We start from the raw sequence: 57,671 nt of genomic DNA, 5'->3' as shown, positions 1-57,671 counted from the left end.
CGCCACCGTTTCAAGGCCGTCTTCGCCACGGCTCTTGTCGAGCAGGGCGATCTCGCGCTGCTTCCCGTCGAGCATCTGGTAAACCTCGTTGGCGCGAACCGCCTGATACCAGTAGGCGTTTCCCTCGTGTTTCGGACCCTCGTTGAAACCTCCGGCGGCGTGTCCATAGAACAGGGGGCCTCCGAAGGCAGCTCCTTCCACCGAGTCGCCATCACAGCGCCGCGTGCAGTGGCGTCCGGTCAGGACGAACTCGAATTTCCCCGATCCGGGTTCCCCGAAAATCGCGACGGATGATCCGCCCTCGAATCCTGCCTTGCCGCTGTCCGATGTCACCTGGTCATAGACCCGTTGGGCGTACTCCTCGCTGTGGAGCCCCATGAAGATCTCCTTGATCATGGCCTGTTGGTCCTTCGAATAGTCCTTCACCAGCGTTTTGGTGATGTGCCAGTTGTTGTCGACGTCCAGACGAAGCTTGTGATCGAAGCCGAAGCAGATCTTGGAGCGTTGTTCTTCGCTGAGACTGTCGTAGAAGGTTTTGACGAGGGTCTCGGAGGCGGGCTTCGCGGATGCTTCGGCGCGACACGGAAGGATGCTGCCCGTTCCGAGGGCACCTGCGGCAAGTCCGGAGGTACGGAGGAACGAGCGCCGGGTGGAAAGCTTCGGCGAGTCGGCGGAACAGTCCGGGCAGGGGTCGGGATTCATAACGGTCCACCCTTCCAAGGAGCGTCCGGCAGGTCCAATCAATTCATGAGCCGGTCCATTCAGGACAGCCGGAAAAGTCCACTGGGTCGCGGTTTGAGGTCATGGAGCCGGCCCATGAAGTTGACCATGCGGCAGAGGCCGTGGAGGTAGATCAATTCGACGATCGAGGTGAGGAAGAGTGGCAGGCATAGGAATATCCCGAAGATGTCCCCCACGTTGTCCAGGTCGGTGAGGATGAACAGCAGGGTGGAGCCCCAGAACAAGCCCGTCGTCACGCAGTGGGCGAGCGCCATGCCTTCGCTTAGCTCGGGTCCGGCTGATAGGTTCGGGTAGGTCGCGCGGATCCGTTTCCATTCCCGGGCGAGGCCGAAGTAGGCGAAGAACATCCAGTAGAAGCCGAAAAGGGGGATGAAGAGAAAGCCCACCATCATGCCCGGCGGCCGGCGGATGCCTCCGGCCGCGAGTGAGTTCCATGCCTTGTACAGGGCCACCATCTTGAGGCCCTTGAAGACGCCGAAGGCCAGCAACATGAGCCCGCCGATGAACAGCCCCAAGATGGGGAGCGCTCCCATCATCGCCAGGAGGAAGAGCAGGTCGCCCGCCTCCTTACTGACAAACGAGAGCAGTGAGACGGTCGCCGGAGGCATCAGCATCAGGAAAGACGCAAGGCCGACAAACCATCCGAATCTCACCTTGCCGGGCGGGGGAGACGGGTAGTCCGTTCCGGGAGGAGCGGCCTGGGCCACCGTCGGCGTCCATGCCGCGGGTGCCACGGCGGCGGTTGCGACCGGAGCTGGCGCGGCGACCGCTTCCGCACCAAACAGCAGTCTCGGTCCGGCGGATCGCGGTGGAGGAAAGAGACCCTCGACGTTTGATGCCGGAATCCATTCGGCGAGCCCATCGCACCAGAGCAGGGTTTCCGGCGTGATCGAGCCACCTCCGGCCAGCAACTGGAGGTCGCGCTGGCTGATGGGGCCCAGCTGCTGGTCCTCGCTCAGATAAAACCATCGGGACTCCTCGGCCATGGTGGATCAGGGTAGGAAGTTCGACTCTCGCAGCACTAGGCGGAAGTTGGCCCCGAATTCAGGAGAGCGGATCGTCTTCAATCCCGGATTTGTAGCAGGAGGCCGGATCTTCCGCCAATCGATAGGAGTGAGGGCAACATCGGCCGGACCGATGGATGCCTTACTCCTCCTTCCTGCGGTAAAGGAAGGCGTCCGAGGTCACCAGCGAGGTGATGAGCGCGTTCATGCTGCCGCCGCTGTCGCGGTATGCCTTGTGGGCGGCCTGCAGGACTGGGCCGTCGTTGAGGGTTTCGTTGCGACCCATCCAGAAGCGGAAGGCGTGGCGGACGAAGACCTGCTCGACACGCTCGCTCTCGGAGAGCTTGCGGATCATGTCGAGCGCATCGGTCACCGGACCGTCGAGCGCGGGGTCGCCGGAATCGATGATCTCGCCGGTGGTGTCGACGGGCTTGTTGAGCTCCATCGACCGCAGCAGGCCGGCGTGGTTGTACATCTCGAAGGGCAGGCCGAGCGGATCCATCTTCTTGTGACAGGTCCAGCAGTACTCTTCGCGGGTGACGCGCATGCGCTCGCGCAGGGTGGTGTTCGGTTCGTCGGGCAGCTGGGCATCGACGGTGATCGGCACATCGGGGATGCCGCCACCGAGCAGCCGCTCGCGGATCCACTTGCCACGGTGAATGGCGTGGTTGTCCATCGCGTCCGACTGCGAGACCAGCCACGACGGGTGGGTGAGGATGCCGAGTCGCTCGCCGGGCGGCGCCGTCGCGAGGGTGCGCTCGGGTTTCATGCTGCCAGTGCCGAACGAGCGACGGCTGACCCGCGCATGAATGTCAGGTCCCTTGAGTTCCGCCCGGGCAACCGCCGGATTGCCACCGCGACCCTTTGCCTTTTTGGCGGCATCGAAGTTCCGCTTGGCCGCCGCCAGCTCCTTTTTCTGCTTCGCCAGATCCTTGCGCAGTTCCCGGTCCTTGGGGTCCGCCTTGATGCGCTTTTCGATCGCCGCGACACGGTCTTCCAGCATCGCGACCCGGTCGCCGGTGTGCCTGACGTTTTCCTCGGCGGCTTTCGTCTGCGCCTTCCGGGCGTCGGCGATCTCGTCCTTGTTGCGGAGCTTGCCGAAGTACGTCTTGTCGGTTGGTGTCGCCACCACCTGCTGGGTGGTGAGGAGCTGCTTGAGAACATCGCGGTCGTCCGCGAGGATCAGTTCGATCAGGCGGTCCGTACTCGCTGTTGCATCGAACATCGCGCGGTAGTGGCCGTTGCCATTCGGAGCGCCCGTGCTTGCCTGGGCCTTCTCGTCCTTGCAGATGTAACCGCCGAGGTCGTACTCGAAGTAGTCGCGGAAGAACTGCAGCACCCGAGGCTTGCGGATGCTCTCGTCCTCAAGCATCCGGGTGATCTCGCGCCGCACGTCGTCCCGAGTCCGCATGCGACCGTCGGTGATCGCCTTGCGCAGCTCTTCGTCAGGCCGGATGTAGCTCAGCGCGTGATTGACGGCCAAGCCGAGCTCCCAGTCCTGCATCATCACCCGCCCGTGGGCATCGGGTTTTCCGCCTTCGACCAGCTCCGGCCGGAACAGGGCGTCGCGGTGCAGGAAGATTGCGGAAAGTCCCATGAACACTCCGTCCTCCTTGCCGACCTTGCCCACCGAGTCCTTGACGATCTGCATGTAGTCGCCGGTCTCGGTCGTGGTCGGCGGACGGAAGGTGAGCGCCTCGAAAAGGTATTCGACGGATGCACGAAGAAGCGCTTCGTCGACGTCCGGTGCCTTCATCAGGTCGTGGACCGGCGTCATCGGGCGCACGACTTTCGTGTTGTAAACGATCGCACTCGGCAGGCCGCGGATGTCGCCCTCCATCTTGTAGCTGCCCGGGTCGTCGGTGATCTGCTCGGGCTTCGCGATACTGAGAGGGCCGTAGGCCATGTAGCGCAGGATGTCCTCGGCCATGCTGAGGATCTGGGTGGCCTCGGAGCTGTTGACGCTGTGGACGTCGGCGTAGTTCTCGAATCCGTGCCCGCGTCCTGACGAAAGCACCGCGGGGATGCTCTTCACGGCGGTCGCGTAGGCCACCGTGCCACCCTGCCATTTGATGATGCGGTCGGTGCCGAAGTAGAGCTTCAGCTCGCCGCCGTGGTTGGTCGGAACGGCGTCGCCGCGTGTGCGCAGCCCGGGCTTCTTCGGATCGAAGTCCGGCTCGGTGTTGATCAGTTCGTTGAGCCGCGTGATGTGCTCCTGCGGCGTCACCCGCCAGATGCGTGCCGGAGACGAGGTCGGAACGAGTCGGATGCCCTCGGGAAGCTCGCCGAAGAGCAGGTTGTGATCGACGAAGTTGCCCTTGTTCGGATCGCGGTCGGCGTGGAAGCCGCCCTTGTCCTTCATGGTGCTCCGCATTTCGCCGACGATCCACTCGGAGAACCGGAGGCGGTCGACGATCTCCGGCTGGTCCTTCTTCTTCGGCGGCATTTCGCCGAGCGTCACCTGAGCCCAGACCGACTTCCACAGCGCGGCATTCGTTTCATCGACAGGTCCCAGCCCTTCGAGCGAAAGCCCGCCCTTCTTCGTCGCATCGTCGTGGCAGTCGATGCAGTTGTAGTCGAGAAACTCGAACGCGTAATCGTCGAAGGTCCCGCGCACCGGTTCGCCCGGCGTGAAGGTCTCGGCGGCATGGGCGGCCGGGCCAAGGATGACCGCCGCCGCAAGGGTCAGCGGGGTTCTCATGCGAGGACTTCGCGAAGCGGGCCGCTGCCGGAGTCGTACTTGGCGGCCATCTTCTCGCTCATGTTGAAGCGGTCGACGTTCACGCCCGAGGCCTGCAGGATCGAGGCGTAGAGCGCGTTGATCGGCCGCTTGCCGTCGAGCTGCGTGAAGCAGCCGGTCCTGAACGCGCCATTGCAGTTGCCGAGCAGCATGACCGGCCAGTTGGCACCGTTGGTGTGCTGCTTGTCGGCGTTGTTGCTGGTGTAAACGATGAGCGTGTTGTCCATCATCGTGCCGCTGCCTTCCGGCACGCTCTCCAGCTCTTCCATCAGCTTGACCAGCATCTGGCAGTTGTACTGGCGGATCTTGACCCAGATCGGGTTGTCCTTCTGCGGCATGTGGCCGAGGTTGTGACCCTGCTTGTCCACACCGAGACCCTTCCAAGCGCCGAAGATCTCGCCGCGGCCCGAGCCGATCGTCAGCACGCTGGTGGTGCCCGACTTGAGCGCCGCGATGCCGAGGTCGAGCAGCCGGTCGTGCCAGTCGGTTTCGAACTCCGGCTGGGTGTAGCCTTCGTCCACCTCCGGAGCGAACTTCTTGAGGTGGTCGGAGACCGTGCCGAGCCGCTCGCGCAGGCCGTTGATGTCTTCGAAGCCTTCGACGAACTCGCCGTAGCGCTGCGCTTCCGTGGTGGGCAGCGACATACCCTTGGCGGCCGACAGTTGCTCGATGCGGTCGAGCATGCCCGAGCGCGCCTCGTGCTGGTCGCGGATGTCGCCGGTGGAGATTCCTCCGAACAGCATCTGGTAGAGATGGTTCGGATTGGAGTGCATGAAGATCGGCTTGCCCGCGCCGCGCGCCGAAAGATTTGCGACGGTCGGCTTGCCGCGCATGTTCTCGATCGAGTCCATGCCGATGCAGAGATGCGGCAGGAGAGTTTCCGGCATCACCTTGCTCAGCTCGTAGTCGATGGTCGACGCGCTGGGCGGGACGCCGTCGCTGCCGCGATAGCCGCCGAGCGCGCCGAAGAACGCGGAGTGCGACGGGCTGGTGTGGCGGCCGTGGAGGCCGTTGATGATGTGCAGCTTCTCCTTGAAGGGCTCGAGCGCCTTGATCGGCTCGGGAAGGATCGCGCTGGCCAGCGAGCCCCCGTTTGCCACGCCCGTGGGAATGCAGGTGCCCGGGTCGAAGCCCTGGTTCTGCATGAAAAAGATCACCCTTTTCGGGCCACCGGCGGTCCGGGTGAAGGTCGATGCGGCCCGGCTGATGTCGGGAAAGAGCGAGGAGCCCAAGGCGGCTCCGAACCCGGAGGCCAGCATCTGTAAGGATCTGCGGCGGCTGATCATGGCGTTGGTGGGCGGGGATTCGTCATGAATGCCCCTGTTTCCAGTCGGCAGCTACTGGCGCCGCGATGGGCGACTTTCATGAAATGCACTCACGTCCAAGGGGCGGTAACCCGGGAAAGATCCGCCTTGCCGGGACTCCGGGATCCGCTAGGGCAGGTGGATGGTCCGCTGGATATCCCTGCCTCTTCTCGCGCTCACCCAGGTCCTTGCCGCGACGCCCCTGCAACCGGGTGACCGGGTCGTGCTGCTCGGCGACGCGCTTTTCGAGGCCGAACGGCACACCGGCGGGCTCGAGTGGGAACTCCACCGGCGGTTTCCGGACACCGACCTGACGCTGCGCAACATCTCGTGGAGTGGCGACACGCCGGCCGGATTGTCGCGCGCCAGTTTCGACCCGGCGAAGGCGGGCATGGATCGTTTGCGCGAGCACCTGACGTTGGCCGAGCCGACGGTGGTGATGCTCGGCTACGGCATGGCCGCGAGTTTGCAGGAACTCACGGACCAATCCCGCGACTGGACGCTCAACCCCGATCCGGAGCGCTACGGGACGATGACCGTCGAGCGCTTCACACAGGAGATGGAGGCGCTGCTGAAACTCATCGGTGAGGTCTCCGACAACAAGGCGCGGGTGGTCATCGTCGCGCCGATCCCTCACGAGGACCTCCGGGGGATCACCCGTCCGAACCACCCGGACCCCACCGGGCACAACGCCTTGCTGGATCGATACCGGAAGGCGCTCGAAGGGATCGCGACCGCGCACCAGACCGGCTGGGTGGATGTCAGCAGCTTGCCCTACAAGGAACCGCGCACCACCGACGGCATCCACCTCAGTGAGTCGGGCTATCACGCCTTCGCCGCACAGGTCTGCGACGCCCTCGGATGGAAGGTGGGAACGAAGCTTCCTCCGCCCGCGTTGCGCGATGCCATCCTGAAAAAGTCGGACGCCTTCTTCCACCGCTTCCGTCCCGCCAACTCGACCTATCTCTTCGGTTTCCGCAAACGCGAGCAGGGACAGAACGCGGTCGAAATGGCCGAGTGGGACCAACTCATCGCCGGGGCCGACGCCCGCATTCTCGCGATCAAGCATGGCAAGCCGGCACCGGCACCGGCTCCGGCTCCGGCTCCGGCCGTGTCAGGTGACGAGCCCGAGCCCGAGCCCGATTTGGCCGCGCCCGACTTCACGCTGCCGGAGGGCTACCGGATCGACCTCTGGGCCGGGGCTCCGCTGGTACGCAAGCCGCTCGCGATCGAGTGGGACGGTGCCGGTCGCCTTTGGGCCGCAAGCACGCCGATCTACCCGCAGATCCGGCCGGGCGCATCGCCCGAAGACAAGATCTACGTGCTCGCGGATAAGGACGGCGACGGCCACGCCGATGACTCGGTGATCTTCGCCGACGACCTGCTCATCCCGACGGGCATGACCCCCGTGCGCACCGCCCCAGGCGAAGCGGCGACGGCGTGCTATGTCGGTGCCTCGACCGAGCTCTTGCTGCTTCGCGATACCGATGGCGACGGGAAGGCCGACACACGGCAGGTCATTTTCAGCGGCTTCGGCACCGAGGACACGCACCACAACATCCACACGCTCCGCTGGGGACCGGATGGTCGGTTGTATTTCAACCAGAGCATCTACACGCACTCGCATCTCGAGACACCATGGGGACTCATCCGTCTGAACAGCGGCGGCGTCTTCGCCTACGATCCGGACCGCAATCGGGTCGAGGTCTTCAGCAAGGGATTGTGGAATCCGTGGGGGCACGTTTGGAACGACGAGGGTCAGAGCTTCCTCAGTGACGGCGCCGGTTTCTCCGGTCTCGCTTGGGCATTTCCCGGCGCGGTTTTCAGTCCGAGCGAGGGTAGCCAGCGCCAGATGCCGACCGTTTCGCCCGGGCGGTATCCAAAGTATGCCGGCCTCGAACTCATCGACTCGCCGGTCTTTCCCGATGACTGGCAGGGCACTGCGGTGACCTGTGATTTCCGTGCGCACAAGCTGGTGCGCTTCGCCATCGAGGACTTCGACAAGGCCACACCGCGGAAGTCCGGCTATGTCACCCGCGAGCTCGAGCCGCTCGTGGTCACCAACGACCTCGCCTTCCGTCCGATCGATCTGAAGCACGGTCCTGATGGCGCTCTCTATATCGCCGACTGGACGAATCCGATCATCAATCATGGCGAGGTCGACTTCCGCGACCCGCGGCGTGACCACGCCAACGGCCGCATCTGGCGCATCACCCGTAGCGACGCGCCCGCGGTGAAGCGAACGCCGAGTCCCATCGCCGTCGCGCGCTCGAAAGATCCGGAAAGCGATGCCAAGTCCGAGTCACCCCGTCGGCGGATCGAGGGCATGCGCGCTCTCGCACGGACGCCAAGCGCGACGGCGGCGACGCTCATTCTGGAGGCTGCAGTGGCTTGTCCGGCGGACGATCCTTACTACGAGTTCGCCGCGTGGCTGAGCATCCGCGATGTCGCACCGGAGTGGATCGCGGCGGTGAAGGCCGGCAGTTGGTCGCTGTCGACCGATGCCAACTCCTCAAGCGTCGCGCAGGCCGACCTCGCGTTGCGTGCGCTGCCACCGGCACAGGCCGACGAAGCGTTCCACGCGCTCATGGATCAGGCGTCGCCGACCTTGGACGGCAGTGGGCCATGGATCGAATGGATCGGTGAACGCGGCACCGCCGAAGATGTGCAGCGATTGTTCGACCGCCTGCCAGCCCTCACCGAACCCGCCGTCCGCGCCCGTGCCATGCGCGGTCTTCTCGCCGCCGCGAAGCGCAACGTGCGTCCTTCGGGTCTCGAAACCCTGCGGCCCGATTTCTTCACGCCGGCTACCCCCGAAAGCCTCGCGCTGATCGGTGCGTGGAAACTCGACTTCGCCGCACTGCTGAAGGCGAGCGTCTCGCAGCCCGGTGAGCTCCGCAACGCCGCCTTCGATGCGCTTGCCGCGCTGCGCAGCGAGAGCGCGGTCGCGACCCTTACCGAACTACTACAGTCATCGGAGATGGATCTGAGGCGCCAGGGTTTGGTCACCTTGGCATCCTTCCGTCCGGCGGTCGCGCTTGATGCGCTTGATCCGATCGCGAAGGAAGCCGGCATCGATCCCGCCTTCTGGCGTCCGCTCTTCGCGCAGGGGCCGTTCCTCAACCAGTTCGCCAAGAGGGTTCCCGATACCTGGGATCCCGCCATCTATCGCGCCGCGCTGACCGCCGCCCGCGAGCGCGGCCGTGGCGGCGCCGCACTGGTGAAAGCGCTCGAGCCATTGGCGCAGATGGAGCAAGCCAAGCCGGCTTCGGGCCGGACGGTCGAGCAGGTGCTCGGCATTCTCAGCACCGGCGGCGATCCGGCGAAAGGGGAGCTCGTTTACCGTCGCCCGGAACTGACCTGCACGCTGTGCCACGCGATCGGCGGCGTCGGCGGCAAGCTCGGACCCGACCTGACCAGCATCGGCGCCAGTGCCCCGATCGACTACATCATCGAGAGCACGCTTCACCCGGAGCGAAAGGTGAAGGAGGGATACCACGCGGTGATCTATCAGATGGCCGACGGTGATCCGGTCGTCGGGATTCCGTCGCGCACCACGGCCACCGAGCAATTCATCCAGACCATCAGCGGCGAGCAGGCGCTTGAGAAATCGGCGATCCGCTCACAGAAGATCATGGAAGGCGGTGGCAGCCTAATGCCCGGTGGGCTCATCGACAATCTCGAGCGGCTCGAAGTCCGGGCGTTGTTCGCGTTCCTTCAGCAGCTCGGCAAGCCGGGGCCTTTCGACGCGAGCAAGGGCGACGTCGCGAGGCTTTGGACGATCCACTCTGCAGAAGACCCGAAGCTCGCCGCTTCGGCCGGGGCCGCTCCCGGTGGCGAGCCGCTGGCCTCGCTGGTCGACGGCCGCCTGCCGGTCGAGTTCCTCAAGGCGGCGCTTCTTGAACGTCCCGCGATCTTCGCCCAGACGCGCTTCGTCACGACCGACGACGAGCCGGTGAATCTCAAACTCGAAGGTGTCCGCGAAGCCTGGGTCGACGGCGATCCGCTACCCGTCGCCAGCGAGCCCGGCCGCAAGTTGCAGCTCAAAGCCGGCACGCATGTCCTGACCGTGCGGCTCACCGCCGCCGACCTTCCGCCACACCTCCGCGCGAGCTGCCCGGAGGCAAGGTTTCTCACGGAGTAGCCAGGGGGAAAGGTAGGGACGACCGCCCTCGGTCGTCCGTGAATCGAGCCTACGGCCGTTCGGATCATCCACGCCCCGGAGCCCCGCAGAGTAGGAATAGCGCACTTGGGTTCCGGGGCGCGGTCGGAGCCGCGCGGTCCTTTCAAAGGCAAAGAGAAGCGGAATTCCGGATCCTGCGCTGACCAAGCCTTTGCGTCTTGGCGACTTTGCGGTTCAACATTTCAGCCGCGGACAAGCGAGGGCGCTTGTCCCTACCTTCTTACTTATCGGCCGGGACTGGTGCTTCCTTACCGGTCAGGCTCTTGAAAACCGCCTTGGCGATGAGTTCCGCTCCCTCGGTATTCGGGTGCACCTTGTCGGGGATCAGGTCGTCCTTTCCATCCAAGGCGGCGTGAACATCGACCACGCCGAGGTCGAGATCCTTGGCGATCTTCGCGACCACCGGGATCTGGGCTTCGGTGTTCGGCTCGTTGATGCCGAAGTTGCCGTCCTTCGCGATGTAGGGCGGGTAGCAGATGAAGATACGCGGCTTGCTTTCGAGCTTGGCGAAGTCGCCGACGAGGTCGCGGTAGTCCTTCTCGAAGTCGGCCTCGAAGTGCTTCCAGTTGTTCGGCTTGGTGTCGTTGGTGCCGAGCATGATGACCACCACGTCCGGCTTCGACTCGATGGCTCCCTTGTACTTCCCGCAGTTCTGGTAAGGCTTGTTGCCGCTGTTCATCAGCGTCGTGGCGCTCAGTCCGAAATTCTTCACCTTCCACTTGTCGCCCAGCATCTCCTGCATCTGCGAGGGCCACGACTGGCCGCGCTTCGCGCCGACGCCTTCGGTGATGCTGTCACCGACGCATGCGACCACGAGCGGCCGGTCGAACTTCGTCACGTCCACCGGCGTGTTGTCCTGCGCCCGGGCCGGCAGCGAGAAAAGCAGGGCTGCGGCGAGGACGAGTTTCATCGGTCGACGGAACGGGGATGCTTTCATGGAAATCATGCCCAACCATCTGTCGGAGATCCCGCCGGTTGTCAAATCAGGCGCGTCCGCCGACCTAGCGAGGCGGCTCAGCCTCGAGGTGTTTGCGGTAGCGGGCGAGTTGTTCCTCATCGAGGACCGCTCCCAAGGCCGAGAGCTCGCTCTCGATGCGTTCGGCCTTCCGCTTCTCGATCCACTGCAGATGCTCGGCACTGCCGTAGTCCCCAATGCCCGATGTCTCGGCCAGCTCCGCATTGAACATGTTCGCGAGGCCACGGATGTTGGATGAGTCCATGTTGGTCGCGAGTTGGCCGTAGGTGAGCGACATGAATGCCCGGGCGTCCGCTTCCTGCTCGACCCGTTCCGCCGCCTGTTCCATCAGAATGCCGAGCACCTCCTGCTTCTGGGAGTCATCCAATTGCACCACCGCATTGACTCCGGCCATGTCCCGGTAAGCCCGCGCCTCGACGGTCTCGCGCTCGCGCTTCGCCTCTCTCGCATCGAAGGCCGCCAATTCCCCACTCGAGAGAACGCCGACCAAATCCTCACGCAATCCCTTGTTGCGGATGAGCGCACAGATCTCCTTCACCAGCTCATTGCCATCGGCTCCCTCGTCCGAACTCATTCTCTTCAGCAGCTCAGCCAGCTCCTTCTCCCGACGCTCGAAGACCTCTTCGACACCCTTCGCTTTTCCGTCGGGGAGTTCGAGGTCCGTCACGAGATGTTTCGTCGTCTGCCCGAAGCCTTCGGAAGCCCTTTCCAGCCAGAGGTCGACCATGCGATCTCGCTCGACGATCGCCAGTTGTTCCATCGCCGTTGGCTCCTCCGCGGTGTCCCGATCCGTCCTGGTTTCAAGTCGGCCTGTGAGGGCGGGTCCATGCCCATCCGCACTTCCAGCTTCGCCGCTCACTTCCGGTGCCGGCGGAGTACCGTCATGGCTGCGTCTCAAGAGCAAGAGTCCGCCCGCGATGACCACAAGGCAAACGGCGGCGATGGAGAGGGTCTTGGGATTCATGCCGGAGTGCGAGTTCGATCGGTCGTGAAGTTCACTTCAGGTGTTTGCCCGCCTCGATCATTCGCTCGACGAGGTCCGGCCGCTCGAATACCGGGATCCGCCAATCGGGAACGGCCGGCACCTCGGTTTTTCCCGGCAGCGGTCCGGTCCGGACATTCTCCAGTCCCTTCGGAGTGACTTCCGCAGTGATGAGGCACTGCAGCTCGCGACTCGCGGGATCATAGCTATACGTTTCCGCCATCAGCTTGCCGTCCTCCTTGAAAACCGTCACCGGGACGGAGTGATAGGTGTCCGCCAGGAAGACGAGGTCGTCTGACTTCACCATACCGTCGTCGATCACCTTGACCGTGCCCGGCTTGGAGCGGGGGAACTTCATCATGTTCATGTGGATACCGTTCTTGTCCGAAAGGATCTGGTAGCCGTAGGGATTATGGAGGATGAGTTCGAGCGATGCCACATCGAAGCCCTTCATCAGCTCGCCACTTCGGTAGGCGTTGGTCTTGTCGGTCGCGATGAACGAGCCCCCGAGCACCTTGAAAGTGACCGGGTCGGCGTCCGCGATCGGCGTGGGACCCCAGTAGGCCCGGTTTTTGTCAGCGTAGTAGCCTGAGCTGAGGTGACGGAAGGTAGCGGGATCCGCACCGGCGATGATGTCGTAGGCGTAGTGGACGGAGTCCTTGTCTTTGAAGACCTGATCACCGTCGATCAACTCGACGCTGGCGGGGTCGGCTCCCTGCTGGATCGTTTCGAGATACCAAACGTGATCCTTGTCGCGGGCGAGGTTTCTCCCAAGCACATCGAAACTGCCGGGGTCCGCATCCTCAAGTAAGATGACGAGGAACTCGCCCGTGCTGACAACCTTGAAGTAAACGCGCTTCTCGTCGCGGGTGTATTCTTCCGACAGCGCTTCGAAACTCTCGACATCCAGACCCTCGGCGGTCGTGAACGGACCGTACTGGGAGTCGACGACTTTCTTGAGAAGCTCCGGAGACGGCATGTCGATGCGGGTCGCGTTGGCGCCGGTGCCGGTCGTGCCACCGCCGATGAAATGGATGGCGCCGTCCCGCTTCACGTAGCCGTGGCCGAGATCGACATCGCCCGGAAGGGGTTTGGCTGCCGCGCCATTGCCTGCGGGTTGTTTCTGCTGGCACGAAGCCACGGGGAGCAGGAGGAGCAGGGCGAGGGCGCTTGTGATGATCTTGCGGGAAGTCATGGTTCTTCAGGAGTGAGATTTATACTTACGCCGAAGTCGGCCAATACGCTTTGTTGTACGAGGTAGTCGTGGTAGCGCTGCGTCTGCCGCTCGTCGAGGACCGGCGCCAGCAGTTCCACGCGCTCGTTGATCCGCCCGCCGACGACTTCGATGATCCGTTTGTTGAACTCGGGCGAGCCCGGATTGAGCGGGTTGGGACCTTCGAAGACCTCGATGAGGAATTCCATCTCCGTCGGGTCCGTCAGGTCCATCTGGGTGGCGGCCTGTCCTTTCTCCATGGCGATGTAGGCGCGCTCGGCACCGTCCGCCATGAGGATTTGTTCCGACGATGCCTGTAGTAGTTCGAAGGCCCGGTCCTTCTGTTCCTCGCTCAGGGCGAGCACCGGTGCCAGCTTCGAGAACTCGGTGTAGGCATGGGACTCGACCTGTGTTTGCCAGGCCTTCGCCTGCCGCTCGTCAAAGGCGGCGAGCTGTTCTTCCGAAAGGATGTCCGACAGGTCCTCACGCAATCCCTCGCCCTGAATGATCCCGCCTGCCTTGGTGACCATGTCTCCTTCCTTCCGAAACGAGTCCTGCTCCGAATCTCCGGGCTGGGGGCCGGTATCGAGCGTGGCGCGGAATTCCTTGAGTCGGGTGTCCAGCACCTGCTTCACCGAGGCGACCTGTGGGGCAGTCAGTTCGAGATCGCCGGTCAGGTCCTTCAGGAGTTCCTCGTGCTTCACCGACAGCCGCCGCGTGAACTCGTCCTTGCCCGGATGCGGGCTCATCGCCTCAAGCCGCGCGAGTTCTTCGTTGGGTGAATAGTCCGGCGAGCCTCCGGCGGTCGTTCCGGTGCCTGAGGCAACCGGCGGTTCGGCCACGACGGGCATGGCGGCCGCCGTGTCTCCGGCAGGAGAGGGGAGGGATGTGCCGGTTTCCGTCGCCGGCGAGGAAGCCGTTTCCGTCGGGGGCTCGTCGCGGGTGGCGATGAAAGCGACGGCGCCTCCGAGGATGACGACACCCGCCGCGACGGCGGTGACTTTGCTGATGCTCATGGTGGTGAGGGTTGCGGTGGTGATGGCGGAGGCCAGCCCGGTGGAGGCCGCCTTGCCCGCGAGGTTCAGGCAGGCGGCGGGAGCGGCCTCGGCACAATGGCGGCTGATGCCCATGACCAACGCCGTGCCGGTCACGGTCACGCCCGCCTTGCGTCTGAAGAACTGGTTGAGCCGGTCGAAGGCGCGGCTTGTCCGCTTCTGCGCGGCGTCCTCGCTGATGCCGAGGGCGGTGCCGATGTGGTTGAAACTCTGGCCTTCGAGATAACGACGAACGATCACCTCGCGGTCGGCCGCGCGGAGGTGGTCGATGGCTTGATCGAGGACGGGGAGCAGCCTGTCGAAAGCATCCTCGTCATGAGTCGTCGTATTCATGTTGGCACTGGCGTAGGCTTCCTCCCTTTTGCGGATTCGCGCCTCACGGCGCTGCAGCTTCGAGACCTCGAACCGTGTGCTGCGGTGGAGCCAGCCGGTCAGGTTCCTTTCCTGCATCGACAGTTTCCTCGCCTTCTTGGAAAGGCTGAGCAGGACGTTCTGGGTGGCCTCCTCCGCCAGCTGGCGGTTGTTGGCCCGTCGCAGGCTCACCCCGAAAATCATGTCCACATGCCGGCGCGCGAGTTGCTCGAACGCCGCCTCCTCACCCCTCTGGCCGTAGGCGGCCAGGAGTTCGGTGTCGGTGGGATGTTGGGGATCGCTCATCGCCAAGGAGTCTCGATTCTACAGTGATACACCCGCCGGATCCCGCAATCCGACAAACAACCTGTAGTTTTTCGAAACCCCGAGCGGTCTACTCACACCACCAGGCTGCCGTCGGGATTGAATTCCCAACTCTCGGCCCACGCGACTTCCCAAAGGTGTCCGTCGGGGTCGGCGAAGTAGCCGCTGTAACCACCCCAGAACGTCTCTTCCGGTTCCTTCTCGATCGTGCCTCCGGCCTTCTCGGCCAGGGCCAGCACCTCGGCGACCTGATGTTTTTCGCGGGTGTTGTAGGCGAGGCCGACACTCGGCAAGAGGGATCGATCGAAGGCCCGGTCGACATCGATCGCCCGCTTCAGGTTCTCGGCCGCCATGTTCTCGTAGGGGTAAATGCAGAAGCAGAGTCCGTTCAGCTTGAAGCCAACCCAGTTGTCCTCCGGCTTGCGTGTGGTGGGAAACCCGAGACCCTCGGCGTAGAAGCGGTAGGACCTGTGGATGTCGCGAACGAAGAGTCCGATGATGCTGATGCGAGGTTCGAGTTTTGAAATGGGTTCCATGGTTGGACGAGGTAGGCGGCGGTCAGTTCGACGCGTCGCGGTTGCCTGCCAGTCTCTCCCGCTGGTTCCGGGTGCGACAAGCCTACGGTTCGGACCTGGTGTCCTCCTCCTCGGCCTTCCCGAGTGAAACCACCGCGAGCACCGGGAAGTGATCCGACGCCTTCCGGTCCACGTCGCGCAGCTGCACGGCGGATCGGACCTTGAAATCCGGGTCAACCATCACGAAGTCGATGAGCTTGTGGTCGGGGTCGGTTGTCAGCAGTGAGTCCCTGAGCGGTCGAGGACTCTTGGAGCTTTCGCCTGTATCGTTGGGCAGCGCTTTCTCTCCGAGGAAGAACTGCAGGGTCGGACTCGTTCGCCTGCAATTGAAGTCGCCGGTCAGGATCACCGGGTTCCTTTCGGCGGCCATCCGTTCCGCCAGCCGTACCGCGCTGATCCTGCGGGTGCTGCCGTCGCCGCGACCGTCGAGGTGGATGTTGAAGACCGTGAACGGCTGGCCGGTCCTCCGGTCGACCAGCCGTGCGAACGACGCCTTCCGGACGCCGATGTTGGTGTCGGGTTTCTCCGGACGGTCGTTGAGCACAAAGGCGCCGGACGAAGAAACGTTGAACCGATCTGCACGATAAAGGATCGGGTTGGTGTTGTTCAGCTTGCGGTCGTAAAGGATGCCATAGCCCGGGTTGTCTTCGGCCAATCCGACCTGTTGTTCAGGGCTGGTCTCCTGCAAACCGACGACGTCCGGCTGATGCCGCCGGAGGATGTCCCGAACCAGTTTCCGACGCTCCTGCCATACCGGCAGCGTCTTGTTTCCCGCGCGGACTCCGTTCTCTTCCCACATCACGTTGTAGCTCATCACCCGCAGATCGGTCGCCGCTACTTCCGCGGGTTCGGCGCCCATGCAAGGAACTCCCGCCAGCAAAAGGAGCAGCAGCATCAACATCAGAGCAGCCCGCTTCATCGTTGCGGACTGTCGTTCCGGACAGAGCGAGAGCAAGCTTTCAGCGAGCCTCCTTTGGAGTTCTGAGAACCGCGAATGGACGCCAATGGACGCGAATTTCGGGATGTAGATTCGAGGAACTGGATGCAACTTACTGTGGCCGCGACCGGCGCTAGAAACTTGCCGGGTCGGCACCCAAGCCATTCGTGTCAATTCGCGTCCATTCGTGGTTCAGATTTCTGCGCGCCGATCTCCCGGATGGCTGCAGCAGGACGATTCAATCCTCGTGCGCTTCCATCTCGGGTTCCGCGTAGACCTCGACCGAATACCGCTCGCGCAAGGCGCTCAGGACCTCGTCCACATGCGAACCGGCGGACGCCGACTTCACCTCGTGCGTCATCGCTGTGAAAGTATCCACCGCGACCTTCTGACCCCCAAGCTGGATCCATATCCATGAGTCGCACTGCAGCCCGCCCTTCACTCGATCGAAGCGCGACTCCAGAAAGGATAGCATCCCGTCGTGAACCGCCTCATAGGGTTGCTCATAGTGGATCTTGGCGAAGATCATGCGGAGGAAAGTTCAACAGCTGGAGAGCCGAATGACCGGCAACGCGAAATCAAGGTCCCTCGGCCGCTGCGGAGTTCGTCGCCCTCTTTCGCTGCCAGCGCCGGTAGAGACCTAGGAAGATCAGCCATAGCGCGACCCAAACAGGGATCACCACGACGAAGGGAATGTGAATCTCGTAGCCCTCGAAAATCAGCTCCTGCGTGTGAGTTCCAAGGGGAGCACCGGGGGGTGTGGAGCTGTCGTATCGGGCGAGGTGGTCCGTCTTCATCGCAGGAAACCATGGGCTTTCGATCACACCATGTTCGCCCACGAAGAAATGCTCGGTGCGTTCCCATACCCACTCGAAGGGTTGGGCCGGGGAGGTGTAGCGGGAGGCATCCGGCACACTGATCTCCAGCCGGACCCGGGAGCCATAAACGTTCAGCAGAAGCGATCGTGGCGATTCCCGACCACCGAAGACCGTCATGTGCCCCCTCGAGTCGACCCACGCCCAGACAAGGAAGGCGGTCACGCAGAGCCCGATCCAGAACCCCACGGACCTCCAGATCGGCTTCAGCCGGATCGCAGCGCTCGTCATCGCGGGAGGCTGAACGGAATCCGGGGATGGGCCAAGATTCATCGAAGCCGATTCAGGCCGGGTAATCGCCACGCTTCACGACGTTGATGTGCCCGTCACTCCCGAAGCGCAGGTCGTCGTTTCGACACCTACGGCTTCGACTCCACCAGCGAGCGATTGAAAATGCCAATGCGCCGGTCCACGTAGTTCTTGGTGATCTCGGACACCCGACCCTTCTCATCGTAGCGGACCAGCAGGCTCCAGTATCGGTCACCAAGGTCGATGCCGGCCTGGTCAAACCCCTTCACCTCCCGGAGCCAAGGATCGAGATCCGGCACCATTCCCTTCGCTTCGGAAGCGGTCATGCCCAACTTCACCGAGTCCCAATGCGACGGATAGTCGGGCGCCGCCAGGCTCCGGGCCATCCACCCGCCGGCAAAGCCGAGAGCGAGAATGAGCAGGGCAATGGCGGCGCGTTTCATCTCGTCTTGGCTTGGAAGGAACCATGAAGAGAAGGCATTGCCGGGACAAGGGCGGAGAGCTGGGGCGCCGACGGTCAGGAGGCAACAGGGCTGTTCTCCTCTGTCATTGTCTTCGTCGACATGTTCTACCCGGTTGGGTTGATTGGACGTGGAGATCATCAATCGCAGTCAGCGGCAGGCGTCGAACTTGCGAGAGCCGTGGTATTCAATTGTGGTTGATCTGAATGTACGCCCGTCCAGACGCGAAAGCCGCCAAGTAAGAGTCTGACTGATTGTTCTCCATTGAACAATACGCCACTTCGAATTCCTCAGGTGGCGTCCACCAGTCTCTGGCGAGGGACATCCATCCGATCCGGAGTTCACGCGGAAGCGACGTTCCGTTGATTCTGATGAGACCGTTCGCGGTCGCATGCTTTTCAAATTCTTCCTTCGTCATGTCTGCACGAATCCACAGCGTGAAGTCGGATTCATAAGAGTCGCGCTCATACTTCAGATTGGAGTATTCGCAATCCAGGCGAGGTTGATCGAGCCACATGTGGCACCACACCCCGCCGGCCATCGCGAGGATGACCCCGATACAAATGATCAGACCCCGCTTGGGGCTGATATCGGCAATCCGGCACTGTGGAGAAGTCAATGTGGGATCTCCGGTTTGGGGCTGACGCGTCGGCGTTCCCCTATCATGGCAGAACGTCAAAACTGAGGCGCCCCCGGTAACCGCACCGAGAGCGCTAGGAGTAATCAACCAGCTCCCGAAGCTAGCGGCAAGTGTGCGACACGGTCGCGGAAACGTCACGGATTCCGCACTCCTTCCGAAGTGTTCAACGAGGAACCTAAGCGATGCACTTCATTCTTGAAGCGAAGCTTGGATTATCGCTAGGTGTCCGATGGCACGTTATCCCAATCGGCCTCCACTCCTATGACCCAATCGAGGGCTCGTCGCCGCTCGCGCAGGAAGCGCTCTCGAACTGGAAACTCCGATGCGGAAAGTCGGGCGTTCCGAGCAGCCCAGTGCAGCCTGTAGTGAATGTCCGCCTGCTGGTAAATCTCGACAAACGGCCGGAGCGAAGCTGACGCGATGAAGTCGAATGGCTCGCTGAGCGGATCAGGAAACTTCGACCCAAGGTCATCGTCGCAGTCCTTGAAGTGCTCGAGGGGAGCAAGTCCGAGGCACCAAGCTAAACTCTGCATGCACTCAACGAGCCACTGGGCATCAATCTTCTCCTCCTCAGTGTGATCGTACCGTGTCAGCATGTCCCGTTCGTGTTCGGAAGCGGAGGTCATCAAGCCGAACCGCTCGACAGCATCACGAAGCATCTTGGTGTTGCCGCCGAAGCCGATCCCCACGACATGGCGGATGATCACGCAGCGCCGAGACACATCCTCAGCGCTCTGGGGAGAAAGCTCGTCCTCGGTCTCTAACGTAGGAAGATGATCGATGACCGGAAGACCCCATGAGCGGATCAGCTTGATGCTCTCTTGCTTTACGAGTTCAGGGTCGATCACGGGCACATTCTAGGGGCGAACAGTGTATTGTATCGATTCGTGGTTTCACCGGGAAACATCGAATCGTGGTTTCTCGGGTTCTAGCTTGCGGCCGTGGTGCGGTCAACGGAGGGGGAAGGTCGCGATGCAGATTGCGCAAGTTGATGAGAACGAACGGCTTCAGGTCGGATGGATTCCCGCAGGCTGATTGGCGGTGGACGGGTGCTGCGGTGAATCGTTCCGAGAAACCTCGAATCGTGGTTTCACCTGGAAACCACGATGCGGGATAACAGGGTAAAAACACGACCGTGGAACGTTGTGGAACTCGGAGCGTGCTCGATCGATTCGATCACCGCTCCAGCACGACCCGGTATCTCGCCTTGCCGGCGCGGAGGTGGTCGAGGGCGTCGTGGATCTGGTCCATCGGGTAAACCTCGGTTTGCGGAGCGATGTCGTGGCGGCCGCAGAAGTCGAGCATGTCGAGGACGGTCGCAGGTCCGCCGAGTGGTGAACCGGAGATCGACTTGCGCTGGCCGATCAGGGCGAAGGCCGGAACCGGGATCGGCTCCAGCACCGCTCCGACGAAGTGCAGTCGACCGTCGGGCGCCAGCGCGGCGAGATAGGCGTCCCAATCGAGCGGAACATTCGCGGTCACAAGGATGAAGTCGAATGAGCCGGCGATGCCTTCCATCGCTTTCGAGTCGCGCGAGTTGACCACAGAATCGGCACCGAGGCGCTTGGCTTCCTCCGCCTTTGAATCGGACGATGTGAACGCGGTGACGTGGCAGCCCCACTTGTCGAGGAACTGCAGGGCAAGGTGGCCGAGTCCGCCGATACCGACCACACCAACGCGGTCGGTCGGCTTCACACCGAAATGGGCGATCGGCCCGAACACGGTGATCCCGCCGCAGAAAAGAGGCCCGGCCTTGAGCGCGTCGAGGGATCCGGGAATTGGGATGGCCCAGCTCCAGTGGCAGCGGACCCGGTCGGCGAAGCCGCCGTGGCGCCCGACGATCGTCTGCTCGGCGTTGGTGCAAAGGTTGTGATTTCCCGCGAGGCAGTGCCGGCACGACATGCACGAGCCGGCGAACCAGCCGAGCCCGACGCGGTCGCCGACTTTCACGCCCTTCACGTGCTCGCCTGCGGATTCGACAATGCCGACGACTTCGTGTCCTGCGACGAGCGGGAAGACCGACTGGCCCCAGTCGTTGTCGATCATCGACAGATCCGAGTGGCAGATGCCGCAGGACTCGACGCGGAGCTCGACTTCTTCAGGGCCGAGCGGACCGGGCGTGTATTCGAAGGACTCAAGTTTGCCGCCCGCTTTCGGCGCGGCCCAGGCGTGGATGGAATCGGACATGGGTTTCGGTCGGGCGGATGGGGCGAAATGCAAGCGATGCTTCGAGGCCGCGCCCGAAGCGGATGGATTCTGGAATCGAGCTGAGGTGGTTTCCGCAGGTCCCCGTATATGGCTCGGAACCGGGCAAAACGAATGGGTCGGGCGATTCAGTCTGAGCTCTCGAGCATGCGCTTGAGGTTCGTCAGTTCCTTCAGCGCGGCGTCGCAGCCGGACCGGGCGATCAGGGGCGCCATCAGGAAGAACACGATCTTGAGAAACCCCTTCGCCTTCACGACCGAGGTCTGGGTGACCTTGGTGCGGCCGCCGAGATCCTCGAAGTCATAGTCGACCGCCATGTCGAACGACTTGCCGGTCATCGACACGCAATGCCTCGTAAACGGTTCGTGGCAGGTGACTTCGCCATCGAATTCCATGCGCTTGCCACGCTCCTCCGTCACCGTGTGGAAGGTGGTGCCGACTCCGATTTCCCCATCCGAGGTGACCTCATCCGAAACCACGATCTCGCTCCAGTCGGCGACGCGGTGAAGGGTGAAATCGAACACGGTCGCAGGGTCACGGTCGATCTCGACGGAAGCGGTGCTGCGCATGGCGGGGAGTAGGTGGTAAGGGTGTAATCTGCATCCCGAGGGCCGATGGAATCAAGAATCGAGAGTCCATGCGTGGCGCCCGTCTTCTGTGGAGCGGATCAAGCAGCTCGTCGGGGCTGACGGGAAGCAAGTGGTCACTCCGCCTCGTGGCAGATCATGCAGGGGTAGCTGTTGAGCACGATGCCCCGTCGCCAAACTTCCGGCGCCATCATCGCTTCGCGGGTCGGCTCGAACGCGCGGAAGAGTTCCACGTTGGCATCGAGGTTCGCGAGCCGGTCCTCGAGCAGCCATCGGTAGGGCCACTTCGGATAGTCCGGGTTGTGTTTCGCGTTCTCGTAGATGATGCGCGCCACGCGCGTGTTGCCCTGCTTCACCAGCATGTCGCCGAAGGCGAGGAAGAAGCCCTCGACATTGTGCGGTGCGAGCCGGGTATTGCCTACGGCCCGCTTGGTATCCGGATCGCTCTCGTTGGCGCGCACCTCGAGTTTGTCGGCGATGGTCGGGTTGGACCGGTCCATCGGTGCATGGTTGGTGATGTCCATGTTCTCAAACATCGCCTCGATGGCCTCTTCGAAGCGCGGGTCGTCATGCGGTCGGTTGCCCATGACGAAGGCGAAGGAGAAGAGATTGAAGGCCGGGTAGCGCTCGGCGCTTTCGCGCAGCGTGAAGTAGCCGTCGAGAAGCTGGCGGCGGTCGCCGTGGATCGCGCCCTCGCCCAAAGTCGCGCCGCCGATCCAGCCGTCGATCCGGGCATCGTCCGGCGCCAGCTTCTTGGCCTCGAGGAAGTAGCGCCGGGCCAGTGTCATGTCGTCGACGACCGTCGGCAGCATCGCCTCGCCCTGGCGGCTGCGCTCGGCGATCCTCCAAAGGTGGAGGTGGGCGATGTGGAGCGCGAGTTCCGGGTCGCGGGGGTTCTCCAGATACGCCGCCTTCTGGGCGACCAGCACCTCGCCGATCCGGTCATACTGACCGCGGTAGAAGACCTCGTCAAAGAGCGCCTCGGCCTGCGCCTTGGTGGCACTTTCCGCGGGATCGGCTTCCTTTTTCGGCTGGGAAGCGATCGCGATCCGCCGCGGGCCATCGGCGAGATGGAATGCGAGCCCCGCCGCTCCGAGCACGAGGATGCCGACGAACAAGGTCCACTTTACCTTCTTGGACATCACCTGCCATTCGCCGTCTGAGAGACCTTGCTGTCAAGCTTGCCCGGTTTCAGGAACGGCGATCTGCCGAGGATCTTCTCGAAACGCGGCGCGGGTCTGGTAGGTTTGCGATTTGCCGGCCGGAAGCGCCGGCCCAAGTGGATGCGTCGATCGTCTTTCATGCTCGGAGGATTTCTGGTGCTGCTCGCGCTGGTGTTGGGATGGCGTCTGCGCGAAGGATCCGCGGACAGCGCGGGGGAGGATCCTATCTACCTCAACTCTAGTAGTCGGGAGGCGGACGGGGAATCATCTGATGCGGTCACCGGCGGCAAGCTGGCGGTCCGGGAGGAGCGCCGGCCGCGCTCGCTCCTCGACAGGACGGATCTGTGGACCGCGGACGGTGCAGATCCGGCCGCGCCGGGTGGCGGCGGGTGGAAGTTCGAGGACGGCAAGCTCGTGTCCAGCGGCTCCGGGGCGATCTGTCGCCGGGTTGAGATGCCCCGCTTCGCCAAGCTCAGCTTCAATCTCGGGCAAGCCGAGAACCTGCGGTTTCAGATCCGGGTGCTGGCCGACGGGGTGGGGAAAGATGCCAAGAACCATATCGAGCTGACCGTGCGTAACCGTTACCTTTATGTGCGGGAACGGTGGAGTACGGAGCGTGCCGCTGGCAGCCGGACCCTCGGGACGGGCGGTGCCGTGGATCTTGGCGGAGAGGATGGCTCGACCATGATCGACCTCTTCATCTCGCGCGAGGACCGGGCGATGGTCGTGTTCGTCGACGGGAAGAGGAAGCTTGTCGCGTGGAATGCCGATTCAATGAGCGACACGGTGGGTGATTGGCTGGAGTTGATCTGCTCCGCCAGCAGCGATCTTGCGGTATCCGACATGACCCTGTCGGAGTGGAAAGGCCCCCTTCCGGATGGCAGTGACCTGCTTGCCGCTTTCGGCCAGACGCGTGAACGCTACTCCGCCATGGCGGCGGCCGCGTCGGAGTGGAAGGGCCTGAGGACGTACAGGATTGCAGGTGACCGTTTGGCGGTTCACGAAGGGAGACGCTCCTCATCCAGCTTCGAGAAGCCCCTCGATGATGAGACAGTGAGTCACTACCGGGACGTGATCCTGCAAGTGCCTCTCGCGAAGCCGGTCCCCGAAAATCCGGACATGGTCATCAATCCGTACACCGGGGAGCAAGTGAACATCCGGGGCTTTCCCCGCGACGCCGTGCTGAGGGATCCCGAGGACCCCGACCCGGAGCATGTGTTCCGGCTTGGGGCGCCTTATTGATCCGTTTCCGGCTGCTCAGCGGCCCCTGAAGTCGCGGATCGAGATCAGGGTCGGTGCGTCTCCGGCGGATTCGATCTCGGCAATGGCGGCATCGATGGCGCGAACCTCGTCGGTGTCCTCGCGACGGCGGGTGCTGGCGACGAACTCGGCGCGCATCTTCTTCAACTCCGGCAGCTGGTCCTTGGCGGCGTCGCCGTAGCGGGCGAGGAACTTCATGGCCGGCTTCAACCGCTTTCCGGCACCCCACCGGTCCGGCTCGACGAGCGTCACGCAGAGCGGGATCGCTTCGCGGATGTGGAGTCGTGAGAGCAGGTCGAGTCCGGAGATGCGGACACCGTCGCCGAACATCTCATTGCTCGGCGCGAGGTCGACCGCCTTCAGGATCGACGGCAGCAAACGGACGAGGTCCTCGTCGGAAAGCTTGCCGTAGAGCTTGGCGACCGAACCGCGGGCGACCGGGTCGTCATTCTGCAGAGCCGACTCGATCGCCGGGTAGAGCAGGTCGCGATCGATGCCTTCGATCGACTCCGCCAGCAGGCTGCGCGGGCCGCCGGCTCCGGGGTAGGGGGCGAAGAGGGCGGCGCAGGCGGCGCGGTGAGCCATGCGTCGCGGGTCGGCCGGGTTGACGCGTGCGGTCATCGCGAGCAGGTCCGGCACGCTGGCTTTCCGTTGTTCGGGACCGAGGTTGGGGATCGCGCCGCAGGCGAGGCTCTGCATCCACGGATCGGAGTCCTTAAGCAACTCGCGCAGGCGAGCTCCGGCGGCATCCGCCTTCGGCCCGAGTTCGCCAAGAGCTTCGCACGCGCCGTAGCGGGCGTGGTGGTCGTCGCTGTCGATCATCTTGAGAAGCGTCGGAACGAGTTCCTCGCTACCCTGCTTGCCGAGTGCCTTGGCCGAGCGCTTGCGCACCGCAGGCGACCAACTGGTCAGGCCGTTCAGCAGCTCCTCGGTGCTGCGGTCCTGATAACCTCCGCGGCCTTTGCCGCTGCTGAAGTAGTCGCGTCCGGCGACGATCACGTCGGCCGTGTCGGCTGCGGAGAACGGCGGTACGACCGACGGCTTTTTGCCGGTGACCAGCAGGCTCTTGAGAGGCAGCGCGTAGGTCAACAGGTAGGCGCCGGTCGAGTCCCAGCGCGTGTATTTGTTGTGCTCCTCCTCGCCAACCGGCGACCCCTGGTAGCCGAAGCTCCCGTCCCAACTACGGGCAAGATCGTAGTACCAGCCCTGCTCCTTCCAGTAGGCGCCGCTGGCGACCGGTCCGCAACGCGAGACGCCCGGCATGGCCCACAGCATGTTGTAGAAGTTCCCGGTGTGGCCGCGCTCGCGTTCGGCGTATGCCGCCGCCGACATCGCCGCGAAATAGGTCGCCGCCTCGCGGTCGCCGAGCAGATCGAAAAGCACCGCCGCCGCGGAGCACTTGCCGTTGTCCTCGTGGCCCGGCCACGGCAGGTGGTCACCGTAGGGGATCGCTCCCTTGTCGACATACCAACGGAGGTAGGCCGCGCCTTTGGCGATCGCCTCGTCGACCACCGGATCTTTCACGCCGGCCTCACGGGCCGACACCATCGCGACCATCAGCCCGAGTCCGGGCAGGTTCATGCAGCCGTAGCCGTTGCAGTTGCCGCTTGGCCGCGCGAAGCGGTGGCCCCAGGTGCCGACCGCGCTCTGCCCTTCGGCGATCTCCCGGGCGATGCGCTCCACGCCTTTCATCACCGACGTGTCGCCGGTGGTCACGACGTACTCGGCGAGGAACTGCAAAGCGTGGCCATAGAACCAGGAAGCGAAGCCCTCGGCGTGGTAGTCGGCGACCTGCTTGGCGTAGTCCTGCAGCAACGGTTGATGCTTCGGGTCGTTGGCGGCCAGCAGCGCGAGGGCGTTGATGCTGTTTGGAATGCTGACGCCCTTGAGTCCGCGCGAGGCGATCACCTCGCAGCCCTTGTCGAAGATGAGCTTCGACTTTTCGGAGTCATAGGGAGCGGTGTCGCTGTAGGGGCCGAGCACGGCGAGCGGGATGGTCACCGATTCGCTTTTGCCTTCCCGCCAGCGGAGCAACTCCAGCTTGCCGCCTTCCGCCTCCGCGGCGGTGACGGCCTTGGCGAACGCGATGCGGGCGTCGTCGTCGAACTGCTTGCCGCCCACGCCGAGGATCACGTCGCCGGGCCGAAGGGTATCCGCCGCGGGCGAGCCGGGCGCGACGCCCGTGATCAGGATCTGTCGCGAGTCGGCCGTGTGTCCGGCCTTCCCGTACATCCAGCCGCGGGCGCCGGTCGCGCCGAGGTTCCAGTCGTGCGACTCGCCCTTCGGATCGCCCTTGGTGAAGTCCGGAACCGGTTCGGCGGCGCCCCGGGGCGCGGCGGTGGCGAAAGGAGAGAAAACGGCCAGAGCGGCCGTGGCAAGGACGTGAATGCGCGGAATCATGGCGTATAGAGTCGAGTCGACGATGGACTTGTAGCGCGGATACGCCGCCGCACCAAGGATCTGTCGGTGACCTCGCGCAGCCTGTCCGGCAGACGGGCGACGATGAGACCACGGAAGGCACGGATCACACGGAAATGAGGAACTTGATTCATCAGTGGATTCCGTTTGTTCCGTGGTGTTTCCAAGTCCAGACGCGCAGCCATCTGCAAGGCGGAGTCCAGTAGTAACCAGCGGCCTGCGATCCGCAGTTGAATCGGAAATATTCTGGCGGCACCGCGAGTAGTGCCGTTTCCATCTCCCAATGAAACTGCCCGTCCTTTCCCTCCTGCTCGCCGGATTCGCCAGCGCGCAGAACGTGCTCCTGATCGGTGTCGACGACCTCAATGATTGGATCGGCTGCCTCGGCGGACACCCGCAGGTGCAGACGCCGAACATGGACCGTCTCGCCCGCAGCGGCACCCTGTTCTCGAACGCCCACACCCAGGCGTCGCTCTGCAATTCCTCACGCACCGCGCTGATGACTGGCCGGCGTCCGACCACCACCGGCGTCTATAACCTCGCCCCGTGGTTCCGCTCGGTGCCCGAGCTTCGTGATCTCGTTTCGCTGCCGCAGGCTTTTCGGCGGGCCGACTACAGGACCGCTCTCGGGGGAAAGATCTACCATGTCTTCCCACCGAAGAAGGACCGGGCCGCCGAGTTCGACGAATACGGCCCGCCGTGCACCTTCGGGCCCTTTCCCGCGAAGAAGATCGTCGACACCCCGTCGCCGGCCAAACTGGTCGACTGGGGAGTGTTTCCGGAAAAGGACGAGCAGCAGAACGACTACGAGATCGCCAGTTGGGCGGTCGAGTATCTGAGCGCGAAGTCGGACGGAGTGCCGTTCTTCCTCGGGGTCGGATTCGGGCGTCCGCACGTGCCGTGCTACGCTTCGCAGGAGTGGTTCGATCTCTATCCGATCGAGACGCTCCAACTTCCCCCGTGGCTGGAGAATGATCGAGAGGATGTGCCGGAGTTCGAATGGTACCTCCACTGGCGACTGCCCGAGCCGAGACTGCCGTGGCTGAAGGAGTCCGGTCAGTGGAAGCCTTTGGTGCAGGCCTACCTCGCATCAACCTCGTTCGTCGACTCGCAGGTCGGCCGCGTGCTCGACGCGCTCCGCAAGTCGCCGCATGCGGACAACACGATTGTAGTCCTCTTTTCCGACCATGGCTGGCACCTCGGCGAGAAGGACATCAGTGGCAAGAACACGCTCTGGGAGCGCTCGACCCACGTGCCGTTGATCATGAGCGGCCCGAAAATCCCGGCGGGTCAGAAGTGCGCGGAACCTGTTGAGCTGGTCGACATCTACCCGACCCTCGTCGACCTCTGCGGGCTCGATGCGGTGGACGGCTTGGACGGACTTTCGCTCCGTCCCCAGCTCGAGGATGTCTCGACCTCGCGCCGTCCCGCGGTGACGACGCAGAACCCGGGCAACCACTCGGTCCGCGACCGACGTTGGCGATACATCCGCTATGCCGATGGCTCCGAGGAACTGTACGATCACGAGTCCGACCCCAACGAGTGGCGGAACGTGGTCGATGACCCGGCCAACCGGAAAGCCGTCGAGCGCCTTCGTGAATCGCTGCCGAAGAAGGAGGCCAAGCACGTGAAGGGATCCGGTGGCCGCATCCTCGAGAATCGCGACGGCGAATGGTACTGGGAAGGCAAGCCGATCAAGGGCACCGAGCGGACCGAGTGAGGCCACCTTGTGGGTTTCGGAAGTCCGGTGATTGGCCTGCCGGTATTCACCTGCTATCGCCCTTGGCTCATGAAGCCGAGGATTCCCCTGAATCATCTCCACCGACCGGATGCGGAGATGATCGAGCGCGCGAGGGATTATGGTGCCCGCTTGCGGCAACGTCGGAGCGTCCGTGACTTCGCCGCCGATGAGGTGCCGCAGGAGGTGATCGAGCAATGCCTGCTCGCGGCAGGGAGCGCACCGAATGGAGCGAACCTTCAGCCATGGCATTTCGCGGTGGTGCGTGGTGCGGAAACGAAACGCCGGATCCGTGAAGCGGCCGAAGCGGAGGAGCGGGAGTTTTATGGCGGCCGCGCACCTGATGACTGGTTGGAGACCCTCGCGCCGCTCGGCACCGATGCCTCGAAGCCGTTTCTCGAAACCGCGCCGGTGCTGATCGCGATCTTCCAGAAGTCACGGACGACCGATGAGCAAGGCCGCGAGACACGAACCTACTACCCGAAGGAATCGGTCGGCATTGCCACCGGGTTTCTGATCGCCGCGCTGCACGAAGCCGGACTCGCGACGCTGACCCACACGCCCAGCCCGATGAAGTTCCTCAATGAGATCCTCGACCGGCCCGCCGACGAGAAGCCGTTCCTGCTGCTCGTCGTCGGCCACCCGTCACCCGACTGCCAAGTCCCCGACATCACCAAGCTCCCGCTCGACCGCATCTCGAGCTGGCATTGAAGGCTCTCGGCGTAGCGGGCTTACAATCTCTTAACATTTGCAAGGGCAACCCGGCGACGTGCTGTGGGGTTCGCTTTTCACAACCCTGGATCCGATGAAACCCATTCTCGTCCTTTCACTTCTGACCATCGCCGCCTCTGCCGAGCCGCTCGTTGATTCATGGATCACCGAGCTTTCCGGGCGCTACGCGCGGATCTACCGCGACAATGATGACGCGGCGGCACAGACTCCGGTCACGACCTGGTCGCGCGGCGCCGGAACCCAGGCATCGCCGACCTACGCGGGAGTGCATGAGATCGCGGCGACTTCGACGGATCTCTACGTTCGCTCGACCGGGCTCGGCTTTCACGTGATGGGCCCTTGGTATGGTGGAAACGGGAACCTGTTCCCCAATTACCCGTCGAACCGTGCGGCCCTCTTCCGAATTCCCAAAACGCCCGACGTTTCGATTTTTCCGAAGGTGGGCACGGGGCTGGGGACCATCGGCATGTTTGTCGACGGCGTGTCGGTCTTCGATTCGCGCGATGCGTTTTCATACGACACCTCCGCGGGACAGGACCAGCAGCCGGGTTCGCCGGCGGGAGTCGTCGGGGATGACGTCTGGAATCGCGACGCCTACGTCAACGAAGGGGACACCTTCGATCCCGCCTTCGCCCACCAGGCCGGCAACAACCACCACTACCACGCCAACCCGCCGGGCCTTCGCCACATGCTCGGCGACTCGGTGACCTACGACATCACCACCCATCTCTACACCGAGAGTTTCAACGGCAACCACTCACCGATCCTCGGCTGGGTGGCCGACGGCTTGCCGATCTACGGGCCTTATGGTTTTTCCGATCGGCTCGATCCGGCATCTCCCGTGCGCCGGATGATCACCGGCTACCAACGGCGCGACGGCACCAACGGGTCGACCAACCTCGCCGTGACCGGCCGCACGACCATCCCCGAGTGGGCCGTCCGGAACGGTCGCGCGCAGATCGCCGGCGCGGCGCAGTATGGTCCGGCGGTCTCGGCCAACTTTCCGATCGGCCACTACCTCGAGGACTACGCCTACAAGGGCGACCTCGGCCTCGTGCTCGGCACCGACTTCGATCTCAACGAGTACAACGTCCGCTTCTGCGTGACGCCCGACTTTCCGGCGGGAACGTGGGCCTACTTCACCAACATCGCGCCCGACGGTACACCGGTGTTTCCCTACAACCTCTCGCGCTTCTATTTCGGCGATCCGACCGGGGGCAATGTCGCCACCATTCCCGGCACGGCGGAAACGCTGTGGGAAGGAGGCCCGGAAAAGCCGATGGGATCCCCGGGACTGTCGGTCGATTCCGGAAGCGGCGACGTGACCCTGGTGTGGAGTTCTCTTGAGGGCGGAACCTACGTCGTCGAGAGAAACGACGGACTCGTCGAGGAAGGGTGGGAGCCGGTGGTGAAGGCGACGGGTGCCGACGCCGCGACTTCGGCGACCGATGGTGGCCGTGCCTCGACCGATGACCGGCAGTTCTACCGGGTGGAATTCGAATCGCTGGCATCCTTCGACGATACCGGCTTCGACTACGATCCCTCGGCGGTGCCCACGCCACCGCGGCACAACGTCCTGCTGCTGATCCTCGACGACTGGGGAATCGATGCCTCATCGCTCTACAACACGAGCCCCGGCGCCGAGCTCGCGAACATGCCGACGCTCGACTCGCTGGCATCGGCCGGGCTGCTCTTCACCCGCGGCTACGCGCAGCCGATTTGCTCGCCGACCCGGGCCACCATGCTCACCGGACGCCAGCCGTACCAGCACGGCGTCGGCAATCCGCAGGCCGATTCGACCCTGCCTGACTCCGAACTGACCTTTCCCGAGATCATTTCGACGATGGCGCCGGAGTACGGTCTCGCCTCCTTCGGCAAGTGGCACCTCGGATCGGGGAATACCGGGCCGCGCGACACCGGCGGTTGGCCGAACTTCTCGGGCACCCTCCAAGGAGCGGTATCGGACTACGAGAGCTGGACCCGCATCGAGATCGAGAACGGCGTGCTGACTGACTCGGGGACCACGGTCACCACCTATGCGACCACCGCGCAGGTGGATGAGGCGGTGTCCTTCATCGCCAGCCAGGGATCGGACCCGTGGGTCGTGTGGATGGGCTTCAATGCCCCGCATGATCCCTTCCACGATCCGCCCGCGTCGCTCGCGCCTCCCGGCGGTTACTCGACCACCGGCAATACGAATCTCGACCTCTACATCCGGATGCTCGAAGCGCTCGATACCGAGATCGGCCGTCTGCTGGCAGCCGTAGATCTCTCCACGACCAACGTGATTGTCGTCGGCGACAATGGAACGCCGGGCCAGGTCGACCAGGATCCGGCCGGCGGGATCGCCGCAGCGAAAGGGTCACTCAACGAAGGGGGAATCCATGTGCCGTTCTTTGCGGCCGGGCCGGATGTCATCCAGACCGGCACGACCGACAAGCTGGTCCACGTCATCGACCTCTTCTCGACCGTGCTCGACCTGACCGGTGTCAATGTGGCGGTGGCGACGGAAGGGATCGAGATCCACTCGCGCTCGCTGCTGCCGATCTTCTGGGGCAGCGACATGGAGGACCGCTGTGTGGTGGCGGAGAAGTTCAACCTGAACGCCTTGGACGGCCGCGCGCTGATGATGGACGACTGGCCGGAGTACAAACTGATCTCGTATCAGGACGTGACCGACCCGGCCGACGTTCCGACCTACCAGATGTATGAACTCGGGCCGGACGGTGTGGAGACGACCACGCTGACCACGCCTCCTTCGCCGGGCGATGCCTGGGAGGCCGCCTACGAAGCGCTGGTGGCGAAGGATGAGGCAATGAATCCGGCGATGTCTACGACCCTGACCGTCCACATCGATCTCCCGGGTAACGCGCCGGCGCTGATCAACGTCAACAACGGCAACATCGTCCGGCCGATCAACATCACCATCGGTGGGGAAACAGCCACCTGGGACACGGGCGACATCACCGTGGGCGGTGTCACGACTTCCGCCGCCCGGGTGGACGAGAGCGGCAATCCCGACCAGTTCTCAGTCGTCGCGTTCTTCGACGTCTCGGCCTCTTCCCTCGTCTCCGGCCAGAGCTACACGATGGTCGTGACCTTCCCCGGAGCCGGTGGCGGGCGCGATTTCACCGCAACCAACACCTTCACCATGCCGTGAGGATCGCGTGGCCCATGATCGCGCTGCTGCTGGTCCTGCCGCTCGCCGGCCTGGACATGCGGGTCGAGTTCCGCTGGCACGACCGGCCGGTCACCCTTCCGGCAACGGATCTGGTGACCCCCGCGGGCGAGACGATCTCACTCACGCGTGTCGACCTGCTGCTCGACCAGCCGCGGCTGACGCTCGGGTCCGGCCGCGAGATCAGCGCCTCCGGATGGCATGCCTACATCCACGGGGAAAAACCGGATGTGCTGAGGTTTCCTTCGCTGCCTGAAGAACCGGTCTCCGAGCTCGTGCTGCATCTCGGTCCTTCGGCCGACATCAACGAAGCCGACCCCAACCGGCACCCTGCGGGGCATCCGCTGAATCCGATCCGGAACGGCCTGCATTGGGATCCGCAGCAGGGATACATCTTCCTCGCGGTCGAGGGGCGGCTGGCCGCAGGCGACACCGCCTTCGCCTACCACTACGGAAATAGTAGAAACCGGTTGCCGCTTCGTTTCGAAGGGCCGATCCGCCACGATGGCCACTATCTCCTGGTGTTTCATCTCGACCGACTGTTTCCGGCGCCTTTTCGGATCGCTGACCGGACATCGACCCACTCGCGGGACGGGGATCCGCTCGTTGACCACTTCCGGAGCACCATTCCCGGTGCATTCGAGCTGGAGGCCTCCGGTGCGTCGATGCCAGCGCCCGGAGCTCCCGGCAGCGCTCCACAGAGTTTGGTCGGAACGCCCCAGCCCTTCACCCTGCCAGCCAACTTCCCCATTCCGGCGCTTCCTACCGATTATCCGCTGACGCGCGAACGGGTGAAGCTGGGGGAGAAAATGTTCTTTGATCCCGCCCTGTCCGCTTCCGGTGAGGTGTCCTGCGCGTCCTGCCATGATCCGGAGCGCGGGTTCTCCGATCCGGCCCGCGTTTCGAAGGGTCATGAAGGTCAGAGCACGACACGGCACTCCATGACTTTGCTCAATCTCGCATGGAAGTCTGGCGAGCCGTTCCGATGGGACGGCACCGCGCCGACCCTGCGCGACCAGATCCTGCTTCCGCTCGCCGATCCGCGTGAGATGGCCTCCGATCTCAAGGAGCTGCCTTCGAAGCTCGCCGATGTTTCCGACTATCCCCAGCGCTTCGAGCAGGCCTTCGGCGATGCGGAAATCACGACCGAGCGGCTGGCGATCGCGATCGAGCAATATCTACTCACGCTCACCTCCTTCGATTCCAAGTTCGACCGGGTGATGAAGGGTGAGGCCGAGTTCAGCGAAGCTGAGAAGCGCGGATTCGAACTGTTCATGACCGAGAACGACCCGCGGCTCGGCCTGCGCGGGGCCGACTGCTTTCACTGCCACTCGGGTGCGTTCTTCACCAATTTCCGTTTCCACAACAACGGGCTGCCGCCGGCGGATGACGACCTCGGTCTCGAACATGCCACCGGCAGGGAGACCGACCGCTATCGCTTCTCCACGCCGTCGTTGCGCAACATCGCGATCACCGGCCCGTACATGCACGACGGCCGCTTCGCCACGCTTGAGCAGGTGATCGGCTTCTACTCGGACGGGCTCCACCGGTCGCCCACGCTCGATCCGAACATCGCCAAGCATCCGGGCAAGGGACTCGGTCTCGATCGTGACGACAAGGCAGCGCTGGTGGCCTTTCTCAAGACACTCACCGATCCCACGCTCGCCGGGGATCGTGATGAGTGATTCCGGCGCTCGTCAGGGTCCGGTCATCTGCACATCCATGAATCCCACACCAGGCGTCCCGGAAAACGGACGCGGGAAGCGGAACTGGTAGATATCGAAGTCCCCATCCGCCAACGGCGGACCGACCTGGACGGCGGAGCCCGTATCGAGGGCGAGGTCGGCCGGTGTGTCGGCTGCCCTGACGACCCAGTCGAATCCAGGCGGGAGGTTGCGGCGGATCCGCACGCTGAGGACCAGATAGCTGTCGCCGGTCGCCGGCAGGCCAAGCGAAGTATCGGTCGCCGTCATGATCGTCGGCAGTTGGGTGCGGTCGGCAACCAACGGGTCCATGCCCATCATGTACTTGGTCAGGTTGTCGACACCGTCGGCGGCGAAGTTGTCGGTGTATGCCTGCTGGTTTGCCGGAAGCACTGCCGACCACGTCGCGTAGCTCAGGGCGGTGCTCCCGCCACCGGGGAACGTCCCGACTCCGACGCCTTGTGAGAAGGTCGAGGCTTGGCCGGTCATCTCCTCCACCTGGTCGGTGGTGAAAGCGATGTATCCACCGAAGCCGGGGAAAAACGGCCCCGAGCGGAGATCGACGTTGCCGCTGCCGGTCGGCGACTTGGTGACGAGGGTGGTGGTGGTCGCTCCGCCCGCTCCGAGTTCGACGCGGAAGATGTCGAACAGTCCCGTATGCCCGCCGCCAGCCTCGGTGTCTTCCGCGACCAGCACGCTGGAGGTCGAAGAGAAGGAAACCGCGTCGCCCGCGCCATTGATGGCGAAGCGTGTTCCGAACCCGACGCCATGGGTGGTGTCATTGGTCGTCCGGGATCCCCACCAGAGGGCTCCGGTCGCCACTTCCTTGACGTAAAGATCAGTCGAGAAGCCGGTCGGAGTGTTGGCATCGATAGGCGTCCCCAACAGGCCTGAATAGCTGACCCCGAATGCGACCCGGGATCCGTCGGCATTCACGACGGGCGTTGCACAGCTTGCGTTGACCGGAGTGCCGCTGGCATTGCGGTTGAGCATAACGACCGTGCCCGTCGCGAGTTCGCGACGGTAGATGCTCGGCCAGCCGGCGGTCATTCCGGTGCGGTCCGGGTGGGCGTTCGCGGAATCCGAGCTGAAGACCACGAAGCGGCCGTCGTTGCTCAGGTCATGCTGGTTGATCGAGGCGCCGGCGCCGGAGCCGATGCCCGCGATTCCGGTTCCATCGTGGGCGAGCGAAGCGACATCCAGGGTGTCGGCCTGGCTGTCGTAGACATAGACGGCTTGCCGACCGACCGTGGTCGGGAGTTTCGAAGCCGAAACCGGCAGGCTCCGTGAAGCGGACATGAAGGTCACATACCGTCCGTCCCCGGACATCTTCGGCTCGCGGCATATCTCCTCGGCCCCGGCGGTGATCAGCCGGGTCGTTCCGTTCTGGAGATCCTTCCAGTAGACGTGGTTCGAGTTTCCTGAAACTCCGGACGAGGAGTGGCTTGTGGTCCGCCATGCGATGTAACGCCCGTCGTCGCTGAGCACCGCTTCGCCGATTCCGACATAGGCGCCGGTCTCGGTTTCGATGAATGTCAGGGTCCCGTTGGACAGGCTCCGCAAATAGAGTCCACCACGATCAATGCCCGGGCTCGTGTTCAGCGAGTTGACGGAGGTCGTGAAGAGGATCAGGTCGCCGTCGGACGAAATGTCCATGATCGAACCCGAGGCAGGGTGGATGTCGTTGTTGGCATCACCGGTCAGAAGCCTGACTTCGGCGTGGAGGGAAACGACAAACAGCAGGGGAAGGAGTGCGGGGTAGCGCATGAGGGGAGTGGGCGAGCAACTCATATCGATTCGGCGCTCCGGATCAAGCCCGGGCGTGGCGCAGATTTGTCGGGGAAGCCGATGATGGTCCGTAGATGCACGACGGCCGCTTCGCCACACTCGAGCAGGTGATCGGCTTCTACTCGGACGGGCTGCACCGGTCGCCCACGCTCGATCCGAACATCGCCAAGCATCCGGGCAAGGGACTCGGTATCGATCGTGACGACAAGGCAGCGCTGGTGGCCTTTCTCAAGACACTCACCGATCCGCGGTGGGCACGGACAACGGGGGAATGACGCAGCGTGGTGATTGCGATCTGACCGGATCGCGGAAGCAGGGGTCGTCGGGAGGTCGGCCGCGCGAATGCGCCTTGCGCGCTAGGCCGGCCTCCACACCTCGACCGGCTCCGCGCGTCCCTTGACCGAATGACTCCCGAGCGGGCGGCAGTTCTCCCGCCCATCTTCCCAGCCATCGAGAACGTTGGCGCTGAGCAGCACCGGAGCGTCAAGCGGGCGGGTCATGCTTTCCAAACGGAAAGCAAGGTTCACCGCATCGCCAATCAGCGTGAACTCACCCGATCCGAAAGCGCCGTAGACCATCGCGCCGACATGCACCGCGACGCCGGTGCGGAACTCCATCCCGATGCTCTGGAATACCTTCGCGTGCTGGCTCTGGACCATCCGGGCCACCTCGCTGAGTCCGACTGCCGCTTCCAACGCCGCCTTCCTGGTCCGGTTCGAAGTGTCCAGCCAGTAGGCGAGCACGCAGTCGCCGATGAACTTGTCGATCGTGGCGCCCGCCTCGTTCAGGACGTCACCCGTCCGCGAGTACCACGAACCCATGATCTGCGCGAGAGGGTCGACGTCGACCTTCTCCGACAGTGCGGTGAAGCTCCAGATGTCGCTGACCAGCAGCACCGCTTCGGACGGCCTGATCTCGGCGATCGTCGGGTCACCCAGCGTCTGCATTCCCGGTTCGCTGGCTCCGTCACCCTCGAAGCGGAAGGCATGACCGGCAATCATGATCCGGTCACCGTGTTGCAAGCGCAGCGCCGTCGTGACCCGTCGCCCGTTCACCGTGCTACCGTTCACGCTGCCGAGGTCGTTGAACCAGAAGCCGTCGGCCGAGCGACGGATCAGCGCGTGCCGGCGTGAGGCACGGGGATCGGGAATCGCGACGGTCGCCTCAGGAGACCTTCCGAGAACTCCGAGCTCAGGCAGTTCGGTGGCGCGCCCGGAGGCTTCTTCGACAATCCGGCCGGTGGGCAATCTCATTTCGGGAAAGGGATTCTCTAGCAGACCGCCCTCGGTGACGCGATGGCGAAAACCTTCATCGTCCGGCGCTCCGGCCAGATCAGGCCGGGAACCGGGCCAGAGCCTGAAGGTGGGGAAGGGTGGTGCCGCAGCATCCTCCGAGCACCGACACGCCGTGACGCCGGTGGAGTTCGGCCATGGCGGCCGCCCATGTTTCGACCGGATCGGCCTCGGTAGCGGCGGCACCGTCGAGGGCCGTGACGTCCCGGGAAGATCCGTTGGCCTGGATTCCGACCAAACGTTCGAGGCTGCCGGCTTCGTAGGCATCGAGCAGGAATTGCGGATGGGTGCAGTTCACGAAGTAGCCGGCGGGCTGGCGCGAGAGCTCGTCATCCAGCCGGGCCATCGCATCGGGCAGGGGAGTGCCGTCGAGCACGTGGCCGTCGGTTCCGGTGCAGAAGCTGATCAAGTACGGCTTCTCCGTTTCCGCCATCACCCGCGCCACACCGATCGCTTCGCCCACTGCCGGCAGGGTTTGGGCGAGAAGGAAATCGGCCGGTGTGTTGGCAAGCTCGTGGATCTGGGCTGAATGGAAATCCATGGCCTCGTCCGCACTCGGCGCGAGGTCGGGCCGATAGCAGTCGTTCTTCGGGCCGATGAGCGCGCCGACCACGACGTTGCTCCGGTCGTCAGTCAGCTGATCGCGGATACCCGAGAGGAAACCCACCGCGTCCGTGTTGATCGTTTCGGGAACACCCGCGTCCGAGACCCGTGTCGAATCCAGACGCCACGTTGGCGCGGTCATCAGAAGCGGAAGTTCCGCGTGACGGGCGGTTTCGATGTATTCGCGGTAGATCGCCACCATCGCGTCGCGTGCGGCTTGCGGACCGTAGATCAGCGGCGTGTTGAAGAGCGTCGGGTGCAACTCGACCCCGGGCATCCGGCGCAGCCGTTCGGCCACCGCACACTCGGCGAGGATGAGCGGGTGGTTTTCGAGGAGGAAGGCGAGCATGGCCGAACTCAACGGTCGGAAGGTGAAGGAATCCAGCCTGAGATTCGGTTGCCCCGACGTTGACAGTCGCAACCCGTGCCTCTAACAGCGCGCCCGATGAACGTCTTTAACGCTGCCTTTGTTGCGCTTTTCCTGACGCTGTGTGTCGGTTCTCCCACAGAAGAAGATTTCAGGGACTTCAGCAACCGGGAGGGTCGAACGATTCGTGCCAAGCTGGAGTCGGCGACCGCGGACAAAGTCACGGTGCGGCTCACGAGTGGCAAGACCTACACACTGGAGCTCAACCAGCTCAGCGATAGCGACCAGGAGTATGTGAGGGACTACCTTGGGCGCGAGGAAGCGAAGGAGGATGCGCGAGCCCGCGCGGAGCATGCGGATGAGGCCCGGGCCAAGGTTCTCGAGTTCGCCGAGAGCCATCTGGGCAAGCCGGTGGGCAACGGCGAGTGCTGGACCTTGGCCAACCAGGCGTACGTGGCTGCGAAGATCAGCCGCCCTGGTGGGGATCAGCGTGTGTGGGGACGCGAGATCGACTACGAGAAAGAGGAGATCCTTCCCGGGGACATCATCGAGATCAAGGAAGCGACATTTACCGGCGGACTCAAAGTTCCGAATCAACACACCGCGATCATCTGCAAGGCTACGCGGAGGGGGGATCTGGAGGTGCTCGAGCAGAATACCGGCGGCCGGAAGTTTGTGACCCGAGGCGCGATTTCCCTTCGCGCGTTGGAGTCAGGCACGGTCCGGATCTACCGCTACGAATAGGAGGTCCCGCAGTGATCGCGGCCTCTGATCCGGTCGACTGCGTTGGGGATAGGCTCGAAGATGAAGGGGTGATGACGGCATCCCGTGAATCCGGGAATCCCGGCGAAGGTCACTCCGCGGGAACGTCGAAGACGACGCGGTAGAAATGCCGGTCGGCGTCGATGGGCACCGGATGTTCGACGAGGCCGTCCGCGTCGGAGCGGATGGTGGCCACCGTTTGCCATGGATCGGTGATGCCGAGCGAGGCCGATGACTCGATCCGGTAGTCGAGGTTGGCAGCGGCGTGTCCCCGCAGCACCAGCGGACCGGAAGGCGTTTCTTGATCCCGCTCGAGCCGGAACGCGTTCATCGGCAGGACGATAAGCTCGAGGCCACCGCTCGCATTGAACGGGCTCGACCACTTCGGGTCCTGATACACGGCGGTGCCGGTAAGCGTGTGAAGGAAGGCACGCAGGGGCGCGAGATTGCTGTTGTTGAAGGGCAGCGGGGGGCGGCGCAGCCGCGGATCCAGATTCGGGTTGTCGGGAATGGCGCTGCGGTAGTGATTGGTGATCTGGCCGAGCCCCGTCATCGAGCCGTCGTGCATGAACGGTCCGTTCGGTCCGCCGGGTCCGATCAGGTCGCGCAGGCTTGGTGCGCGGGTGTTGGTCAGATCCTGGCCGCCGCCGATCTTGCCGATCACGCCATTGTTGCCGCTCGCGGGATCGATGTCGAAGGTCGGAGGCGTGTGGCAGGTCGCGCAGCCTGCACCGCCCTGGTCCGGGGGCAGCATGAACTGGCTCTTGCCGAGGTTCTCCTGTGCGGTGAAGTTGGGAAAGTCCTGATTGTCGGGAGTCGTCGTACGGCCGGCATCGTACTTGGAATCGAAGGACTGGATGCTGCGGACGAACTGCGCGATCGATTTCTGGATCCGGTCCTCCCGGATGGCCGGGTCACCGAAGGTCATGGCGAAGAGCACGCGGTATTCGGGGATGGTCGAGAGTTTGACGGTCAGCGTGGCGAAGTCGGGATCGCCCGCCGTGCCGCTGAAGCCCATCTCGACATGGTCGCGGATCGGCTGTGTGGTCTGTTGCTCGAGGCTGAACGCGCGCTCGTCCCAGAAGAACCGGGACTCGCGGGCGAAGCGGGTGTTGATCAGGCGCATCGAGTGGCGTCCGGTGGTGCCGGCGACGCCGCCGCTCGCGACATCCGCGTCGCTGAAGGCGTGGGACTGGTCATGGCACGAGGCGCAGCTGACCGTGTCGTTGCGGGAAAGGCGCACGTCGTAGAACAGGACCCGTCCGAGCGTGGCACCGGCATCGGTGATCGGGTTGTCCGCCGGGGTGTTGTCGTGAGTGACGTAGGCGGGCACCGGCTGGTTGGCGTAGTTGGCGAGCCGGGTGAGGTCAAGGACGCCGGGCTCGCCGGGTTCCGCGGCGGGCATGACCGCGGGTAGTCCGGCGGCGATGCCGGAAAGCAGGAGGTGACGGACGCTTTTCATGACGGTCGTGGATTTGTGCTCCACCCTCTCACACGAACATGACGGGAAGATGACGGCCTTCCGGGAATCCGCTTGCCTCGGTTCCCGGGCGCTGCGGGAATTGAAACAAGCATGCGTGTTCTCGTGGTCGAAGATTCCGACAGGCTCCGTGTGGCGGTGGCGAAGGCCCTCCGCCACAGCGGCTACGTCGTGGATGAGGCCGACAACGGCGAGGACGGGCTGTGGCGGATCCGCGAGTGCTCGTACGACGCGGTGGTGCTGGACATCATGTTGCCGAAGCTCGACGGCCTTTCGGTGCTGGCGAAGTTGCGGGAGGAGAACAACAGGACGCCGGTGCTCCTGCTCACCGCGCGCAACACGGTCGAGGACCGGGTGACGGGCCTGCGTGGCGGCGCCGACGACTATCTCGGGAAACCCTTCGCGCTCGCCGAGCTGCTGGCACGGGTCGATGCGATGTGTCGTCGGCGGTTCGATCATCCGGCGACTACGGTGGAAGTCGGCGATCTGGTCGTGGACACCGACCGGCGCTCGGCGTCGCGCGGCGGTGATCGTCTCGACCTCACCGCCCGCGAGTACCGGCTCCTTGAAGTCCTCGCGCTGCAGCCGGGGAAGGTCATGAGCCGCACCGAACTTGAGAAGCATCTTTATGATGAGCTGGCCTCGCCGATGAGCAATGTGGTCGATGCCACCGTCTACCAGCTGCGCCGCAAGTTGGCGGCGGCGGGCAGCGGTAGTCCGCTGATCCACACGCGGCGCGGGCAGGGATACGTGATGGAGGAGGAAGCGCCATGAGGTCGATCCGCGGACGTCTGACCGGGTGGTTTCTCGCCGGTTTCGGAGTGCTCTGGCTGGTGGCCGGTGCCGCCGTGTATTTTTCCTACCGCGCCGGACTCGTCGCCGGGATGGAGGCGGAGTTGCAAACGATGTGCCGGCAGGTCCGCTCGGTCGGGATGGCCGGCGGCGGAGGTCCGGGACGGGGCGGCCGCTGGATGGAGCAGGAGACGGACACCGCCGAGGTGCTCGGTCCGGATGTCATGTGGCAGGTGTGGAGAACGGATGGCGAGGAGGTCTCGCGCTCCGACAATCTCACGGCGGATCTACCCCCGCCTGACGAAGGCCGCGCCACGATTGTCGATCTGGCCGACGGAACCCGCGTCATGAGCGTGGGTCATCATTTCGGTGGTGGCGGTGGTCCCGGTGGGCAGGGCGGAGGCGGCGGACAAGGCCGCGGCCGCTGGGGGATGGGTGGCCCGGGTGGCGGCATGGATATCAGCGTGGCCAGGCCGCTCGACGCGTTGCAGGCCAAGTTGCTCCGCATGGCCCTGCTGATCGCGGGATCCGGCGTGGTGCTTGCCGGACTGGGATGGATGTGGGTGCGGTTCGTGGTGCACGACGGCCTATCGCCCTTGTGCCGGATCGCCGACGAGATCGGCAGTATCGACAGCGCGTCCTTGGACGGTCGATTCGCCAACGACGGGCTGCCTTCCGAACTCGAACCGATCGTCGATCGCCTGAACCGGTTGATGGACCGCCTCGAGGGAAGCTTCGCACGTGAGCGGAGGTTCAGTGCGGATCTGGCCCACGAGATGCGCACGCCGATCGCCGAAGCCAAGACGATCGCCGAGTCGGCGGTGAAGTGGCCCGAGGAAGGTGGCCCGGAGGCTTGGCAGGATGTCGTTGCGTCGGTCGCACGCATGGAGGCGGTGGTCCAGTCGATGCTCCAGCTTGCCCGCCTTGAGCGCGAGCAGCCGGGCGCGAAGGGTGAGCCGTTTCCCTTGGCGAGAATCGTCAACGAAAGGTGGGCCGATCACGCGTCGGTCGCCGAAGCGCGCGATGTGCGGCTGCGCTCCGAGGTCGCAGCCGACGCGATGGTTGTCGGCGACCGGGGATGGTGGGATCACCTGTTAGGGAATCTTCTGGGCAATGCGGCGGAGTATGCCGATGCCGGCAGCGAGGTCGTTATCACGATGGAAGACGACGGTGCCGTGACCATTTCCAATCGTGCCTCCGGGCTTGCTGCGGAGGATGTCGGTCATCTGTTCGACCGGTTCTGGCGGGCTGACGAGGCTCGCGGCGAGAGCACCCACTGCGGGCTCGGGCTTTCCCTCGCGAAGGCCTGCGCCGACGCGCTCGGCCTGCAGCTTGAAGCAAACCTTGGCGAGGGCGGGGTGCTGGAGATGCGGGTGACCGGGCTTTGAGAAAAGCTCCGGGTTTTTTCCGGCGATCATCTTGTCGTCATCTTCGGCGGGTAATGTGGGAGGTGCCATCGAGGCACGGACAACCCAACCATATCGAACCATGAAGACTCTGATGATCACCCTTGGCCTGGTCGCCTTCGGCCTGGCCACCTCGGAAGCCCAGAACGGACCGCACTACGGCCAGCAATCCCCATCCGGCTCCGGCGAATACTTCGCCAAGGGAGGCGGCGGTGGCGGTGGAGGCGGCGGCAATGGCCAAGGCAAGCGCTTCCGCAAACGCGGTGGCGAAGGCGGCGGCCAGTGCGAGGACGGCCAATGCGAAGGCGGCAAAGGAAAGGGCAAGGGCAAGGGCAAGGGCAAGGGCAAGGGCAAGGGCAAGGGCAAGGGCAAGGGCAAGGGCAAGGGCAAGGGCAAGGGCAAGGGCAAGGGCAAGGGCAAGGGCAAGGGCAAGGGCAAGGGCAAGGGCAAGGGCTGCGACAAATGCGGCAAGTGATCCGTGAGGATCAAAAGGGACCCAAGGTGCCCCCCAGCGGCGCAGGACATTCCGTCCTGTGCCGTTTTGTATTTCTCATCTCGCAGGATGTCGGCGGTGCAATGTCGCGTTGCCTGCCGACGTAGCGGAACAGCGCCGAGCGGTCGTTTCATCCCTCGCGTCCGCGAGCCCCATCCATCGCCATGATCCTTCGTATTCTCGCTGCACCGCTCTCCTTGCTCCTCGTGCTTGCCGCTCCGGCACTCGCGGCGGAGAAGCCGAACATCCTGTTCATCTACCTCGATGACTTCGGTTGGAAGGACACCGGATACATGGGGTCGGACTTCTACGAGACGCCGGTTCTCGATGGCCTTGCCAAGGGCGGCATGGTCTTCACCAACGGCTACTCGAACGCTGCCAACTGCGCTCCGGCCCGCGCCTGCCTGTTGAGCGGTCAGTACACGCCGCGCCACCGGATCTTCAATGTCGGGACGAAGCCACGGGGCAAGGCGGAGTTCCGCCGTCTGAACGTTGCGCCGGGGACCTCGGTGCTCGACGACGGCATCGTGACCTGGGCCGAGTCGCTGAAGAAGGCGGGCTACCGCACGGGCATGTTCGGCAAGTGGCACCTCGGGCCGGATCCGACGACGCAGGGATTCGACGTGGCGGTCGAGCATCAGAAACTCCCGGGCTTCAAAGGTCACTACGGACCCGATGGAGAGTACCTCGCCGACGCGCTCACCGACCGGACGATCGAGTTCATCAAGGACAGCAAGGACGGCCCGTGGTGCGCCTACCTCGCCCACTTCGGAGTCCACACACCCTTGCACCCGAAGAAGGACCTGCTTCCGAAGTACGAATCGAAGAAGCCGGGCAAGCTGCATGACCACGTGGTGATGGCGACGATGATCCAGGCGATCGATGACAGCGTCGGACGTCTGGTCAGCGAACTCGAGCGACTCGGCGAGCGCGACGACACCGTGATCGTCTTTTCCTCCGACAACGGCGGCTATGGTCCGGCGACTGACATGGATCCGCTGTGGGGCTACAAGGGGACCTACTTCGAAGGCGGCATCCGGGTGCCGTACTTCATCCACTGGCCGGGTGTCGTGGAGCCGGGCAGCCGATCGGACGCGCCGATCATCGGCACCGACATCTACCCGACCTTCTGCGAGATCGCCGGTGTGCCATTGCCCGACCAGCCCGTCGACGGCCGCAGCCTCGTGCCGATCCTGAAGGGTGAGAAGGAGAGCTTCGGCGAGCGTCCGATCTTCTGGCACTTCCCGGCCTATCTCCAGAGCTACAGCATTTACGGCGAGCAGCGGGATCCGTTGTTCCGCTCGCGGCCGGTCTCGGTGGTGCGTGTCGGTGATTTCAAGCTGAAGCAGTACTTCGAGGACGGAAAGGTCGTGCTCTACAACCTGAAGGACGACATCCGCGAGCGGAAGGACCTCGCCGCGGAGATGCCGGAGAAGCGCGACGAGCTGCTCGGCATCCTGCGCGACTGGCAGAAGAAGTCGGACGCCCCGACCTCGCTCACCACGAATCCGAAGTTCGACGAAAAGGCCGAACGCAAGGCGATCGAAAAGGCACTTGGCAAGGCGAAGTGAGGTGGAGATGAGATCACTCAAGTAGCGTATTTCCGTCTAACAGACACCTTTGGGCGACTTCCCTGCGGGGAGAGCATCGCGGGGATTTCGATCGCATTCAGTGATGCGAAAATCGGACTCAATGATCTCGCTATCAGTGACTTGGGTGTCATTGGCGTAGGCGGCAACCTGCCCCGGAATCGCATTTTTGAAATTTCCCCGGGTTTGGGGCGTTTATCGTGCGATGGTGCAGGCCGGGACCGCAGGATTGGCGGTTTCGGCACACCCACCCCGACAACCCATGCGGATTGCAGCGATGAACATGAGACTGATTCGAAACCTCCTGGTTGCAGGAGCCGTCACGACCCTTGGAGCGCCGAACCTTTGGGCGAAGAAGAAGGCGGAACCGGGAGTCGTCCTCAGCGAGGCCGGCCAGAAGCTCGAGGAGAAGTATGCGAGTTACCTCGAGACCCTGAGGAAGGAGATCATCGGGGCGTTGCCGAAACTCGATGCCGGCGACCAGTCGGCCTACCTGAAGGCCCGCGAAGCCGAGGTCGTCGCGACCAAGGAGCTCGATGCCGCCAAGGCGCGCATGGGTGAGGTTGGCAAAGCGCAGGGACTCGTCGGTCACGCCAAGGGCAAGTGGATCGGGGGTGCCGACAAGGGCATCGCTGCGGCGAAGGAGAAGCTCAAGAAGGCGAAGACCGCCGATGAGAGGGAAGCGGCGAAGAAGGACCTCGCGCACTGGGAGCAGAACCGTGAGGAAGGCGTCGCGGCGCTCAAGGAACGGCAGGCTCTGCTCGACAAGGCGCTCAAGGAACGGCCGAAGGTCGAGAAGGCGGCCAAGGAAGCCGAGAAGGCGGTGGCCGATGCGAAGGCGGCGACGGTGAAGGCGATCAAGGACCTCGGACTTCAGGATCTGCTCTCCAGCGACAAGCTGGATGCCAAGCTGGCGGGCTTTGTGGTGCTGACGGAAGCGAGCCCGAAGGGTCTTGCCGGATTTGCGCAGCAGGGCGAAGCGCAGCAGGAGCTGGTCGAGCTGATGTTCGCCGATGGTGATCTGCTCGTTCAGATGGCGGTCGCCGATGGCGCCGCGGGCGGCAAGTACGGCCGTGCGATGGAGATCTACCGCGACATCCGGAAGGCCTCCGACAAGGCCGGCGAGGGCACCCTTCAGCGCCTCGCGCTTGCGGTCGCGCTCGAACACGCCGAGCCGGTCGCACAGCGCAATGCGGTCGACGCCAAGGACGCGCCGTCGCACGTCGATCCGGTCGAGCGTTACCTCCACTTCGAGAAGGCTTTCCTCAACGACGAGCTCGATCCCGCATTCAAGGACCTGACCGTTTGGGACTACCGCATGGTGGTCGATGGCGAGGAGCCGAACGACGTCCTCGCGTGGGGCCGTGAAATGCTTCGCAACTACCGCCCCGACCAGGTGACCAAGCCGGACTACCGGTGGCGCTACGTCGAGATCGTCCGCAGCGACATCCGCTACGGCTCGGAGGACAACAAGTACGACCGCGACGATCTGCAGTTCTTCCAGAACATCCTCAAGAACGGCGGCATCTGCGGCCGACGCGCGTTCTTCGGCCGCTTCACGCTGCGCGCCTTCGGGATTCCGACCACCGCCCGTCCGCAGAAGGGCCACGCCGCCCTCGTTCACTGGACGCCGGAAGGCTGGGTGCCGTGCCTTGGTGCCGGCTGGGGCAGTGGCTGGACGAAGACCCGCTACAACAAGGACCTCGACTTCCTCGCCAACACCCAGGCCCGTGCCACGGGTGAGCCGTTCATGAAGGTCAAGCGCGCCCAGTGGATCGGCGACGTGATGGGCGAGCCACGCGTGTTCGGATTCCTCTCCGGTGATCCGAAGTTCTGGTACGGCGTCTCGCTTTACGTGCAACAATCGATCATCGAGGCCGCCAAGTCGAAGACGCTCGACGCCGTCGGCCAGGACATCGCCGAGGCCAACGTGACCAAGGAAGTGATCGAGATCACCGATGTCGAGCTGACCGATGCGGACCGCCAGCCGACCGTCGATAGTGATGGCGTCATCACGATCCCGGCCGCCGCCACCAGCAACCCGACGAAGAGCACCGGCAAGATCATCTTCATGGACAGCACGCTCGGCGGGAAGCAGCTGCACTACAGCCGCAACGGCGGCAGCCAGCCGTTCGAGTACACCTTCGACGCTCCGGCGGCGGGCAAGTATGAGATCACCGCGCGGATCGTCACCCCGAGCTGGCAGCAGAGCCTGCTGGTGACCGTCAACGACTCGAAGGAGCAGGCCGAGATCGAGTTGCCCCACACCGTGGGCCTGTGGGGCGAGACCGCTCCGGTTGTGATCGAGCTGAAGAAGGGCAAGAACGTCCTCCGCTTCAGCCGCCAGAGCGCCGGCAACGAGAAAGGCTTCTCGGTGAAGGACTTCACTCTGACTCCGGTCGGCAACTGATCGGACGTCTGATTCTCAAACGACGAGGGGCGGCAGCGATGCCGTCGCTAGCGGTTTGCTTTGTCCCGGAGCCGGCTGAGGAATTCTCGATGAAGAGATTGAACTGCGAAAATCGCGAATGGCCGCGAAATCTTTTGGAACAAGCGTGCCTCCTAGTTTCTGAAGTTTGCATCCTTTCGCGATTCACTGGAAGCTCCTGACCTTATCCTGATCCGGTTGTGGTCACTCGCGGTTCCGCGCCTGTGACATTTCGAAGTATGCTCTAGGATTTCGGACCGGGCTCGTCCGGAGAAGTCTCAAGGCTCTTGGGATCTGGGTTGCGCGGAGGAGGCTTCAACCCCCAGCCGAGAAGACTCCCCGCCATTCCGATTCCGAATCCCACCCATCCGACGGTTCGCGTGACGATGGAGAACCAACTGAGCGCGATCAGGACAGTTCCAATCGCCCACAAATACCAAGCGATGCGCTGACAATTCACTTTAGCGATGAGGTGGTGTGCGCAACCCGTGCGCCATCGACAACTCGATCAGGTTCGGCTTCGGGTGACGAGTTCGATCCTCCGCCGACCCGCTCCGCTGGGGGAGTATTTGACCGGCAACGAACCGAGGGACTACGTGACAGGGTCTGTGAAGACGCTCTCCTGTCCGCGGCCCGGCGGGCAGAGCAAGCGGATTGCCTATGTTGCCGCATTCGCGGTGGTAGTGTTCAACACGTGAAGCCTCGGTTATTCCGTCTCGCGCGCCTTTGACAGCGCCGATGCGAACAGGCCGGTGGGCACTGCGACGATTCCGAGGCCGACAATCAAGACGAAGAACGTGAAAACCCGACCTCCGACGGTCACCGGGTGTACATCGCCGTACCCGACTGTTGTCAGGGTCGCTACTGACCACCACAAGGAATGGAACACCGAGCCGAAAGCTTCTGGCTGAGCGTCCCTCTCAAAGTAGTAGATTCCTACAGCCGATAGGTACAGAACGATTAACGCTGTCGCGCCAAACAAAACCAACTCCTCACGGGCGATCAGAAATGCGCGGTGGAATCGTTGCATAGCCGAGCTGTAACGGGCGAGCTTGAGAAGCCTGAACAAGCGAAGCAGTCTGAACGCTCGAATCGACCGCAGATCGAAGCCTGTTGCCAGATAGAAGGGAAGAATGGCGAGTAGATCGACAATGCCAAAGAACGATAGCGCATAGGATAGTCTTGGCCGCCCGAGGAGGAGCCTGAGGAGATACTCCAGGGTGAAAACCGTAACGGAACCAACCTCGAAAATCCGGAGTGGCGGCTGCCATCCCTGAGGTATGCCGGGAAGGGTCTCGATCGCGAAAGCGATCAAATTCAGGACAATCAGCGCCTGTATCAGGAAGTCCCAAGAACCAAACGATACTCGGCCTTTGTCGTCATGCTGGATCACGTTCACCCTTTCTGTTAGCCCTTGAAGCTGTGCCGATAGTGGCTAACCGCCACACCGCGCACCACAATCAAGCCGCTCCCGACCTCCGCGGCAAGACGGCATGAATATCGAGGCTCGCGGGCGACGGAGGCGGAAGTTCGGATCGCGCGATCTATCCGCGTTCCCATCTGGCAGTGACGGGGTGATCCGTCATTTCTCGGTTTGAACTCCGTCGGGAAGGCCTCAATTTCCTCTCGCCAAATTTGGCGTTGGGATGGGCACCGATGTGTGTGGTGATGTGAGGCTCGGTGGATGCATATGGGTCAGCAAAAGGTGGCTGCAGACCGGATATACTCTAGGATCTGTTCACGAATTAAATCTGTACTTTTCCTGAAGCGTTTGTTTCAAGCTTCGGATGCCAGCTGGACATCCTCGAAGCATGATCACCGACGAGATTTGGGAGCAGATTGAAAGTGCTCTGACCAAGGCGAAGCATTCGCGTGCGGGAGCTCCACCGGCCATGAGTGATCGCGAATTCATGGAGGCGGTTCTTTATCTGAACCGGACAGGTTGCCCGTGGCGCGATCTACCTCCTGAACTGGGCTATTGGCATGCCGTCTACATGCGTTTCCGGCGGTGGCAGGAGCGTGGTGTGTGGAAGCGCCTTTGGCAGGAAATGCAAGGCGGGCACTTTGCCGGAGCTCGTGAACTGATGATGGACTCCACCACAGTCCGAGCTCATCAGCATGCGGCCGGAGCGCCAAAAAAAACTCTTCCGATCAGGCTCTCGGACGCTCTCGAGGGGGATTGAGCACCAAGATTCACGCAGCAACCATTGATGAGAACTGTAGCGTGGCGCTGCATCTTACCCCTGGCCAGGCCCATGATGGCAGGCAGTTCGAGACACTCTTCGAAAGCCTCCAGCCGGAGAACGTTCTGGAAGCAGCCATGCTCGACAAGGGTTACGACGCCAATCGCATCCGCGAGCGCCTGAACTTCGAGGGCATTGAAGCGGTGATCCCGCCGATCAACTCAAGGGCAGGCGTCATCCGGTATGACCGGAATCGCTACCGCCGCCGAAACCGGGTCGAACGGTTCTTCAACAAGATCAAACACTTCCGACGCATTGCCACGCGCTACGACAAGCTTTCTCAGACCTTTTTCTCTGCGGTCTATCTGGTAGCGGCATTCATCATCGCACGCAATTCGTGAACAGATCCTAGTGGACCTACGACTGTCGCTCCATTGATGGGCAACCTATCGGCCGCCGATCACCCGCCCTTCTCGTTGCCGAACAGGATGCGCCCGACGACGATCAGGCCGCCGATGGCGGCGATGAGGAAGAAGATGATCGCAAGCCCGGGGTAGCCCATGAGGGTGAAGCTGGATTCGATGCCCATCAGCATCGAGGCGCCGACGATCAGCGCGGCAAGGATGAGGCCGACGGTGATCCGGTTGGCGACGCGGTGGAAGCCGAGCAGCAACTGCTTCTCATCGATCGCGTCGACCTGGATCTTCAGCTCGTTCTGCGCGACCATCTCCAGGGTCCGGTTGATCCGTGACGGGGTCTCCAGAAGCATTTCCTTCATGTCCGAGAAGTGGCTCAAGAGGCTTCCGAGAGAGAATTCCTGATCGAGGTTCTTGCGGGAGAGTTCGGACAGGTGACGGCGCAGGCTGGCGTCGGGGTTGAACTGCGGAGCCAGGTGTTTGCCGATCATGTCGAGGTTGAGAAGCATCTTGCCGATCATGAACAGCGACGACGGGATGCGCAGGCCGTTGCGACCGCAGATCTCGGTGATGCTCATGACCATGGTTCCGACCTGGAGATCTTCGATGCTGGTCGACTGGCGGGACTCGACGAGCTCCTCCATCTCTTCCTTGAAGCTGGCCGGGTCGAATCCCTCCTTCGCGCGACCAAGACGGAGAGCCACCTTGGTTGCATCGGTGCCTTTGCCGTCGGCAACGGCGCCGAGGAGCTGGATGAGCAGGTCACGGGTTCCGTCCGAGACCGTGCCGACCATGCCGAGGTCGATCAGGGCGAGCTGGCGGTCGCGGGTCAGCATGACATTTCCCGGGTGGGGATCGGCGTGGAAAAAGCCATCGACCAAAATCTGCTGCAGATAGGCTTCGAAGAGTTTCTCCGCCAAAGCTTCGCCATCGAGCTCGGTCTTCACCACGCCCGCGACCTCGGTGACCTTCGTACCGTGGATGCAGTCCATGGTCAGGACGCCCATCGAGCAGTAATCGCGGATCGGGGAAGGCACGACGATCGCATCGATGGCCTTCAGGTTCTTGGCGAGGCGCACGAGATTCTCGGCCTCGGCCTGGTAGTTCAGCTCGCCGACAATCGCCTTGCGGAACTGGGTGACCATGAGGTCGATGTCGTAGGTCCGCCCCATCTTCGTGTGCTCGCAGAGGAAGTCGGCGATGTTCTGGATCGCATCCAGCTCACTGACGACCCGCTCGCGAATTCCGGGGCGCTGGATTTTCACGACCACCTCGGGCCCGCCCGAGCGCAGCGTGGCGCGGTGGACCTGTCCGAGAGACGCACAGGCGATCGGCCGTTCCTCGAAGTGATCGAAGAGCCGTTCGATCTTGGCGCCGAGTTCGGTCTCGATGCGCTCGCGGATCGCGTCGAACGGGACCGGTTCGACGTCATCCTGGAGTCGCTGCAGGGCGGTGGTCCATTCGGGAGGAAGCAGGTCGGAGCGGGTGGACAGGAGTTGGCCCAGCTTGACGAAAGTCGGCCCGAGCTTTTCAAGGTCCGAGGCGAACTCCTCGGCGCTTTCGCTCGGTGCGATGTCGTCGTCGAAGCCGAGGTGCTGGGCCACCTGGTCCCGGTCGCGGGAGATCTTCGGCAAGTACTTCAGAAGCAGTTTGCCGACATCCTTGTAAGTTGCTGCGCGTTCGAGTGTGTGGGAGTCCATGCGATCCTTTTCGCATCGCGGATGCCAAAGGCGGGATCAGGGCGGCTTGGACGGGAAGATCGCGGAATTCCTTGGGATTTGGGGGAAGGACCCGCGGCAAGAGGCGCCGGAGACGGGTGCTGCAGGTCGCAGAATTGAATCCTGCGATTGCAGAATGCACGGGGAGGCCGCAGGGAGGCCGGCGAAGGGCGGTGCGGTGGACGGGGGAAGTTGATCCGGACCCGAGGGGGTCCGGATTGGAGAGAGGGCAGCAGGATGCAGCCCCTCCTTGTCAGCTCATGAACTGCTGGATGGCGCCGAGCTGATCGAGCTTCTTGCGGGACATGTCGAGGTCGAGGTCGCCGTAGTGCTTGATCGGATTGCCGTGGGCGTTGAGCAGGGTGGTGTACCAGTTGCCGAGCGACTTGTGGCCTTCGGTGGCGTGGTAGGGGAGTCGGATGTAGCGGCCGGCGATGTCGAGGTTGCACTTGTCGCCGGAGAGCACGACGAACGGCGCTTCGGTGCCGTGACCGTGGTGGGTCTCGCCGCCTTCCGGGAAGTACATGATCATCGTGTTGTCGAACATCGTGCCGTCGCCTTCGGGCTCCGCCTTGAGGCGCTCGACGATGCGCGCGACCTGCTTCATGTGGCCGATGCGGATCGTCTCGCGGATCTTGTCGGCGGGGACACCGCTGTAGCCGCCGTTGTGACCGAGTTCGTGGATGGAGATGCGGTCGCCCTCGTTGCCTTCGAGTCCGCGGATCGGGGTGGAAAGCTCGTCGATCGTGTAGGTCACCACGTTGGTCAGGCCGGTGATCATGGCCGAGATGAGAATCTCGGTCATGGCGTCCTGCTTCTCAGGGGTGGAGGCGTTCAGCCCTCCGTCGGCATGCACCTTGTCGATCTCGGGAAGGTGCTTGGCGATGTTGCCCGAGATCTTCGCAAGCTCCTTGTTGCGCTTGCGGATCGACTCAATGGAGTCGACGTGGTTGCTGAGTTTGAGCTTCTCGTATCCCTCGAGCACCTTCGCCTTGAAGTTCTCGTCACTCTGAAGGAACTGCAGCATCGCGTTGTCCGAGTTCATCGCCTCGGGATTGGTGACGCACTTGAACAGCTCGTTGTAGGCGGTCTGCGGATCGGCGTAGCAGTAGTTGCGCTGCTGCGGCCCGGAGGCGGAGTAGCCGGAAACGATGCCGGTACGGAACTCGTTGTAGTTACCGGTGAGGGAGAGCTCGACGTGGCCGAACGGTGAGGGGCTCAGCTTCGCGAGTTCGAAGTCGATGGTCGCCCGCTTGATCCCGCTGAGCGAGTTGCGGTTCGATTTGTAGCAACCCATCACCGATGAGTAGGAGAAGTGGCCGTTCTCGCTCATCTTCGACGACAGCCCCTGGAGGATGGTGAGGTTCGACTTGTGGGCATCGAGTCCCTTGAGCCAGTCCGGGAGTTCATGTCCGTCGAGGTCGACCTCGAGTGCCTGCTTGCGCTCGTCGAGCTCCTTGTCCTTTGCCGAGAAGGTCGGCAGGGCGAGCTCAAGCGGGCGCAGGCCGTTCGACTTGCGGATGAAGATGAAGCGCTTGGGGAATCCCGTTGCGGCGGGTCCTTCGACCAGGGCCTTGAGCGATGGCGTGAGCGAGAGCGCGCCGGCGCCCATCAGCGAGGTTCTCAGGAAGTCTCTTCTCGAGGTCATGGTCTCAGTTCTTGGTGGAAATTCGGTAGAGGAAGGAATCGGAAGTCAGCAGCGAAACGATCACGGCATCGAAGCTGCCTCCGGATTCGAGGTAGGCCTGGTCGGCATCGATGAGCGTCTTCGAGTCGGACAGCGTTTCGTTGCGGCCCATGAAGTAGCGGAAGGCGTGACGGATGATCGACTGGCGGACGCGGTCGGACTTGGCGAGACGCCGGGCCAGTTCGATGCCGTCCTCCACCTCTCCGTCGAGTTCCGGATCATCCGTGCCCTCGAGTCGGCCCGTCGAGACCACCGGCAGGGTCTTGTAGATGTCCCGCAGGTCTTCGTAGGCCTGTCCCTTGTCCGGGCGCTTCTCAATCAGGTTGTCGGGATGCTCGAGGAATTCCTCCATGCGGTAGCGGCCGAAGTCGTCGTACATCTCGAACGCGTTCCCCAGCGGGTTCATGTGTTCGTGGCACTTCCAGCAGTAGGCCTCCTCGGTCCTCTCGGCGAGGCGGGTGCGCATGGTCTTGGTATGGTCTTCGGGCACCACCGCATCCACCGTGATCGGCACGTCGGGGATCGTTCCTGCCAACAGCTTCTCGCGGATCCACTTTCCGCGGTGGATCGGATCGGTCTCGGTATTGCGGGCGAAGGCGATCAGCCATGCCGGGTGGGTGAGCATCCCGCTGCGGTGCTCGACCTTCGCAGGCTGGTTGGTCGGATAGTCCCAGTTGATGAGGTCGATGTTGTAGGATTTCGCCACCTCTTCGCCGGTCAGGGAAAAGCCCGTCCGGGTGCTGGCGTTGCCCGGTCCGTGGGCGGGGAATGAAACAAAGGGAGCCGCGGCTTTCTCGCCGTTGTCGAGACGCAGGCTGAAGCTTTCCATCGCGGTCTTGAAGGCACGCAGCGAATTCTGCCGGCCCTTGTCCTTGAATCCCTGCTTCGCGTTCACGCCCCGCATCTCGACCTCGTTCAGGAAGTCGACGTGCTTCTCGAGATCCTCGTTCTCGAAGTTCCTCCAGTCCGTGTCCTTGAAGTGATCGTAGATCTTGCGGATGCGCTCCGACGAGGCGGTCATCGCTTCGTTGTCACCCGAGTGGAACACGTAGAACTCCTCGGTGGTCAGGAGTTTCTCGAACACCTTCTCGTCGCCGATGAGGATGTGTTCCACCAAGCGGTCGGCTTCGGCCACCATCCGGTATTTCGAGTTCTCGTAGTTGCCACCGAAACGCTTGTTGTCCTTGAAAATGGACAGCATCTGCGGGTAGCCGAAGAACTCGCGGAAGAAGCGCAGCTTGCGGATGGGCAGGTTTGTGAAGTTGGCGGTCCGGTTCTGCCGTTCGACGGCCTCGTCGATGATGTAGTACTGGTCACGCTTGCTGAGCAGGCGGGTCACCTCGCGCTTGTAGTCTTCGCGACTCCGCAGCTCGCCGTTCTCCGCCGCTTCGAGCAGTTCCGCGTCCGGGCTGCTGTCGGTCAGTGCGTAGGAAATCGCGTAGGCCGCGTCGCGCGGGGACATCATCCGCCGGCCGTGCTCATCCGCTTCGCCGACACCGAATTCCGAGCGGTAAACGAAGTCGGAATTGAGGATGAGCGTTTCGATCATCTTCTCGACCGCGCCCCGGTTCCCCAGCGACCCGATGTAGCTTTTGGCCAGATTGAAATTCTCGACCGCATCCTGCGGGCTCGGCTCGCGTTCCAGGATTTCGTGGAAGAGCTCCAGCACCAGCGTGCCGATCTGTTCGTCGTCGGCCACGCCGCCCTCCACGCGCTTCTTCTCGAATCCCTGTTTCCAGTCCGCCACGCACTTGCTGATGATCGCCTGATAGGTGTCTCCCTCCTGCCGGTGCTTCACGATGGTGCTGCGGATGATCTCCATCTCCTCGTCGCTGCGGGGCTTGTAGACGGGCGGCTTGTTCTTCTGCGCGTAGTTGTACTTCACCATGGATTCCCGCCAGCTATCGAAATAGTTGTGCAGGAAGGTGACGCGCATGGTGATCTGCCGCTCGGAGTGGCCGTAGTTGAACCACTCGCGCTCGCAGGCGCGGATGAGGGCGGGATCGTCCCGCGCCGTGTCCTGATGCTTCAGCACCGTGTGATACATCAGCTTCATCTCCTCGTTCCCGAGGTTCGCCGAATGGAGGCCGGCTTTCTTCACGTCCTCGGACTCCTCGACCGGTTCCACCTCGACGGGAACGAATGCGGGCAACAACTCCTGGTGCCGGCGTTCGTCATAGATGTCAGCGAGCAGCTGATCCATGAAGTCGGTGAGGAACCGCTCGCGCTCGGCCAGCGTCTGCTCGTCCTCCCACTCCTGCTTCATGATCGCATGGACGGCCGGGAACACATTGCCGCGATTTCGCTCCGCCAGATACATGATGTAGGCGGAAGCCTCGCGGGCGTTCGTCAGCATCGTCAGCAGATGTCCGCCATCGAGCGTCGTGTTGTCGTAGTAGCGCACGCCACTGTCCGTCGGCAGAAGGAACGGGTTGGTCAGGTTCACGCCCCGACGGTTGTTGTCGCCGATGACCCGAACCCGTTTGCCGTCGATCGTGCGATTCGGATCGTACCTCAGCAGCCGGTTGAATTTGGCATCGAAGATGTACTCGCTGATCAGCCAGCGGCGGTCCGGAGTGGCGCCGTTGAGGTCGGCGTAGTCGCCGGAGAAGAGTTTCTGGTGATCGACGTAGTTGCCGTACGCCGGCATCTTCAGCTTGGCGCCGAGCTTCTCGGCATCGTGTGCCTTCAGGTCCTGCGCGATCCACGCGATCAGCTTGTCGCGCTCTTCCGCCGACGGCTGGTCGTCCTCGTCCTTCGGCGGCATGTGCTCGAGGTAGGCCTGCTCGTGCATCCGGTTGAAGAGGTCGAGGCGTTCATCGAGCGGAAGCTCGGTGAGGTTATCGAGCCGGATGTCGCCCTTGGTGGTGCCGTTGTCGTGGCACTTCCAGCAGTAGTCCTCGAGCAGGTACTCGATCTCCTGCGGCATGTTCAATGCCGTCGGTTTCGCCGATTGGGCGATCAGTCCCGGGCCGGTCAGGCAGAGCAGCGAGCCGGCGAGGCAGGTGGTGGCGGGAATCGAGGTCATGCGCGTCGGGCCGCGGGTGGGACCGGATTCCCCCGGAGTACAAGGGTCTCGCCCGGCCGTGGTGGCAGATTCTGCGCCAAGCTACGGTCGGGAGAAGGCTGCTGTGTCGCGGATTTGCGAAAAGAAGCCGCTTATTTAAGCACGCGCTAACTCCAAGAGCGTTGAAGAGGGCGGCAGGATGCAGCCCCTCCTTGTCAGCTCATGAACTGCCGGATGGGGCCGAGCTGATCGAGCTTCTTGCGGGCCATCTCGAGGTCGAGGTCGCCGTAGTGCTTGATCGGGTTGCCATGAGCATTGAGCAGGGTGGTGTACCAGTTGCCCAAGGTCTTGTGACCGGCGACTCCGAGGACCGGGAGGCGGACATAGCGGCCGGCCATGTCGAGGTTGCAGTTGGCGCCGGACATGATGACGAAGGGCGACTCGAGACCGATGCCGTGGTGGGTCTCCCCGTTCTCCGGGAAATACATCACCATGGTGTTGTCGAACATCGTGCCGTTGCCCTCGGGCACCTGCTTGAGCTTCTCGACGATCGTCTTGATCTGGTTGACGTGGCTGATCCGGATCTGCTCGCGTGTCTTCCATGCCGGCACTCCGCCGAAGGCTTCGTCGTGGCCGAGCGGGTGGATACCGACGCGGTCGGTTTCGTTGCCGGGCAGTCCGGTGATCGGCGTGCCGAGGTCATCGATCGTGTAGGTCACGACGTTCGTCAGGCCGGCCTTCAGCGCCGCGATCAGCACGTCGGTCATCGCCGCCTGCTTCTCGGGCGTGCTGGCGTTCGGGCCGCCATCGGCGTGGACGGATGGAAGTTCGGGCAGGTGATCGGCGAGCGTTCCGGAGAGCTCGATGAGCATCTTGTTGCGCTGGCGGATCGCTTCGATCGATTCGACCTGCATTTCCTGGCGCTGCTTTTCGTGGCCGGCGATGCCGCTGGCCTTGAGACCTTCCTTGCCCTGCAGGAACGACAGCATGTCGTTGTCGGAGTTCACCGCTTCGGGATTAAGGACCGACTTGAAGAGCTCGTTGCGCGCGGTTTCCGGATCGGCGTAGCAGTAGTTCCGCCGCTGCGGTGCCGGCGCCGAGTAGCCCGACACGATCCCGGTGCGACCTTGGGCGAACGACAGCTCGACATGGCCGAAGGGTGAGGGGAACAGCTTGGCGAGTTCGAAGTCGACCGTCGTGCGCTTGATGGCGCTGAGCGTGTTGCGGTTCGACTTGAAGCAACCCATCACCGACGAGAACGAGAAGTGGATGTTCTCGCTCATCTTCGCCGAGAGGCCCTGGAGAATGGTCATGTTCTCCTTGTGCTCGTCGAGGCCGCGCAGCCAGTTCGGGAGCTCGTGCTTGTCGAGATCGACCTCCAGCTGCTGCTTGTTCTTGTCGAGGTCCCTCTCCTGGTTCGAGAAGGTCGGAAGCGCCACTTCGAGCGGGCGGATGCCGCTCGACTTGCGGATGAAGATGAAGCGCTTGGGAAAGCCGGTGGCCGCGGTGGCGGGAGCCGCGAACAATTGATTGAAGGACGGGAAGAGCGTCATGGCGCCCGCTCCCAGTCCCGACATCTTGAGGAAGTCTCGTCTATTGGTCATCGGTCTCGTGGTCTTTGGCTTTGCGGTAGATGAAGGAATCGGAGGTGAGCAGTGAAACGACGACTTCATCGAAGCTTCCGCCACTCTGGTCGTAGGCCTTCTCGGCGTCGATCAGTGTTTTGGAGTCGGAGAGCGTTTCATTGCGGCCCATGAAATATCGGAAGGCGTGGCGGATGAACGACTGGCGGACGCGTCGCGACTTCGAAAGGCGATCGGCCAGATCGACCGCGCCCTTCAGATCGCCGTCGAGAGACTCGTCCCCGGTGCCGTCGAGATGGCCGGTCGAATCAACCGGGAGCGTCTTGTAGAGGTCGCGCAGGTCCAACAGGTGGTCGCGGTCCTTGGGCTTGTCCGGCCGCTTCTCGACGAGGTGTTCCGGGTACTCGAGGAACTCCTCGGTGCGGTAACGGCCGAAGTCGTCGTACATCTCGAAGGTGTAGCCGAGCGGGTTCATCCGCTCGT

The 57,671-nt window shown here is 63.3% G+C and carries 43 protein-coding genes and 1 pseudogene (2 of these 44 cut by a window edge); 15 read left to right on the top strand and 29 right to left on the bottom strand.

The window, feature by feature from the left end:
- From HAHE_RS08645 to HAHE_RS08630, 4 genes are all read right to left on the bottom strand, one after another.
- Positions 1 to 702, bottom strand: partial view of a DUF3500 domain-containing protein gene (locus HAHE_RS08645; protein ID WP_338690229.1) — the 5' portion only. It extends 312 nt beyond the left edge of the window; 702 of the gene's 1,014 nt are visible here — the first part of the coding sequence; its start codon is at positions 700 to 702; its stop codon lies beyond the left edge, outside the window.
- Between the two features lie 59 nt (positions 703 to 761).
- Complete coding sequence (locus tag HAHE_RS08640; protein WP_338690228.1) at positions 762 to 1,727, bottom strand: DUF4339 domain-containing protein; 966 nt, start codon at positions 1,725 to 1,727, stop codon at positions 762 to 764.
- Positions 1,728 to 1,887: 160 nt separating this feature from the next.
- Positions 1,888 to 4,446 (bottom strand): DUF1588 domain-containing protein, encoded by a 2,559-nt coding sequence (locus tag HAHE_RS08635; RefSeq protein ID WP_338690227.1) that lies wholly within the window; start codon positions 4,444 to 4,446, stop codon positions 1,888 to 1,890.
- Positions 4,443 to 5,630, bottom strand: a complete 1,188-nt coding sequence (locus HAHE_RS08630; RefSeq protein ID WP_338690226.1) for a DUF1552 domain-containing protein — start codon at positions 5,628 to 5,630, stop codon at positions 4,443 to 4,445. Before HAHE_RS08630 ends, HAHE_RS08635 begins: the two co-directional genes overlap by 4 nt.
- Between HAHE_RS08630 and HAHE_RS08625 the strand changes: the two genes are divergently transcribed.
- The gene (locus HAHE_RS08625) at positions 5,629 to 5,799 is read left to right on the top strand and encodes a hypothetical protein (RefSeq protein ID WP_338690225.1); all 171 of its coding nucleotides are present in this window, start codon (positions 5,629 to 5,631) and stop codon (positions 5,797 to 5,799) included. The genes HAHE_RS08630 and HAHE_RS08625 overlap by 2 nt on opposite strands.
- Positions 5,800 to 5,931: 132 nt before the next feature.
- Positions 5,932 to 9,933: a PVC-type heme-binding CxxCH protein gene (locus tag HAHE_RS08620; RefSeq protein WP_338690223.1), complete on the top strand. Its 4,002-nt coding sequence runs from the start codon at positions 5,932 to 5,934 to the stop codon at positions 9,931 to 9,933.
- Positions 9,934 to 10,192: 259 nt separating this feature from the next.
- Here HAHE_RS08620 and HAHE_RS08615 read toward each other — a convergent pair whose 3' ends face one another.
- The 14 genes from HAHE_RS08615 to HAHE_RS08550 form a co-directional block, all read right to left on the bottom strand.
- Positions 10,193 to 10,882 carry a GDSL-type esterase/lipase family protein gene (locus HAHE_RS08615; RefSeq protein ID WP_338690221.1) on the bottom strand — a complete coding sequence of 230 codons (690 nt, stop codon included), beginning with the start codon at positions 10,880 to 10,882 and terminating at the stop codon, positions 10,193 to 10,195.
- Between the two features lie 91 nt (positions 10,883 to 10,973).
- Positions 10,974 to 11,912 carry a hypothetical protein gene (locus tag HAHE_RS08610; RefSeq protein ID WP_338690219.1) on the bottom strand — a complete coding sequence of 313 codons (939 nt, stop codon included), beginning with the start codon at positions 11,910 to 11,912 and terminating at the stop codon, positions 10,974 to 10,976.
- A 31-nt stretch (positions 11,913 to 11,943) separates the two neighbouring features.
- Positions 11,944 to 13,125: a DKNYY domain-containing protein gene (locus tag HAHE_RS08605; RefSeq protein ID WP_338690217.1), complete on the bottom strand. Its 1,182-nt coding sequence runs from the start codon at positions 13,123 to 13,125 to the stop codon at positions 11,944 to 11,946.
- Positions 13,122 to 14,855 (bottom strand): sigma-70 family RNA polymerase sigma factor, encoded by a 1,734-nt coding sequence (locus HAHE_RS08600; protein WP_338690215.1) that lies wholly within the window; start codon positions 14,853 to 14,855, stop codon positions 13,122 to 13,124. Before HAHE_RS08600 ends, HAHE_RS08605 begins: the two co-directional genes overlap by 4 nt.
- A gap of 92 nt (positions 14,856 to 14,947) precedes the next feature.
- Entirely contained in the window at positions 14,948 to 15,409 is a 462-nt protein-coding gene (locus HAHE_RS08595; protein ID WP_338690213.1) for a VOC family protein, read from the bottom strand.
- Between the two features lie 82 nt (positions 15,410 to 15,491).
- On the bottom strand, positions 15,492 to 16,367 hold the full coding sequence (locus HAHE_RS08590) for an endonuclease/exonuclease/phosphatase family protein (RefSeq protein WP_338690211.1): 876 nt from the start codon (positions 16,365 to 16,367) through the stop codon (positions 15,492 to 15,494).
- Between the two features lie 256 nt (positions 16,368 to 16,623).
- Positions 16,624 to 16,914 carry a hypothetical protein gene (locus HAHE_RS08585; RefSeq protein ID WP_338690209.1) on the bottom strand — a complete coding sequence of 97 codons (291 nt, stop codon included), beginning with the start codon at positions 16,912 to 16,914 and terminating at the stop codon, positions 16,624 to 16,626.
- 49 nt (positions 16,915 to 16,963) lie between these two features.
- Positions 16,964 to 17,491, bottom strand: coding sequence for a hypothetical protein (locus HAHE_RS08580; protein WP_338690207.1), 528 nt, complete (start codon positions 17,489 to 17,491; stop codon positions 16,964 to 16,966).
- Positions 17,492 to 17,619: 128 nt separating this feature from the next.
- On the bottom strand, positions 17,620 to 17,952 hold the full coding sequence (locus tag HAHE_RS08575) for a hypothetical protein (RefSeq protein WP_338690205.1): 333 nt from the start codon (positions 17,950 to 17,952) through the stop codon (positions 17,620 to 17,622).
- A gap of 205 nt (positions 17,953 to 18,157) precedes the next feature.
- Positions 18,158 to 18,589 (bottom strand): hypothetical protein, encoded by a 432-nt coding sequence (locus HAHE_RS08570; protein ID WP_338690203.1) that lies wholly within the window; start codon positions 18,587 to 18,589, stop codon positions 18,158 to 18,160.
- A gap of 239 nt (positions 18,590 to 18,828) precedes the next feature.
- Complete coding sequence (locus tag HAHE_RS08565) at positions 18,829 to 19,458, bottom strand: DUF4272 domain-containing protein (RefSeq protein ID WP_338690202.1); 630 nt, start codon at positions 19,456 to 19,458, stop codon at positions 18,829 to 18,831.
- Between the two features lie 328 nt (positions 19,459 to 19,786).
- Positions 19,787 to 20,797 (bottom strand): NADPH-dependent aldehyde reductase Ahr, encoded by a 1,011-nt coding sequence (ahr, locus tag HAHE_RS08560; protein WP_338690200.1) that lies wholly within the window; start codon positions 20,795 to 20,797, stop codon positions 19,787 to 19,789.
- A gap of 146 nt (positions 20,798 to 20,943) precedes the next feature.
- On the bottom strand, positions 20,944 to 21,384 hold the full coding sequence (locus HAHE_RS08555; protein ID WP_338690198.1) for an SRPBCC family protein: 441 nt from the start codon (positions 21,382 to 21,384) through the stop codon (positions 20,944 to 20,946).
- A 134-nt stretch (positions 21,385 to 21,518) separates the two neighbouring features.
- Positions 21,519 to 22,544: a hypothetical protein gene (locus HAHE_RS08550; RefSeq protein WP_338690197.1), complete on the bottom strand. Its 1,026-nt coding sequence runs from the start codon at positions 22,542 to 22,544 to the stop codon at positions 21,519 to 21,521.
- A gap of 159 nt (positions 22,545 to 22,703) precedes the next feature.
- Here HAHE_RS08550 and HAHE_RS08545 point away from each other — a divergent pair, with 159 nt between their 5' ends.
- A complete protein-coding gene (locus HAHE_RS08545) occupies positions 22,704 to 23,807 on the top strand; it encodes a hypothetical protein (RefSeq protein ID WP_338690195.1) in 1,104 nt (367 codons plus the stop codon).
- A 15-nt stretch (positions 23,808 to 23,822) separates the two neighbouring features.
- On the opposite strand, the gene HAHE_RS08540 is transcribed toward HAHE_RS08545, so the two are convergent.
- Positions 23,823 to 26,225 carry a DUF6288 domain-containing protein gene (locus HAHE_RS08540; RefSeq protein WP_338690193.1) on the bottom strand — a complete coding sequence of 801 codons (2,403 nt, stop codon included), beginning with the start codon at positions 26,223 to 26,225 and terminating at the stop codon, positions 23,823 to 23,825.
- Positions 26,226 to 26,526: 301 nt separating this feature from the next.
- On the opposite strand from HAHE_RS08540, the gene HAHE_RS08535 reads away from it, so the two are divergent.
- The 4 genes from HAHE_RS08535 (at position 26,527) to HAHE_RS08520 (ending at position 33,576) form a co-directional block, all read left to right on the top strand.
- Complete coding sequence (locus tag HAHE_RS08535; RefSeq protein WP_338690191.1) at positions 26,527 to 27,963, top strand: sulfatase; 1,437 nt, start codon at positions 26,527 to 26,529, stop codon at positions 27,961 to 27,963.
- A 69-nt stretch (positions 27,964 to 28,032) separates the two neighbouring features.
- Positions 28,033 to 28,692 carry a nitroreductase family protein gene (locus tag HAHE_RS08530; protein ID WP_338690189.1) on the top strand — a complete coding sequence of 220 codons (660 nt, stop codon included), beginning with the start codon at positions 28,033 to 28,035 and terminating at the stop codon, positions 28,690 to 28,692.
- A gap of 94 nt (positions 28,693 to 28,786) precedes the next feature.
- Positions 28,787 to 31,873, top strand: coding sequence for a sulfatase-like hydrolase/transferase (locus HAHE_RS08525; protein ID WP_338690187.1), 3,087 nt, complete (start codon positions 28,787 to 28,789; stop codon positions 31,871 to 31,873).
- Between the two features lie 14 nt (positions 31,874 to 31,887).
- Positions 31,888 to 33,576, top strand: a complete 1,689-nt coding sequence (locus HAHE_RS08520) for an MbnP family protein (RefSeq protein ID WP_338690185.1) — start codon at positions 31,888 to 31,890, stop codon at positions 33,574 to 33,576.
- 12 nt (positions 33,577 to 33,588) lie between these two features.
- On the opposite strand, the gene HAHE_RS08515 is transcribed toward HAHE_RS08520, so the two are convergent.
- Entirely contained in the window at positions 33,589 to 35,361 is a 1,773-nt protein-coding gene (locus tag HAHE_RS08515; protein WP_338690184.1) for a hypothetical protein, read from the bottom strand.
- Between the two features lie 95 nt (positions 35,362 to 35,456).
- On the opposite strand from HAHE_RS08515, the gene HAHE_RS08510 reads away from it, so the two are divergent.
- Entirely contained in the window at positions 35,457 to 35,657 is a 201-nt protein-coding gene (locus HAHE_RS08510) for a hypothetical protein (RefSeq protein WP_338690182.1), read from the top strand.
- A gap of 81 nt (positions 35,658 to 35,738) precedes the next feature.
- On the opposite strand, the gene HAHE_RS08505 is transcribed toward HAHE_RS08510, so the two are convergent.
- Positions 35,739 to 36,635, bottom strand: a complete 897-nt coding sequence (locus HAHE_RS08505) for an adenylate/guanylate cyclase domain-containing protein (RefSeq protein WP_338690181.1) — start codon at positions 36,633 to 36,635, stop codon at positions 35,739 to 35,741.
- Between the two features lie 79 nt (positions 36,636 to 36,714).
- On the bottom strand, positions 36,715 to 37,626 hold the full coding sequence (locus HAHE_RS08500; RefSeq protein WP_338690180.1) for a homocysteine S-methyltransferase family protein: 912 nt from the start codon (positions 37,624 to 37,626) through the stop codon (positions 36,715 to 36,717).
- A gap of 96 nt (positions 37,627 to 37,722) precedes the next feature.
- Here HAHE_RS08500 and HAHE_RS08495 point away from each other — a divergent pair, with 96 nt between their 5' ends.
- A complete protein-coding gene (locus HAHE_RS08495; RefSeq protein WP_338690178.1) occupies positions 37,723 to 38,388 on the top strand; it encodes a hypothetical protein in 666 nt (221 codons plus the stop codon).
- Positions 38,389 to 38,497: 109 nt separating this feature from the next.
- Here HAHE_RS08495 and HAHE_RS08490 read toward each other — a convergent pair whose 3' ends face one another.
- Positions 38,498 to 39,868, bottom strand: a complete 1,371-nt coding sequence (locus HAHE_RS08490; RefSeq protein ID WP_338690177.1) for a cytochrome-c peroxidase — start codon at positions 39,866 to 39,868, stop codon at positions 38,498 to 38,500.
- 111 nt (positions 39,869 to 39,979) lie between these two features.
- On the opposite strand from HAHE_RS08490, the gene HAHE_RS08485 reads away from it, so the two are divergent.
- The 5 genes from HAHE_RS08485 to HAHE_RS08465 all read left to right on the top strand — a co-directional run bounded on the left by HAHE_RS08485 (position 39,980) and on the right by HAHE_RS08465 (position 46,576).
- Positions 39,980 to 40,660 (top strand): response regulator transcription factor, encoded by a 681-nt coding sequence (locus HAHE_RS08485; protein WP_338690176.1) that lies wholly within the window; start codon positions 39,980 to 39,982, stop codon positions 40,658 to 40,660.
- Complete coding sequence (locus tag HAHE_RS08480; protein ID WP_338690174.1) at positions 40,657 to 42,066, top strand: sensor histidine kinase; 1,410 nt, start codon at positions 40,657 to 40,659, stop codon at positions 42,064 to 42,066. The genes HAHE_RS08485 and HAHE_RS08480 overlap by 4 nt, the downstream gene beginning before the upstream one ends.
- A 100-nt stretch (positions 42,067 to 42,166) precedes the next feature.
- The gene (locus HAHE_RS08475) at positions 42,167 to 42,559 is read left to right on the top strand and encodes a hypothetical protein (protein WP_338690172.1); all 393 of its coding nucleotides are present in this window, start codon (positions 42,167 to 42,169) and stop codon (positions 42,557 to 42,559) included.
- A gap of 182 nt (positions 42,560 to 42,741) precedes the next feature.
- Positions 42,742 to 44,148, top strand: a complete 1,407-nt coding sequence (locus HAHE_RS08470; protein WP_338690170.1) for a sulfatase — start codon at positions 42,742 to 42,744, stop codon at positions 44,146 to 44,148.
- Positions 44,149 to 44,449: 301 nt separating this feature from the next.
- Positions 44,450 to 46,576: a hypothetical protein gene (locus tag HAHE_RS08465; protein WP_338690168.1), complete on the top strand. Its 2,127-nt coding sequence runs from the start codon at positions 44,450 to 44,452 to the stop codon at positions 46,574 to 46,576.
- Between the two features lie 724 nt (positions 46,577 to 47,300).
- Here HAHE_RS08465 and HAHE_RS08460 read toward each other — a convergent pair.
- Positions 47,301 to 47,993 (bottom strand): ion transporter, encoded by a 693-nt coding sequence (locus HAHE_RS08460; RefSeq protein WP_338690166.1) that lies wholly within the window; start codon positions 47,991 to 47,993, stop codon positions 47,301 to 47,303.
- Positions 47,994 to 48,365: 372 nt separating this feature from the next.
- On the opposite strand from HAHE_RS08460, the pseudogene HAHE_RS21730 reads away from it, so the two are divergent.
- A pseudogene (locus HAHE_RS21730) lies at positions 48,366 to 49,175 on the top strand (IS5 family transposase); the annotation flags it as partial.
- 62 nt (positions 49,176 to 49,237) lie between these two features.
- On the opposite strand, the gene HAHE_RS08445 reads toward HAHE_RS21730, so the two are convergent.
- From HAHE_RS08445 to HAHE_RS08425, 5 genes are all read right to left on the bottom strand, one after another.
- Positions 49,238 to 50,893 carry an ABC1 kinase family protein gene (locus HAHE_RS08445; RefSeq protein WP_338690165.1) on the bottom strand — a complete coding sequence of 552 codons (1,656 nt, stop codon included), beginning with the start codon at positions 50,891 to 50,893 and terminating at the stop codon, positions 49,238 to 49,240.
- 271 nt (positions 50,894 to 51,164) lie between these two features.
- On the bottom strand, positions 51,165 to 52,559 hold the full coding sequence (locus HAHE_RS08440) for a DUF1552 domain-containing protein (RefSeq protein WP_338690164.1): 1,395 nt from the start codon (positions 52,557 to 52,559) through the stop codon (positions 51,165 to 51,167).
- A gap of 4 nt (positions 52,560 to 52,563) precedes the next feature.
- Positions 52,564 to 55,626, bottom strand: coding sequence for a DUF1588 domain-containing protein (locus HAHE_RS08435; protein WP_338690162.1), 3,063 nt, complete (start codon positions 55,624 to 55,626; stop codon positions 52,564 to 52,566).
- Positions 55,627 to 55,820: 194 nt separating this feature from the next.
- Complete coding sequence (locus HAHE_RS08430) at positions 55,821 to 57,209, bottom strand: DUF1552 domain-containing protein (RefSeq protein WP_338690160.1); 1,389 nt, start codon at positions 57,207 to 57,209, stop codon at positions 55,821 to 55,823.
- Positions 57,199 to 57,671 carry the final stretch of a DUF1588 domain-containing protein gene (locus tag HAHE_RS08425; RefSeq protein ID WP_338690158.1) on the bottom strand. It continues 2,605 nt past the right edge of the window, so 473 of the gene's 3,078 nt are visible here — the last part of the coding sequence; its start codon lies off the right edge, out of view; it ends in the stop codon at positions 57,199 to 57,201. The genes HAHE_RS08430 and HAHE_RS08425 overlap by 11 nt, the downstream gene beginning before the upstream one ends.

The organism is Haloferula helveola, assembly GCF_037076345.1.
Classification (GTDB): domain Bacteria; phylum Verrucomicrobiota; class Verrucomicrobiia; order Verrucomicrobiales; family Akkermansiaceae; genus Haloferula; species Haloferula helveola.
This window is presented reverse-complemented; position numbering and strand designations above follow the sequence as displayed.

Coding starts and splice junctions, on each gene's coding strand:
- HAHE_RS08475 (WP_338690172.1), top strand. CDS start 42,167: ATGAAGACTCTGATGATCACCCTTGGCCTGGTCGCCTTCGGCCTGGCC.
- HAHE_RS08490 (WP_338690177.1), bottom strand. CDS start 39,868: ATGAAAAGCGTCCGTCACCTCCTGCTTTCCGGCATCGCCGCCGGACTA.
- HAHE_RS08575 (WP_338690205.1), bottom strand. CDS start 17,952: ATGAAACGCGCCGCCATTGCCCTGCTCATTCTCGCTCTCGGCTTTGCC.
- ahr (WP_338690200.1), bottom strand. CDS start 20,797: ATGTCCGATTCCATCCACGCCTGGGCCGCGCCGAAAGCGGGCGGCAAA.
- HAHE_RS08500 (WP_338690180.1), bottom strand. CDS start 37,626: ATGCTCGCCTTCCTCCTCGAAAACCACCCGCTCATCCTCGCCGAGTGT.
- HAHE_RS08610 (WP_338690219.1), bottom strand. CDS start 11,912: ATGAATCCCAAGACCCTCTCCATCGCCGCCGTTTGCCTTGTGGTCATC.
- HAHE_RS08445 (WP_338690165.1), bottom strand. CDS start 50,893: ATGGACTCCCACACACTCGAACGCGCAGCAACTTACAAGGATGTCGGC.
- HAHE_RS08630 (WP_338690226.1), bottom strand. CDS start 5,630: ATGCAGAACCAGGGCTTCGACCCGGGCACCTGCATTCCCACGGGCGTG.
- HAHE_RS08515 (WP_338690184.1), bottom strand. CDS start 35,361: ATGCGCTACCCCGCACTCCTTCCCCTGCTGTTTGTCGTTTCCCTCCAC.
- HAHE_RS08505 (WP_338690181.1), bottom strand. CDS start 36,635: ATGAGATTGCCCACCGGCCGGATTGTCGAAGAAGCCTCCGGGCGCGCC.
- HAHE_RS08600 (WP_338690215.1), bottom strand. CDS start 14,855: ATGAGCGATCCCCAACATCCCACCGACACCGAACTCCTGGCCGCCTAC.
- HAHE_RS08525 (WP_338690187.1), top strand. CDS start 28,787: ATGAAACCCATTCTCGTCCTTTCACTTCTGACCATCGCCGCCTCTGCC.
- HAHE_RS08465 (WP_338690168.1), top strand. CDS start 44,450: ATGAGACTGATTCGAAACCTCCTGGTTGCAGGAGCCGTCACGACCCTT.
- HAHE_RS08510 (WP_338690182.1), top strand. CDS start 35,457: ATGCACGACGGCCGCTTCGCCACACTCGAGCAGGTGATCGGCTTCTAC.
- HAHE_RS08540 (WP_338690193.1), bottom strand. CDS start 26,225: ATGATTCCGCGCATTCACGTCCTTGCCACGGCCGCTCTGGCCGTTTTC.
- HAHE_RS08485 (WP_338690176.1), top strand. CDS start 39,980: ATGCGTGTTCTCGTGGTCGAAGATTCCGACAGGCTCCGTGTGGCGGTG.
- HAHE_RS08435 (WP_338690162.1), bottom strand. CDS start 55,626: ATGACCTCGATTCCCGCCACCACCTGCCTCGCCGGCTCGCTGCTCTGC.
- HAHE_RS08615 (WP_338690221.1), bottom strand. CDS start 10,882: ATGAAACTCGTCCTCGCCGCAGCCCTGCTTTTCTCGCTGCCGGCCCGG.
- HAHE_RS08530 (WP_338690189.1), top strand. CDS start 28,033: ATGAAGCCGAGGATTCCCCTGAATCATCTCCACCGACCGGATGCGGAG.
- HAHE_RS08495 (WP_338690178.1), top strand. CDS start 37,723: ATGAACGTCTTTAACGCTGCCTTTGTTGCGCTTTTCCTGACGCTGTGT.
- HAHE_RS08440 (WP_338690164.1), bottom strand. CDS start 52,559: ATGACCTCGAGAAGAGACTTCCTGAGAACCTCGCTGATGGGCGCCGGC.
- HAHE_RS08470 (WP_338690170.1), top strand. CDS start 42,742: ATGATCCTTCGTATTCTCGCTGCACCGCTCTCCTTGCTCCTCGTGCTT.
- HAHE_RS08595 (WP_338690213.1), bottom strand. CDS start 15,409: ATGGAACCCATTTCAAAACTCGAACCTCGCATCAGCATCATCGGACTC.
- HAHE_RS08590 (WP_338690211.1), bottom strand. CDS start 16,367: ATGAAGCGGGCTGCTCTGATGTTGATGCTGCTGCTCCTTTTGCTGGCG.
- HAHE_RS08585 (WP_338690209.1), bottom strand. CDS start 16,914: ATGATCTTCGCCAAGATCCACTATGAGCAACCCTATGAGGCGGTTCAC.
- HAHE_RS08535 (WP_338690191.1), top strand. CDS start 26,527: ATGAAACTGCCCGTCCTTTCCCTCCTGCTCGCCGGATTCGCCAGCGCG.
- HAHE_RS08430 (WP_338690160.1), bottom strand. CDS start 57,209: ATGACCAATAGACGAGACTTCCTCAAGATGTCGGGACTGGGAGCGGGC.
- HAHE_RS08640 (WP_338690228.1), bottom strand. CDS start 1,727: ATGGCCGAGGAGTCCCGATGGTTTTATCTGAGCGAGGACCAGCAGCTG.
- HAHE_RS08555 (WP_338690198.1), bottom strand. CDS start 21,384: ATGCGCAGCACCGCTTCCGTCGAGATCGACCGTGACCCTGCGACCGTG.
- HAHE_RS08605 (WP_338690217.1), bottom strand. CDS start 13,125: ATGACTTCCCGCAAGATCATCACAAGCGCCCTCGCCCTGCTCCTCCTG.
- HAHE_RS08625 (WP_338690225.1), top strand. CDS start 5,629: ATGAAAAAGATCACCCTTTTCGGGCCACCGGCGGTCCGGGTGAAGGTC.
- HAHE_RS08520 (WP_338690185.1), top strand. CDS start 31,888: ATGATCGCGCTGCTGCTGGTCCTGCCGCTCGCCGGCCTGGACATGCGG.
- HAHE_RS08635 (WP_338690227.1), bottom strand. CDS start 4,446: ATGAGAACCCCGCTGACCCTTGCGGCGGCGGTCATCCTTGGCCCGGCC.
- HAHE_RS08545 (WP_338690195.1), top strand. CDS start 22,704: ATGCTCGGAGGATTTCTGGTGCTGCTCGCGCTGGTGTTGGGATGGCGT.
- HAHE_RS08580 (WP_338690207.1), bottom strand. CDS start 17,491: ATGACGAGCGCTGCGATCCGGCTGAAGCCGATCTGGAGGTCCGTGGGG.
- HAHE_RS08620 (WP_338690223.1), top strand. CDS start 5,932: ATGGTCCGCTGGATATCCCTGCCTCTTCTCGCGCTCACCCAGGTCCTT.
- HAHE_RS08480 (WP_338690174.1), top strand. CDS start 40,657: ATGAGGTCGATCCGCGGACGTCTGACCGGGTGGTTTCTCGCCGGTTTC.
- HAHE_RS08550 (WP_338690197.1), bottom strand. CDS start 22,544: ATGTCCAAGAAGGTAAAGTGGACCTTGTTCGTCGGCATCCTCGTGCTC.